This is a genomic window from Alicyclobacillus sp. ALC3 (assembly GCF_028751195.1).
Taxonomy (GTDB): domain Bacteria; phylum Bacillota; class Bacilli; order Alicyclobacillales; family Alicyclobacillaceae; genus Alicyclobacillus_L.
In genome coordinates, this window is the sequence record NZ_CP066784.1 from 4,834,853 (window position 1) to 4,891,035 (window position 56,183).

71 protein-coding genes and 2 tRNA genes (2 of these 73 running past the window's edge) are annotated in these 56,183 nt (G+C 53.9%); 65 read left to right on the plus strand and 8 right to left on the minus strand.

The features are described 5' to 3' along the window. The 29 genes from JC200_RS22920 to JC200_RS23060 form a co-directional block, all read left to right on the plus strand. Positions 1-241: the 3' end of an acyl-CoA carboxylase subunit beta gene (locus JC200_RS22920; RefSeq protein ID WP_274434044.1), read on the plus strand. Its footprint begins 1,301 nt before the window's first position; 241 of the gene's 1,542 nt are visible here — the last part of the coding sequence; its start codon lies beyond the left edge, outside the window; it ends in the stop codon at positions 239-241. Between the two features lie 27 nt (positions 242-268). Then, a complete protein-coding gene (locus JC200_RS22925; RefSeq protein ID WP_274434045.1) occupies positions 269-1,387 on the plus strand; it encodes a M20/M25/M40 family metallo-hydrolase in 1,119 nt (372 codons plus the stop codon). Next, complete coding sequence (locus JC200_RS22930) at positions 1,387-1,971, plus strand: NUDIX hydrolase (protein WP_274434046.1); 585 nt, start codon at positions 1,387-1,389, stop codon at positions 1,969-1,971. Before JC200_RS22925 ends, JC200_RS22930 begins: the two co-directional genes overlap by 1 nt. Further along, the gene (locus JC200_RS22935; RefSeq protein WP_274434047.1) at positions 1,968-3,173 is read left to right on the plus strand and encodes an endonuclease Q family protein; all 1,206 of its coding nucleotides are present in this window, start codon (positions 1,968-1,970) and stop codon (positions 3,171-3,173) included. Before JC200_RS22930 ends, JC200_RS22935 begins: the two co-directional genes overlap by 4 nt. Before the next feature lie 140 nt (positions 3,174-3,313). Continuing rightward, positions 3,314-3,961, plus strand: coding sequence for a stage II sporulation protein M (gene spoIIM / locus JC200_RS22940; RefSeq protein WP_274436640.1), 648 nt, complete (start codon positions 3,314-3,316; stop codon positions 3,959-3,961). Between the two features lie 40 nt (positions 3,962-4,001). After that, positions 4,002-4,337 (plus strand): RNHCP domain-containing protein, encoded by a 336-nt coding sequence (locus JC200_RS22945; RefSeq protein ID WP_274434048.1) that lies wholly within the window; start codon positions 4,002-4,004, stop codon positions 4,335-4,337. Between the two features lie 5 nt (positions 4,338-4,342). After that, a complete protein-coding gene (locus JC200_RS22950; RefSeq protein ID WP_274434049.1) occupies positions 4,343-4,582 on the plus strand; it encodes a hypothetical protein in 240 nt (79 codons plus the stop codon). 92 nt (positions 4,583-4,674) lie between these two features. Beyond that, positions 4,675-5,565 (plus strand): site-specific tyrosine recombinase XerD, encoded by an 891-nt coding sequence (xerD, locus tag JC200_RS22955; protein WP_274434050.1) that lies wholly within the window; start codon positions 4,675-4,677, stop codon positions 5,563-5,565. A 23-nt stretch (positions 5,566-5,588) separates the two neighbouring features. Beyond that, positions 5,589-6,785, plus strand: coding sequence for a phosphopentomutase (locus tag JC200_RS22960; RefSeq protein ID WP_274434051.1), 1,197 nt, complete (start codon positions 5,589-5,591; stop codon positions 6,783-6,785). A 43-nt stretch (positions 6,786-6,828) separates the two neighbouring features. Continuing rightward, on the plus strand, positions 6,829-7,023 hold the full coding sequence (locus tag JC200_RS22965) for a DUF1540 domain-containing protein (RefSeq protein ID WP_274434052.1): 195 nt from the start codon (positions 6,829-6,831) through the stop codon (positions 7,021-7,023). A 111-nt stretch (positions 7,024-7,134) separates the two neighbouring features. Further along, positions 7,135-8,403 (plus strand): D-alanyl-D-alanine carboxypeptidase family protein, encoded by a 1,269-nt coding sequence (locus JC200_RS22970; protein WP_274434053.1) that lies wholly within the window; start codon positions 7,135-7,137, stop codon positions 8,401-8,403. A 128-nt stretch (positions 8,404-8,531) separates the two neighbouring features. Beyond that, positions 8,532-8,654: a hypothetical protein gene (locus tag JC200_RS22975; RefSeq protein ID WP_274434054.1), complete on the plus strand. Its 123-nt coding sequence runs from the start codon at positions 8,532-8,534 to the stop codon at positions 8,652-8,654. A 487-nt stretch (positions 8,655-9,141) separates the two neighbouring features. Continuing rightward, positions 9,142-9,486, plus strand: coding sequence for an anti-sigma F factor antagonist (gene spoIIAA / locus JC200_RS22980; RefSeq protein ID WP_274436641.1), 345 nt, complete (start codon positions 9,142-9,144; stop codon positions 9,484-9,486). A gap of 28 nt (positions 9,487-9,514) precedes the next feature. After that, positions 9,515-9,955, plus strand: coding sequence for an anti-sigma F factor (gene spoIIAB / locus JC200_RS22985; protein ID WP_274436642.1), 441 nt, complete (start codon positions 9,515-9,517; stop codon positions 9,953-9,955). A gap of 9 nt (positions 9,956-9,964) precedes the next feature. After that, a complete protein-coding gene (sigF, locus tag JC200_RS22990) occupies positions 9,965-10,720 on the plus strand; it encodes an RNA polymerase sporulation sigma factor SigF (RefSeq protein ID WP_274434055.1) in 756 nt (251 codons plus the stop codon). 79 nt (positions 10,721-10,799) lie between these two features. Next, entirely contained in the window at positions 10,800-11,282 is a 483-nt protein-coding gene (gene spoVAC, locus JC200_RS22995) for a stage V sporulation protein AC (RefSeq protein ID WP_274434056.1), read from the plus strand. A gap of 36 nt (positions 11,283-11,318) precedes the next feature. After that, positions 11,319-12,332 (plus strand): stage V sporulation protein AD, encoded by a 1,014-nt coding sequence (spoVAD, locus tag JC200_RS23000; RefSeq protein WP_274434057.1) that lies wholly within the window; start codon positions 11,319-11,321, stop codon positions 12,330-12,332. Between the two features lie 3 nt (positions 12,333-12,335). Continuing rightward, positions 12,336-12,698, plus strand: coding sequence for a stage V sporulation protein AE (gene spoVAE / locus JC200_RS23005; RefSeq protein ID WP_274434058.1), 363 nt, complete (start codon positions 12,336-12,338; stop codon positions 12,696-12,698). A 452-nt stretch (positions 12,699-13,150) separates the two neighbouring features. Further along, a complete protein-coding gene (locus JC200_RS23010; RefSeq protein ID WP_274434059.1) occupies positions 13,151-13,930 on the plus strand; it encodes a spermidine synthase in 780 nt (259 codons plus the stop codon). A gap of 16 nt (positions 13,931-13,946) precedes the next feature. Then, positions 13,947-14,576, plus strand: coding sequence for a site-2 protease family protein (locus JC200_RS23015; RefSeq protein ID WP_274434060.1), 630 nt, complete (start codon positions 13,947-13,949; stop codon positions 14,574-14,576). 32 nt (positions 14,577-14,608) lie between these two features. After that, positions 14,609-15,352, plus strand: a complete 744-nt coding sequence (locus JC200_RS23020) for a segregation and condensation protein A (RefSeq protein WP_274434061.1) — start codon at positions 14,609-14,611, stop codon at positions 15,350-15,352. Further along, on the plus strand, positions 15,349-15,921 hold the full coding sequence (scpB, locus tag JC200_RS23025) for an SMC-Scp complex subunit ScpB (protein ID WP_274434062.1): 573 nt from the start codon (positions 15,349-15,351) through the stop codon (positions 15,919-15,921). Before JC200_RS23020 ends, scpB begins: the two co-directional genes overlap by 4 nt. 61 nt (positions 15,922-15,982) lie before the next feature. Then, positions 15,983-16,669, plus strand: a complete 687-nt coding sequence (locus JC200_RS23030; RefSeq protein WP_274434063.1) for a DUF2953 domain-containing protein — start codon at positions 15,983-15,985, stop codon at positions 16,667-16,669. Continuing rightward, positions 16,617-17,045, plus strand: a complete 429-nt coding sequence (gene ytfJ / locus JC200_RS23035; protein WP_274434064.1) for a GerW family sporulation protein — start codon at positions 16,617-16,619, stop codon at positions 17,043-17,045. The genes JC200_RS23030 and ytfJ overlap by 53 nt, the downstream gene beginning before the upstream one ends. A gap of 111 nt (positions 17,046-17,156) precedes the next feature. Further along, on the plus strand, positions 17,157-18,068 hold the full coding sequence (locus JC200_RS23040) for a pseudouridine synthase (RefSeq protein WP_274434065.1): 912 nt from the start codon (positions 17,157-17,159) through the stop codon (positions 18,066-18,068). 100 nt (positions 18,069-18,168) lie between these two features. Beyond that, positions 18,169-18,876, plus strand: coding sequence for a response regulator transcription factor (locus tag JC200_RS23045; protein WP_274434066.1), 708 nt, complete (start codon positions 18,169-18,171; stop codon positions 18,874-18,876). Then, positions 18,873-20,621 carry a sensor histidine kinase gene (locus JC200_RS23050; RefSeq protein WP_274434067.1) on the plus strand — a complete coding sequence of 583 codons (1,749 nt, stop codon included), beginning with the start codon at positions 18,873-18,875 and terminating at the stop codon, positions 20,619-20,621. The genes JC200_RS23045 and JC200_RS23050 overlap by 4 nt, the downstream gene beginning before the upstream one ends. A 24-nt stretch (positions 20,622-20,645) precedes the next feature. After that, positions 20,646-20,810, plus strand: a complete 165-nt coding sequence (locus tag JC200_RS23055; RefSeq protein WP_274434068.1) for a hypothetical protein — start codon at positions 20,646-20,648, stop codon at positions 20,808-20,810. A 24-nt stretch (positions 20,811-20,834) separates the two neighbouring features. Beyond that, the gene (locus JC200_RS23060) at positions 20,835-21,290 is read left to right on the plus strand and encodes a hypothetical protein (protein WP_274434069.1); all 456 of its coding nucleotides are present in this window, start codon (positions 20,835-20,837) and stop codon (positions 21,288-21,290) included. A 49-nt stretch (positions 21,291-21,339) separates the two neighbouring features. Here JC200_RS23060 and JC200_RS23065 read toward each other — a convergent pair whose 3' ends face one another. Then, positions 21,340-21,771, minus strand: coding sequence for a helix-turn-helix transcriptional regulator (locus tag JC200_RS23065; RefSeq protein WP_274436643.1), 432 nt, complete (start codon positions 21,769-21,771; stop codon positions 21,340-21,342). Between the two features lie 83 nt (positions 21,772-21,854). Here JC200_RS23065 and JC200_RS23070 point away from each other — a divergent pair, with 83 nt between their 5' ends. Together JC200_RS23070 and JC200_RS23075 are read left to right on the plus strand one after the other, a co-directional pair. After that, positions 21,855-22,589, plus strand: a complete 735-nt coding sequence (locus JC200_RS23070; RefSeq protein WP_274434070.1) for an SIR2 family NAD-dependent protein deacylase — start codon at positions 21,855-21,857, stop codon at positions 22,587-22,589. Between the two features lie 178 nt (positions 22,590-22,767). Continuing rightward, complete coding sequence (locus JC200_RS23075) at positions 22,768-23,166, plus strand: hypothetical protein (RefSeq protein ID WP_274434071.1); 399 nt, start codon at positions 22,768-22,770, stop codon at positions 23,164-23,166. Here the strand turns inward: JC200_RS23075 and JC200_RS23080 are convergent. Further along, positions 23,163-23,834, minus strand: a complete 672-nt coding sequence (locus JC200_RS23080; RefSeq protein WP_274434072.1) for a PrsW family intramembrane metalloprotease — start codon at positions 23,832-23,834, stop codon at positions 23,163-23,165. The genes JC200_RS23075 and JC200_RS23080 overlap by 4 nt on opposite strands. Positions 23,835-23,966: 132 nt before the next feature. Here JC200_RS23080 and JC200_RS23085 point away from each other — a divergent pair, with 132 nt between their 5' ends. Next, positions 23,967-24,818, plus strand: a complete 852-nt coding sequence (locus JC200_RS23085; RefSeq protein ID WP_274434073.1) for a DUF2797 domain-containing protein — start codon at positions 23,967-23,969, stop codon at positions 24,816-24,818. On the opposite strand, the gene JC200_RS23090 is transcribed toward JC200_RS23085, so the two are convergent. Further along, positions 24,801-25,049, minus strand: a complete 249-nt coding sequence (locus JC200_RS23090; protein ID WP_274434074.1) for a DUF1450 domain-containing protein — start codon at positions 25,047-25,049, stop codon at positions 24,801-24,803. The two genes, JC200_RS23085 and JC200_RS23090, sit on opposite strands and share 18 nt — an antisense overlap. Positions 25,050-25,175: 126 nt before the next feature. Between JC200_RS23090 and JC200_RS23095 the strand changes: the two genes are divergently transcribed. From JC200_RS23095 to JC200_RS23105, 3 genes are all read left to right on the plus strand, one after another. Then, positions 25,176-25,364 (plus strand): hypothetical protein, encoded by a 189-nt coding sequence (locus tag JC200_RS23095; protein ID WP_274434075.1) that lies wholly within the window; start codon positions 25,176-25,178, stop codon positions 25,362-25,364. Positions 25,365-25,429: 65 nt separating this feature from the next. Further along, the gene (locus tag JC200_RS23100; protein WP_274434076.1) at positions 25,430-25,735 is read left to right on the plus strand and encodes a YuzB family protein; all 306 of its coding nucleotides are present in this window, start codon (positions 25,430-25,432) and stop codon (positions 25,733-25,735) included. A 224-nt stretch (positions 25,736-25,959) separates the two neighbouring features. Then, positions 25,960-26,679 (plus strand): S1C family serine protease, encoded by a 720-nt coding sequence (locus tag JC200_RS23105; RefSeq protein ID WP_274434077.1) that lies wholly within the window; start codon positions 25,960-25,962, stop codon positions 26,677-26,679. A gap of 23 nt (positions 26,680-26,702) precedes the next feature. On the opposite strand, the gene JC200_RS23110 is transcribed toward JC200_RS23105, so the two are convergent. Continuing rightward, positions 26,703-27,047 (minus strand): hypothetical protein, encoded by a 345-nt coding sequence (locus JC200_RS23110; RefSeq protein WP_274434078.1) that lies wholly within the window; start codon positions 27,045-27,047, stop codon positions 26,703-26,705. 140 nt (positions 27,048-27,187) lie between these two features. Here JC200_RS23110 and JC200_RS23115 point away from each other — a divergent pair, with 140 nt between their 5' ends. Together JC200_RS23115 and JC200_RS23120 are read left to right on the plus strand one after the other, a co-directional pair. Further along, complete coding sequence (locus JC200_RS23115; RefSeq protein WP_274434079.1) at positions 27,188-27,916, plus strand: class I SAM-dependent methyltransferase; 729 nt, start codon at positions 27,188-27,190, stop codon at positions 27,914-27,916. Between the two features lie 65 nt (positions 27,917-27,981). After that, entirely contained in the window at positions 27,982-28,251 is a 270-nt protein-coding gene (locus JC200_RS23120; RefSeq protein WP_274434080.1) for a hypothetical protein, read from the plus strand. Positions 28,252-28,314: 63 nt separating this feature from the next. Here JC200_RS23120 and JC200_RS23125 read toward each other — a convergent pair whose 3' ends face one another. Next, on the minus strand, positions 28,315-29,001 hold the full coding sequence (locus JC200_RS23125; RefSeq protein WP_274434081.1) for a metallophosphoesterase: 687 nt from the start codon (positions 28,999-29,001) through the stop codon (positions 28,315-28,317). A gap of 138 nt (positions 29,002-29,139) precedes the next feature. On the opposite strand from JC200_RS23125, the gene JC200_RS23130 reads away from it, so the two are divergent. From JC200_RS23130 to JC200_RS23150, 5 genes are all read left to right on the plus strand, one after another. Next, complete coding sequence (locus JC200_RS23130; protein ID WP_274434082.1) at positions 29,140-30,498, plus strand: UvrD-helicase domain-containing protein; 1,359 nt, start codon at positions 29,140-29,142, stop codon at positions 30,496-30,498. Between the two features lie 52 nt (positions 30,499-30,550). Further along, positions 30,551-30,633, plus strand: a tRNA-Leu gene (locus JC200_RS23135). A 100-nt stretch (positions 30,634-30,733) separates the two neighbouring features. After that, positions 30,734-31,711 carry a substrate-binding domain-containing protein gene (locus JC200_RS23140; protein WP_274434083.1) on the plus strand — a complete coding sequence of 326 codons (978 nt, stop codon included), beginning with the start codon at positions 30,734-30,736 and terminating at the stop codon, positions 31,709-31,711. A 72-nt stretch (positions 31,712-31,783) separates the two neighbouring features. Continuing rightward, positions 31,784-33,172, plus strand: coding sequence for a dipeptidase PepV (gene pepV, locus JC200_RS23145; protein ID WP_274434084.1), 1,389 nt, complete (start codon positions 31,784-31,786; stop codon positions 33,170-33,172). Positions 33,173-33,228: 56 nt separating this feature from the next. Beyond that, positions 33,229-33,819 (plus strand): adaptor protein MecA, encoded by a 591-nt coding sequence (locus tag JC200_RS23150; RefSeq protein WP_274434085.1) that lies wholly within the window; start codon positions 33,229-33,231, stop codon positions 33,817-33,819. 6 nt (positions 33,820-33,825) lie between these two features. On the opposite strand, the gene JC200_RS23155 is transcribed toward JC200_RS23150, so the two are convergent. Together JC200_RS23155 and JC200_RS23160 are read right to left on the minus strand one after the other, a co-directional pair. Then, the gene (locus tag JC200_RS23155; RefSeq protein WP_274434086.1) at positions 33,826-34,284 is read right to left on the minus strand and encodes a DUF441 domain-containing protein; all 459 of its coding nucleotides are present in this window, start codon (positions 34,282-34,284) and stop codon (positions 33,826-33,828) included. Between the two features lie 68 nt (positions 34,285-34,352). Further along, entirely contained in the window at positions 34,353-35,624 is a 1,272-nt protein-coding gene (locus tag JC200_RS23160; RefSeq protein ID WP_274434087.1) for an MFS transporter, read from the minus strand. A gap of 247 nt (positions 35,625-35,871) precedes the next feature. On the opposite strand from JC200_RS23160, the gene JC200_RS23165 reads away from it, so the two are divergent. The 22 genes from JC200_RS23165 to ndk all read left to right on the plus strand — a co-directional run bounded on the left by JC200_RS23165 (position 35,872) and on the right by ndk (position 54,240). Then, the gene (locus tag JC200_RS23165; RefSeq protein WP_274436644.1) at positions 35,872-37,104 is read left to right on the plus strand and encodes a Glu/Leu/Phe/Val family dehydrogenase; all 1,233 of its coding nucleotides are present in this window, start codon (positions 35,872-35,874) and stop codon (positions 37,102-37,104) included. Positions 37,105-37,227: 123 nt separating this feature from the next. Beyond that, positions 37,228-37,434 (plus strand): hypothetical protein, encoded by a 207-nt coding sequence (locus JC200_RS23170; protein ID WP_274434088.1) that lies wholly within the window; start codon positions 37,228-37,230, stop codon positions 37,432-37,434. A gap of 149 nt (positions 37,435-37,583) precedes the next feature. Further along, complete coding sequence (sleB, locus tag JC200_RS23175; protein WP_274434089.1) at positions 37,584-38,441, plus strand: spore cortex-lytic enzyme; 858 nt, start codon at positions 37,584-37,586, stop codon at positions 38,439-38,441. Positions 38,442-38,461: 20 nt separating this feature from the next. Next, positions 38,462-39,739: a PepSY1/2 domain-containing protein gene (locus JC200_RS23180; protein WP_274434090.1), complete on the plus strand. Its 1,278-nt coding sequence runs from the start codon at positions 38,462-38,464 to the stop codon at positions 39,737-39,739. Positions 39,740-39,814: 75 nt separating this feature from the next. Next, positions 39,815-40,300, plus strand: a complete 486-nt coding sequence (locus JC200_RS23185; protein WP_274434091.1) for a hypothetical protein — start codon at positions 39,815-39,817, stop codon at positions 40,298-40,300. Positions 40,301-40,516: 216 nt separating this feature from the next. Then, positions 40,517-41,185 carry a (d)CMP kinase gene (gene cmk, locus JC200_RS23190; RefSeq protein WP_274434092.1) on the plus strand — a complete coding sequence of 223 codons (669 nt, stop codon included), beginning with the start codon at positions 40,517-40,519 and terminating at the stop codon, positions 41,183-41,185. After that, on the plus strand, positions 41,178-41,780 hold the full coding sequence (locus JC200_RS23195; RefSeq protein WP_274434093.1) for a lysophospholipid acyltransferase family protein: 603 nt from the start codon (positions 41,178-41,180) through the stop codon (positions 41,778-41,780). The genes cmk and JC200_RS23195 overlap by 8 nt, the downstream gene beginning before the upstream one ends. Continuing rightward, on the plus strand, positions 41,777-42,097 hold the full coding sequence (locus JC200_RS23200; RefSeq protein WP_274434094.1) for a hypothetical protein: 321 nt from the start codon (positions 41,777-41,779) through the stop codon (positions 42,095-42,097). The genes JC200_RS23195 and JC200_RS23200 overlap by 4 nt, the downstream gene beginning before the upstream one ends. A gap of 105 nt (positions 42,098-42,202) precedes the next feature. After that, entirely contained in the window at positions 42,203-43,390 is a 1,188-nt protein-coding gene (gene rpsA / locus JC200_RS23205) for a 30S ribosomal protein S1 (protein WP_274434095.1), read from the plus strand. Positions 43,391-43,550: 160 nt separating this feature from the next. Next, positions 43,551-44,933 (plus strand): DUF512 domain-containing protein, encoded by a 1,383-nt coding sequence (locus tag JC200_RS23210; RefSeq protein WP_274434096.1) that lies wholly within the window; start codon positions 43,551-43,553, stop codon positions 44,931-44,933. A gap of 5 nt (positions 44,934-44,938) precedes the next feature. After that, complete coding sequence (gene der, locus JC200_RS23215; RefSeq protein ID WP_274434097.1) at positions 44,939-46,252, plus strand: ribosome biogenesis GTPase Der; 1,314 nt, start codon at positions 44,939-44,941, stop codon at positions 46,250-46,252. Positions 46,253-46,269: 17 nt separating this feature from the next. Then, positions 46,270-46,872 carry a glycerol-3-phosphate 1-O-acyltransferase PlsY gene (plsY, locus tag JC200_RS23220; protein WP_274434098.1) on the plus strand — a complete coding sequence of 201 codons (603 nt, stop codon included), beginning with the start codon at positions 46,270-46,272 and terminating at the stop codon, positions 46,870-46,872. Between the two features lie 38 nt (positions 46,873-46,910). After that, entirely contained in the window at positions 46,911-47,951 is a 1,041-nt protein-coding gene (locus JC200_RS23225; protein ID WP_274434099.1) for an NAD(P)H-dependent glycerol-3-phosphate dehydrogenase, read from the plus strand. A 49-nt stretch (positions 47,952-48,000) separates the two neighbouring features. Next, positions 48,001-48,384, plus strand: coding sequence for a glycine cleavage system protein GcvH (gene gcvH, locus JC200_RS23230; RefSeq protein WP_274434100.1), 384 nt, complete (start codon positions 48,001-48,003; stop codon positions 48,382-48,384). 267 nt (positions 48,385-48,651) lie between these two features. Beyond that, on the plus strand, positions 48,652-50,130 hold the full coding sequence (gene spoIVA, locus JC200_RS23235) for a stage IV sporulation protein A (protein ID WP_274434101.1): 1,479 nt from the start codon (positions 48,652-48,654) through the stop codon (positions 50,128-50,130). Between the two features lie 279 nt (positions 50,131-50,409). Next, complete coding sequence (locus JC200_RS23240) at positions 50,410-50,691, plus strand: HU family DNA-binding protein (protein WP_274436645.1); 282 nt, start codon at positions 50,410-50,412, stop codon at positions 50,689-50,691. An 85-nt stretch (positions 50,692-50,776) separates the two neighbouring features. Then, positions 50,777-50,853 (plus strand) — tRNA-Pro (locus tag JC200_RS23245). A 117-nt stretch (positions 50,854-50,970) separates the two neighbouring features. After that, entirely contained in the window at positions 50,971-51,204 is a 234-nt protein-coding gene (gene mtrB / locus JC200_RS23250) for a trp RNA-binding attenuation protein MtrB (protein WP_274434102.1), read from the plus strand. A gap of 99 nt (positions 51,205-51,303) precedes the next feature. Then, a complete protein-coding gene (locus tag JC200_RS23255; protein WP_274434103.1) occupies positions 51,304-52,068 on the plus strand; it encodes a heptaprenyl diphosphate synthase component 1 in 765 nt (254 codons plus the stop codon). Next, the gene (locus JC200_RS23260) at positions 52,065-52,787 is read left to right on the plus strand and encodes a demethylmenaquinone methyltransferase (protein WP_274434104.1); all 723 of its coding nucleotides are present in this window, start codon (positions 52,065-52,067) and stop codon (positions 52,785-52,787) included. The genes JC200_RS23255 and JC200_RS23260 overlap by 4 nt, the downstream gene beginning before the upstream one ends. A 7-nt stretch (positions 52,788-52,794) precedes the next feature. Continuing rightward, entirely contained in the window at positions 52,795-53,760 is a 966-nt protein-coding gene (locus tag JC200_RS23265) for a polyprenyl synthetase family protein (RefSeq protein WP_274434105.1), read from the plus strand. Positions 53,761-53,796: 36 nt separating this feature from the next. Next, the gene (ndk, locus tag JC200_RS23270) at positions 53,797-54,240 is read left to right on the plus strand and encodes a nucleoside-diphosphate kinase (RefSeq protein ID WP_274436646.1); all 444 of its coding nucleotides are present in this window, start codon (positions 53,797-53,799) and stop codon (positions 54,238-54,240) included. 7 nt (positions 54,241-54,247) lie between these two features. On the opposite strand, the gene JC200_RS23275 is transcribed toward ndk, so the two are convergent. Next, the gene (locus JC200_RS23275) at positions 54,248-55,225 is read right to left on the minus strand and encodes a patatin-like phospholipase family protein (RefSeq protein ID WP_274434106.1); all 978 of its coding nucleotides are present in this window, start codon (positions 55,223-55,225) and stop codon (positions 54,248-54,250) included. Positions 55,226-55,346: 121 nt separating this feature from the next. On the opposite strand from JC200_RS23275, the gene moaA reads away from it, so the two are divergent. Then, positions 55,347-56,183: the 5' portion of a GTP 3',8-cyclase MoaA gene (moaA, locus tag JC200_RS23280; RefSeq protein WP_274434107.1), read on the plus strand. 177 nt of this gene lie beyond the right edge of the window; 837 of the gene's 1,014 nt are visible here — the first part of the coding sequence; the start codon lies at positions 55,347-55,349; its stop codon lies beyond the right edge, outside the window.

Genomic DNA, 56,183 nt, shown 5'->3' on the forward strand with positions numbered 1-56,183 from the left:
AGCCAATATCATCTACGCAAAGGAAATTGCAAACCACCCAGACCCAGCCGCGGTGCGCGACCAGCGCATTGCAGAGTACCGCGATCAGTTCGCGAACCCCTACGTTGCGGCGGGTGCCGGCATGGTCGACGATATCATTGACCCTCGGGAGACGCGTCGAAAACTGTTTGAAGCGCTGGAGTTGCTGCAGGGCAAAGTGGAGTCACGGCCTGCGAAGAAACACGGCAACATACCACTGTAATCCTGCGACAAGGAGCGATAGCGGAAAATGGACCCATCGTATGTGTTGTCGACATTTCTTGACCTTGTGAAGATTTCAAGTCACTCGCTGAAGGAACACGATGTGGCTGCCTATTGCCGGGTGCGTTTGGAAGCACTCGGTTTTGTTGTCGAGGAAGACGACGCCGGCACGAAACTTGGTGGCACGACAGGGAACCTCCTTGCGACCCTGCCCGGCGACAATACCTTGCCGCCTGTGATGCTCGCGGCGCACATGGACACCGTCATCCCGGGAGAAGGGGTAAACCCGCGGGTAGACGCTGACGGAGTTGTCTGGAGCGACGGTACGACAGTGCTTGGTGCAGACGACAAAGCTGGCGTCACCGCGATTTTGACTGCAGTAAAAGACATCGTCGAACAGCAGTTGCCGCACGGTCCGTTGCAGGTCGTATTGACGATCGGTGAAGAAGTCGGACTGCAGGGAGCAAAGAATCTGGACCGTAGTCGTCTGCACGCACAGTACGGACTGTCACTTGATTCCGGTGGAGCACTCGGGACCCTTGTCGTGGCCGGACCTGCTCAAGTGCGCTGGGAAGCTGAATTTACTGGCAAGTCTGCGCATGCAGGTGTCGCGCCTGAACGCGGCGTCAGTGCGGTCAAGATGGCGGCTGCGGGTGTGTCGCAAATGCCACATGGGCGAATCGACGCAGAGACAACAGTCAACGTCAGCACATTTTTAGCCGACGGGCCGACCAACATTGTCACAGACCGCGTCCGCCTACTTGGCGAGGCGCGCAGTCGCAACGCTGAGAAACTGGAGCGGACGCTCAATCAGATTGAACAAGCGTTCACTGCCGCCGCCACAGCAGCCGGGGGCCAGGCCCGGTTTACGTCTACGAAGATGTACGATGGATTCCGCTTTTCGCCTGCAGACCCGGTTCGGGCCCGAGCGGAGCAGGCGCTCGCACAAGCCGGATTTACGGTTCACCCGATGGAAGGTGGAGGTGGGAGCGACGCCAATATGTACACCAGTTACGGCGTACCGACCATCAACATCGGCGTAGGGTACGAGGACATCCATTCCGTGACGGAACACATTCGCGTCGCAGACATTGAGGCCGCGGCACAAGTCGCCGTCGCGTTTTGCACGTTGGAAGGAGCCAGGTAATGGCGAATGACAAAGTTGCTAGACACGATGAGCCAACTCTGACATCCAAATTAGTCTACGAAGGTCATGTGGTCCGGCTTGAAGAGCACACGGTAGAGCTCCCGAATGGTCACACGGCCACGCGGGAGGTAGTGCGTCACAACGGCGCCGTCGCGGTTGTCGCAGAGTTGGCTGATGAACGCCTGGTACTTGTAGAACAGTTTCGCAAGGCTCCCGGCAAGCGCTTGCTGGAGTTGCCAGCCGGAAAGCTGGAGCCGGGGGAGTCTCCGGACATTTGTGCGCTCCGCGAACTGCGGGAGGAAACAGGCTATGTGACGGACCGAGTGAGACGACTGTATTCGTTTTACACAAGTCCGGGGTTTGCTGATGAGGTGATTTCGCTCTTCTACGCGACCGACTTGAGGGAAGGAGTCACCCAGCCCGACGAGGACGAATTTGTTGACATTCGCCTGTTCAGCAGAGCAGATGTGCAGACCGCCTTGGACGAGGGTGCCTTCGAAGATGCGAAGACACTGGTTGGTGTTTTGTGGTGGTTGTCAGTACCTGCGGCAGAGAAAGCCGAGAATGGCGATCGGGTCCTGTGAGTACACCGGATCCCGTTCCAGTGGGGGATTTCAAAGGCGGTCCGCTTTACGCTGATTTTCACATCCATATCGGACGGTCGCTGGGGCAACCGGTTAAGATGGCGGCGGCCCCATCCCTCACGCTCGATGCAGTGTTGCGGCACGCCCGCACCGCAAAGGGCCTCGACATCATCACCGTGATTGACGGTGTCTGCACAAATGTCCTCACAGAAGTACGACAGTTGATGGAGCAAGGTCTGCTCTCACAGCTTAGCGGCGGAGGACTGCGACACGAAAATGGGCTTACCGTCCTACTTGGCGCTGAGGTCGAGGTCGAAGGACCAGGACATGGAGCCGCTCACTTTGGAGCTTGGTTCGGCGACATGCTTGCTGCCGCAGAGTTTGCAGACTGGCTCGGCACAGTGCAGAAGAACCCTGCATTGTCTTCGCAGCGCGCGCGTGTCGCGGCTCAAGAACTTCAACACACTGTTAAACAGCACGCAGGTCTCTTTATTGTTCATCACGCTTTTACGCCCCACAAGGGCCTGTACGGAAGCTGCGTGACCCATATGGCCGACATGGTCAATCCCGACCTCGTTGACGCCCTTGAACTTGGCCTATCTGCTGATACGGACATGGCGGACTGTGTCTCAGAGCTCGCAAAAGTCAGCTTTATTACGAATTCGGACGCTCACTCACTACCGAAAATTGCACGCGAGTACAACGCGTTGAAACTGCAAAACGCGTCGTTTGAAGACGTAACCTTGGCCTTAGCAAGACAAAGTGGGCGGTCGGTGTCGGCAAATTACGGGTTGATACCTGCCCTTGGCAAATACCACAGAACGCGTTGTGCGGATTGTGGGGCACCTTGGCCCGAACAGGCAGAGGTGTGTGTCTGTGGTTCACGTCGGCATACCGTCGGCGTATTTGACCGATTGCGCGAGGTACAGGACCGCGATACACCAGTGCACCCCATGCATCGCCCCCGCTACGTTGCGCAGGTACCGTTGGAGTTCGTGCCGGGAGTCGGTCCCACCGCCATCAAACACCTGTTGGCAGCGTTCGGTACAGAGATGAATGTGTTGCACCGCACAAGTGTCGAAGACATCGCTTCTGTCGTCGGGCCGCGCTTGGCGAGTGCAATTGACGCCGCTCGGACAGGTCAGATGAGCATTGTCAGCGGCGGTGGCGGGGTCTACGGGTCCGTACGGCTGCAGTCATAGATTTGAACTAGAATTGCGTTGTTGCGCGTCTAATCCCTGTTCGCCTCTCATAGACTTGTCGTGTGGACAGCCAGTCGCCTCGATGTAGAGGCAGATCCAAAATCCGCCGACTTGGCTTACGGAGGCGATTCGCTTTGACTGTGGCAATGGGCGCCCGCAGGCCCTCCCTTTATGCTCGATTGACAGCAGAGGCGCGTACAGGTATCGAGAACCACAAGTACATTTGGAGTTTTCTCATCGCCGTGGTGCTGTGCGGCCTTGTCTTTGGCGGCGTCGCGGCAGGGCAGTTAAACAGCAGTGACACCTTGGCGCTTGGCAATGCAGTGTTACAACTGCTGCAGTCGATTTCAAACCATCAACTTGCATCGACTTCTGTTCTATGGTGGCAACGTATGATTGCCGACGGTCAGTTACTTGCGTTGTTGTGGCTGTTCGGTGTATCAGTCATCGGATTACCGTTTATCGTCATCGCTGTATTTTTGCGTGGGTTTAGCATCGGCTTTGCTGTTGGCTTCACCGTCATTCAGTTTGGCTGGCGCGGGTTTTTGCTTGCTTCCATCGGCGTCTTTATGCATCAGTTGATCTCGATGGTTGCCGTTTTGTTCGCGGCTTCGATCGCCGTTCGGTTTTCAGCTCGCGTGCAAGGGCGAGGACAAGCCGCGGACCGGCTTCCCGTTGCACTGGCGAAGTATACAGGGTGGTTTGGCGTCAGTGCCGCTCTTCTGATGCTAGGCGCCATCGTTCAAGCTTCCATTGCGCCACATTTGTTGTCGGCATTACTGTTGTAAATCGAACACAAGCACGTGGCATGTAAGGGGGGCAGTTGGGTTGGGGGAAGGGCGAAAATTTACCGATCGTAATGAAGGGTTCACGTGCACAAACTGCGGGGCTGAGGTGCCGCCTTCTGCCACGTCGTGTCGCAATCATTGCCCGCACTGTCTGTACTCTGTGCACCTCGATCTGAACCCTGGCGACAGGAAGGCAAACTGCGGTGGATTAATGGTTCCGGTCGCTGTTTTTTATCACTCGAAAAAGGGTTATCAGATTGTTCACCGCTGCCTTGTCTGTGGGGCCGAGCGCAGAAATGTGGCCGCACTCGAAGACCGGACAGCGCCAGACTCGCTCGATGCTTTGCTGGCGATCATGGCTCGTACCGGGAGGTGAAGAAAGTGTCGGAAAACAGTGTACGGGCTCTCCAAGCTGTACAGCTAATCACGCTTGCCATTCTGTTGACGTGGGCACTCGCCGTGGCAGGCAGCACCGTCCGTCGGCACTGGCCGATCGGCGGGTCTGACTTGCCGTCTGGTTCCTACGTGGCTGCTTCAACGACGGGTCGAACAGGCAACGTCAGGACTGCACTGCTATCTGCTTGGCGCCAGTTGGCGCTTGATATTCGGATTGGTGGTTGACACTGTGTACCACTCAGAAGGACTTCAGCAACTTCCGTGGAATACTCTTTGCGAGAACACTTCAGCACCTGTACATCGAAGGAGCCGTGTACATGACCGACTGGTTGACCCGGTTTATGGAGTACCTGAGCGTGGAGCGAGGCCTGTCACCCAACACCCGGGAATCCTACCAGCGTGACCTGGAGACGTTTCGGGAATGGATGAGAAAAACAAACGCAGCGTTTCTGATGGAACAAGCGACTCGCAAAGACATCACAGCCTACCTGTTGGCACTTCGCGAAGCAGGCAGAGCGAGTTCTACAATCTCTCGAAACTTGGCAAGTTTGCGTTCACTGTATCAGTTTTTGTTTAAAGAGAGTGCCATTGCAGCAGACCCGACCCTGAATGTGGAAGGGCCGAAAATTGAAAAGCGACTGCCCAAGGTGTTGTCGGTAGACGAGGTGAAAGACCTGCTTCAGGCACCTGACCTCACGACGGCTGTCGGGCTGCGTGACCGCGCAATGCTTGAATTGCTCTATGCAACGGGACTGCGCGTCAGTGAATTGGTCTCGATTGGACTCGCTGATGTCAACCTGAACGCAGGGTTCCTGAAGTGTGTAGGCAAAGGCTCGAAGGAGCGGATTATTCCTGTTGGCGAGTTTGCAAAAGTTGCGCTTTTAGCATACTTGGAAAGCGCACGTGCTCACCTTGAGCGCAATCAGCAGAGCGATGCTTTGTTTCTGAACCATCTCGGTCAACCGATGTCGAGGCAAGGTTTCTGGAAGATTCTAAAGCGCTATGCGAAGAACTTGCATATTGTCAAAGACATTACGCCGCACACGCTCAGACACTCCTTTGCAACCCATCTGCTCGAGCGTGGGGCAGACCTGCGATCGGTACAGGAGATGCTCGGACACGCCGATATCTCAACGACGCAGATCTACACACACGTCACCCACGGGCGTTTGCGCGAGATGTATGCAGCTGCTCATCCGCGCGCATAGTGACCGGGAGGGGGGTGGGGGGATTGAACCCACAGCGGAGATTTATTTGGGTTGTGCTCGACAGTGTAGGAATTGGGGCTGCACCTGACGCAGTTCGGTACGGTGTCTCCGACTCAGAGAGCAACACGCTGAGGCACGTCGCAATGGCCGTCGGCGGCTTACATGCGCCCGTCCTCTCGAAGCTAGGCCTCGGACGTGTGAACAACACTCCTGGCCTTACAAAGGACGGCGTCGTTGGAGCGTATGGACGGATGCAGGAACAGTCATTTGGCAAGGACACCACGAACGGCCACTGGGAGTATGTCGGCGTTGTGTTGCGCGACCCACTTCCGGTGTACCCGAACGGGTTTCCACTGGACGTGATAAGCCCATTTGAACAATACGTCGGTCGAGAGGTCCTGTGTAATCGGCCGGCTTCAGGTACAGAAGTGATTGAAGAGTACGGCGAAGAGCACCAAGCTACGGGTCGGCCAATCGTGTACACGTCTGCAGACAGTGTATTTCAGGTGGCAGCCCACGAAGATGTCATCCCCGTCGAACAGCTATACGACTGGTGTCTATTTGCTCGCACCCTTCTCGTCGGACCGCACGGCGTCGGACGCGTGATTGCACGACCCTTTACGGGCCGTAAAGGGTCGTATCAACGCACTCATCACCGCAAGGACTTCTCTCTCTCATTCGGAGAAACCGTGCTGAACTCGCTGTCGCGAGCAGGTTGGCCGGTCTCCGGCATCGGCAAGATTGGCGACATCTACGGAGGGTCCGGCATCACGGAAGTCGTTCACACGAAAGACAATATGGATGGCGTGGACCGACTGCTGGAACAACTGGACAAGCAGGAGCGTGGACTGGTCTTCGTTAATCTGGTGGATTTCGACGCGAAGTACGGACACCGGAACGACGCGGTGGGGTTTGCGCGTGCAATTGAAGCGTTTGACCGCAGGCTGCCGGAGGTATTGGCAAGGATGAGGACCACGGACACCCTGTTTATTACCGCCGATCACGGTTGTGATCCGACGACCCCGGGAACGGACCACTCTCGCGAATGGGTACCGCTCTTGGTGTATCAGACCACCCTGACATCTGCCGTGGACTTGGGAGACAGACGCACTTTCGCCGACCTCGGCGCAACACTTGCTGACGCATTTGAACTGCCGCCTCCGGCGGTGGGGACCAGCTTTTGGCCGGTCCTTCAATCTCCCGGTTCCAACCCCGCATAAATTTCCCCTGCCCATCCCACTCTACAATTGGGAGGGATGAACGATGCCAAAGGGCGTCAAGTGTCTAGTCGAAGAGTGCGTGTACTACGCGCATGAAGCCTGTGTGGCAGAGTCGATTGAAGTGCGCTCAAACGGTAACGATATAGTGGGCACAGATAAGGGTACGCTGTGTGCAACTTTTTCGTACCGCGACTTTGACGACGGGCACGTTCGTCACCAACAAAGCGCTCCACAGTAACTGTGAACCAGAGATCACGTGCCTGGCCAGGCGTCCAGACGGGATGTCCAGACTGGACATCCCGTTGTGCGTCTTTGCGGACCACGGGGCACGCACGAGGAGAGATCGATGATGGGGCACGGACGTAAAAGTATCCTTCTTGCGAGCAGCATAGCAGCCTCTCTACTTGGCACGACCCCGGTGTTCGCCGCACAGACGCAAAGCCAGAGCCACATTGCGACGGCAGGTGGAGTAGAAGTACAGGTTCACCCTGGGTATACTTTACAAGCCAGTTCAGAGGCACATCAAACGAGTGAGGCCAGTCTAGCGAAGAACGCCCGCTCTGCTGTCATTATGGACGCAGCTACTGGTAAGGTACTGTTCGAGAAGGATGCCGACGAGGAACTACCCCCAGCAAGCATCACAAAGGTCATGACACTGCTGTTGATCATGGAGGCAATGGACTCAGGCAGACTGAAGTTGTCGGACTCGATTAGGGTCAGCGAGTACGCTTCCAGTATGGGCGGGTCCCAGATTTTCCTCGAACCTGGGGAGACAATGTCGGCTGCTGACATGATTAAAGGCATCGCGGTCGGCTCTGCAAACGACGCGTGCGTGGCAATGGCGGAATACCTTGACGGTACGGAAGAAAACTTCGTGAAGCGTATGAACAAGCGCGCGCAACAACTCGGAATGGAACACACTCACTTTGTAAACTGCAACGGACTGCCCGCGGAGGGCCACTACAGTTCCGCTGAGGACATCGCCATCATGTCCCGCGAATTGTTGAAACACCCTGAGATTACGCGCTGGACTTCAGTGTACTCAGACTATCTGCGCAAGGATTCAGACCACCCGCTGTGGTTGGTGAACACCAACAAACTGGTTCGTTTTTACGATGGCGTGGATGGTTTGAAGACTGGATTCACGCAAGCGGCCAAGTACTGTCTGTCCGCGACTGCGGTCAAGGACGGGTTTCGCGTCATTGCAGTGGTCATGGGTGAACCCAGGTCAACCGTGCGCAATGCAGAAGTCACATCAATGTTAAACTGGTCATTTAGCCAGTATCGTTCAAAGGTCCTCTACAAACCCGGACAGCCTGTGCAAGAGATCAAGGTCGTTCGAGGGGTACCGGAACGGGTGCCGGCAGTTGTCGGTGACACCGTTGGATTTGTTTTTAAATCTGGAGAGACGCCGCATGTGCGAACGGAGGTACAGCTTGCCAAAGTCCAAGCACCGGTTCGAAAAGGCGAGCAAGTCGGCAAACTTGTGGTTTATAACGGCGAGCACAAGGTAGCAGAAATACCCCTATTGGCCGGGGCTGACGCGAAACGGGCTGGATTCTGGACTAATACAGGCCGGACCATTCGCGGGATAGTCACGTTTGGGGCGCAGTCTTAATGCATGAATGTGTGTCGAAATTTCTATAAATTAGTCGACTGGAATCAAATAACCAGCGATTGCGGCGAAGAAAATTATTTTTCCGGAAATTGAATCGGGAACGCTCCGGGACTATGAGCAAACTGTTGATGAACACTGAAGCACGCTTCAAGCGCCTCGAGTTGGAGGTCGGCAGCACGGCTGACCTCCAAAGCCTGCTTGGCATCGCGCATTGCCAAGTCCGGCTCGCACAGAGAATTGCGCGCGTCTAATGAAAGCTCTTTGCATTCGGAGATTGTCGGGTTTCGCCGAAGTATTGTTCATGACCGACGAAAGCTGTTCTCACGCTTCTTGCACGTTCCCCTCACGCTACAACACTTTTTGATCACGAAACCTTCGAATTATGTCACCTGCCGCGTCTTAGCGTACAATTTGACCGTTACAACTCTACATAGTGTCCATTTTGATCACGACCGTCACACCGAGCGCGACTGCCAAGTAACAGTGGGCAAAATGATCGCTGAGGACCGCGGAAGCTATGCTACAAGGTAATTGCCGCGTTGATTCGACACTGGTTGACGCCCCGCTCATGTCCTTCTTCCGAGTACAAAACGCTCCACGTCCGCAAACTGTGCGTCACGACTATGCGCCCGTGTCGAAACGGCTTGGAATTCTTCTATTTTTGTCAGCGGGCAGGAGATCGCAGAACGACGCGGAAGTTTGCAGTGCATCACCAGGATTAGGAGGGAGCGTTTGGACGTGGGGATTGAATCGCACTTCGTCGAGGGCGCGGTGCTCGTGCGTCTCCAGGGAGAACTCGATCATCACGTAGTCGAGCAAATTCGCAACGAGATTGACCAGAAGTTGCAAGAAAATCGGTACCGAGCACTCGTGATTTCGTTTCGCGGAACAGATTTTATGGACAGTTCCGGCCTGGGTCTGATTTTAGGACGGTATCGGACTATGATGCAGCACCAAGGCAAAATGTCGCTTTCTGAAGTCAGTCCGGCGCTGCGACGACTCTTCGAACTGTCCGGCGTCCTCAAAATACTGCCTGTGTTCGACTCTGAGTCAGAAGCACTTGCAGCAGTGAAGGAGGGCTAGACGACTGATGGACCAGTTAGGCCAACGAATGCCGCAGAACTATATGCAAATCCAGTTTCCCAGTCTGTCCGAAAACGAGTCGTTTGCAAGGGTTGCGGTCGCGGCATTTGCCGCTCAACTTGACCCCACGATGGAACAGTTGACCGAACTGAAGACCGCTGTATCAGAGGCCGTGACCAATGCCATCATTCACGGATATGAGTCAGGTGTGGGGGAAGTCCGGATCTCGTGTGCTATCGTCAACGGGCGGATCGACATCACAGTTGAAGATGAAGGGGTGGGTATACCCGATTTGGAGCAAGCGCGCCAACCGCTCTATACGTCTCGACCCGAACTGGAGCGTTCAGGCATGGGGATTACGATTATGGAAAGTTTTGTGGATGAACTACAGATAGAGTCTCGGCCAGGTCAGGGAACACGGGTTGTGATGCGCAAGCAGGTTGCTAAGCCGCCCGTGCTCCACGCATAGGGGTGTCCTATGGACAATCCGAAGGGGGCGGGGGACCGCTCACAAAAGTTCACGGACGATCAGGTGCGTGGACTCATCGCCGACAGTCAAGCAGGAAATGCAGAGGCTCGCGACCAATTGGTACTCGGTAATCAACGCCTAGTATGGGCGGTTGTTCAACGTTTTCTGGGACGCGGCTACGACGCAGATGACTTGTTTCAAATCGGCTGTATTGGGTTGATGAAAGCAGTTGATAAGTTCGATTTGTCATACGATGTCAAGTTTTCGACCTACGCTGTCCCAATGATTATTGGCGAAATCCAGCGCTTTCTGCGCGACGACGGCACCATCAAGGTTAGCCGAACGCTAAAGGAAACAGCAAAGCACATCCGTCGAGCGCGCGACGAACTGGCCAAGTCACTCGGACGGCAACCGCGTATCAACGAAATTGCTGAGCACCTCGGCATTGAACCAGCGGATGTCGTGTTTGCCCAGGAAGCGTTGCGAAGTCCCGCGTCGATCCATGAGACGGTGTTTGAGAATGACGGAGATCCCATCTACCTGATGGACCAAATTGCTGACGAAGAGGGCACGCAGTGGTTTGACAAGATTGCGTTGCACGAAGTGCTGAGTCAACTGCCAGAACGCGAACGATTAATCGTGTACCTGCGTTTCTTCCGTGACAAGACCCAGTCGGATGTTGCAAGCGTACTTGGCATTTCACAAGTTCAAGTGTCTCGTCTTGAAAAACGCATATTGCAGTCGATTCGCCGCCAGTTAGAGTAATTGTAGGAGCTTCTCAACTGAGTAAACGAGCCTCCGTCCGGGCACACTATGCCCCGATTCCAACGACGGAGGCTGATTCATGAGCACCGTAAATAAACAACAGCAAACTTCCTACCAGCAGGTTGCGTCCGCACACACTCCGCCCCGTCCAGTCGTCAAAAACACAGTCCGCGCCTTCTTGGTTGGCGGTGCTGTTTGCATGATTGGACAAGCAATTCAGGTTTTGTTCATTCGTTACGGCCACTTCAGTCAGACCGACGCAGGCAATCCGACTGTGGCCGTTCTCATCCTACTCTCCGTGATTTTCACAGCCCTCGGCGTTTACGACAAATTTGCGCAGTGGGCAGGTGCTGGGTCAGCAGTGCCTGTAACCGGATTCGCCAATACAATGGCTTCTGCTGCAATGGAACACCGCAGTGAAGGCTTCGTGGCCGGCATTGGCGCCAATATGTTCAAACTTGCTGGGCCCGTCGTCGTGTACGGCGTGGTCAGTGCCTTTTTTGTGGCCCTGATTAGATACCTGCTCGCCACGACGATGCATATCCAAATGCCGTTAGGCTGACAACTGCGGCGTTCGATGCTGGAGGAGGTATAGGGATTGCCAAAGCAAGGAAAACAGACTTGGGTTTTTTCTAGGCCCCCGTATATCGAATCGGTTGCAACCGTGGCAGGTCGCCTGGAGAGTGAAGGGCCGTTTGGCACTCTCTACGACATCCAACACGATGACGACCGACTCGGGAAGGCTACATGGGAGCAGGCCGAACAACAACTACTTCAAGAAGCTGCGCAGACAGTCTTGACCAAAGCGAATCTCACTGACCAAGACATCGACTTCATGGTCGGCGGCGATTTAAACGCACAATTGTCGGGCTTTTACTTCGGCACACGTTCACTGGCGGTTCCTGCGTTTGGTGTGTTCTCTGCATGCGCTTCGATCTGCGAAGCCCTGACCATATCCGCACTTGCGGTCGACGGAGGTTACGCCAAACGCGCCCTAGCTGGAACCAGTAGTCACAACAGCACGGCTGAACGGCAATTTCGTTATCCAACTGAGTACGGCATACAAAAACCGCCAACTGCGCAGCGCACGGTTACGGGAGCAGGCATGGCCGTGCTCGGGCAAACTGGGGGGAACGTGCAACTGACAGAAGCGACAGTCGGGCAAGTGACCGATTACGGGATCCACAGTCCGTGGGAAATGGGGGCTGCGATGGCCCCGGCTGCGTACGCCACAATTCGTGCACATTTGCAGGACACCGGCCGGACGTTCTCCGATTTTGACGCCGTTTTTACAGGTGACCTCGGTCGAATTGGATTGTCAATTCTTGAAGACCTGTTTCAACGCGATGGAATCGCGACCGAACAGCGACTATTTGACTGTGGCGCCGAAATTTATGACTCGTCACAACCCGAGGTATTCTCTGGGGGCAGTGGCGGGGCTTGTTGCACATTGGTGACGTTCAGCCATCTGCTGCAGCAACTGACAACGGGCACATGGAAGCGGGTTCTAGTGTCCGCAACAGGGGCGCTGCTGTCGGCAGTGACTGCACAGCAGCATGAGACCATCCCATGTATTTCTCACGCGGTTGTGCTGGAACGAAAGGACGGATGAGGTATGCAGAGCGGGTGGACTTTTTTGTGGGCGTTTTTGGTCGGCGGAGGAATCTGCGCTGTCGGTCAGGTCATCATGGACAAGTCTAAACTGACACCTGGGCACGTGATGGTAATTCTCGTTGTCGCTGGCGCTGTACTTGATGGACTGGGCTTGTACGACCCGCTCATTCGGTTTGCTGGCGCTGGCGCGACCGTGCCGATCACCAGTTTTGGCAACGCTTTGGTGCACGGAGCGATAACAGAAGCACAAACTCACGGCTGGGTAGGGATTCTGACCGGCATCTTCGAAGTGACGAGCGCAGGAGTGTCCGCCGCCATCGTCTTCGCATTTTTAGCATCGGTAGTGGCCAAGCCCCGCGGTTAATGACATGCGATGGGCCCACTCGCTCAAGTTCTTTGCATCATACTGTAGGGAGAAACCTACAGAACTGAGGTGATGACGGGTGATGGGTATTTTGATGTTCTTGCCTCGCCTGTTTCGGTACTTTGGCATGTTCCAGAACGTTATCGGCTTCGTTCGACCAATCTGGCCCAGGATTTCGCAACTGTGGCAGCGTCAACCGGCGGTCGCGTAACATCGCGACCGCTCGGCGTCAGGGCGTTGTCTGAGTCGACGCATAACCTTGCGTCAAAGTCCACGAGTGATGAACGCAAGCAATCATGACGTAAACAATCCCCACAAAACTTCTCAATGGCGGGAATCGCTGATTGGTTCCCGCTGTCGTCTAACCGATTTATACCAGTTGCCCTTTACGTCCCCGCGTAGCCACGTTTATACTTAGGCCATTCCACCGGATTGAGGGGCGACCAACTGCGATGTTCGCCAGGGAGTCTACGCTGCTTACCACCTCCGGACAGGTCCACCCGACAATTGAAGTCATCGAACAAAATCATATCCGTTATCTTCGCTTCGGTCACAACGGGGGGTGGCAAGGGGCGCGTTCCCTTACTTGTCCGGACGAACTTATCTTTCCGTACCAAAGAGCATTTGCGAGCCTGACGAATTCACTGCCAACAGTAGACCGTTTCCTGTCCATCGGAGTTGGGATTGGCACCGCACTCCGCACTGTACTTCACAATCATGCGGCGTGCGACATGTACGGAGTGGAAATCGACGAAACGGTTGTCAACGTAGCGATTGAGTATTTTGACAGCCCTTCGCATCGTGATGTGAATTACTGGATTGGCGACGGTGTCACTTTTCTAGCCAACGTGGAACTGACATTTGATCTCATCTTCGTTGACGCCTACATGCGTAACCAAATCTACTCGGCATGTCTGGAGCCGGCATTTGCAACAGTTTTGTACGCGGGCTTGACTGACAACGGATTGGCGGCGTGCAATATCATCTCGAGTACACCGCCTACAGGACAGGTTCGAGCATTTCTCGATGCGGCTCAGGACATCTTTGCAGAGGTCTTGCTACTGCCCGTCGGCGTTCCCTTTGCGGAGCAGAATACATTAGCCGTCCTGTCTAAGCGTGCTGGAATTGCGCAAGACTGGATTCAGCAGATCCGTTCTGCCACAGAGTTGAGTTGGTTGCAGCGCGTGAGTTGGCCAAACCGCTTATCTGGATACAGCGGGAAAAGAGAGTAAAGTGAGGTTTGACAATTTGTTCCAGAACGTTTTGAGTCCCAACTTTATCTTCATGTTGATCGCCATCGTGGTCAGCTTGGTCTTGCACGAGTTTGCGCACGCGGTGACAGCCGACCTGCTCGGTGACCGAACCGCGCGAAATTCGGGACGGCTGACCTTGAATCCACTCGCACACTTGGAGATACTTGGATTGTTGATGATCTTTTTTGGTCCGATTGGTTGGGCGCGTCCCGTGCCTGTCAATCCGAACAACTTCCGTCGGCCGCGTGTGGGTATGATTGTGACTGCGCTTGCCGGTCCTGGCTCCAATTTTGTGCTCGCGTGTCTCTTCCTTTTCATCTATCGCGTGCAGTTTTTGTCCGGTTCGGGTGGTGCTGGGTTCCTGTCAAACCTTGTCTGGATTGCAGCACTCGTGAACATCAACCTGTGCATTTTCAATTTGATCCCGCTACCACCGCTGGACGGGTCACGGGTTGTGGCAAATCTGTTGCCGCTTCGGCAGCGGCTTGCTTACTCCAAGTTGGAACTATACGGACCGTTTATTTTACTGCTCGCGTTTATCCTCCCACCGGTTCAGAACTATGTGTTTAGTCCGTTGTTCGGGTGGTTTCAGCACCTCGTTACGGGCTTGTTTGGACTGACGTAAGACTGATCGGCTGTGTCGAGGGGGGGATGGGTTTGGAAGCGACATTACTTACCTACGAAGTTGTGTTGGACAAGTTCTCTGGACCGCTGGATTTGCTTCTCCATCTGATCCGCAAGCAGGAAGTCAGCATTCACGATATCCCAATCGCGACGGTTACCGATCAGTACTTGGCTTACCTTCACACGATGGAAGCTCTCTCGCTAGAAATCGCCAGTGAGTTTGTTGTTCTTGCCGCCACGCTCCTTGCGATTAAGAGCCGTATGCTGCTCCCGCGACCGGTCGTCGAAGCGGATGGGGAAGAACCCGAAGACCCTCGTGCACTGCTTGTCGAACAGTTGCTTGAGTACCAGCGATGTAAGTGGGCAGCCGAAGAATTGAAGCAGAGACAGCAGGAGCAAAGTCTGGTGTATACGCGCGAAGCACTCGATCTCACTGCGTTCACTCCGACTGAACCGCCGCCGGTTACTGGTGTGTCCATGTGGGACTTAGTCGACGCCTATCGGCGTTTGTGGATGAGGATGCCAAAGGAAAAAGTGGAAGCCCGCATTTCTGGACGGATTGTCAGTGTCGAAGAAAGCATGACCGTCATGTTAGAGCGACTGCGCGTATGGCGTGAGTGCTCTTTTGAACAGTTGTTGAATTTCGCTCGCACCAGACCACAACTCGTCTCTGGCTTCCTGGCACTGCTTGAACTTATGAAGAACCGTCAAGTCCTGTGCCAACAGCACAGTCCATTTGGTGAAATCCTTGTCGCGTTGGGGGAACTCGCGTCATGACACTCTTGCCAATCGCAGGCGCACTGGAATCCATTTTGTTCGCGGCCGGATCTGATGGACTTCGAACCGATGAATTGATAGAAATTTTGCAACTAGACAGAGGACAGGTGCTTAGTCTGTGCCAAGAATTGTCTGACCGATACGACAAACAACCCAGCGGGTTGCAACTCGTCGAACTAGCTGGTCATTGGAAACTGACTACACGGCCCGAACACGCTGTCTACCTGGAACGGATGGCAACATCGCCTACTATAAGTGGGTTAAGTCAAGCCGCGTTAGAGGTGCTAGCCATTGTGGCGTACCGCCAACCCATCTCGCGCGCTGATATTGAGTCCGTCCGCGGTGTACAGTCCGATCGCGCCGTCGCTACGTTGGTGCATCGTCGCATGATTGTCGAAGTAGGACGTCAAGAGTCTCCTGGCAGACCTATCCTGTACGGCACAACAGACTATTTTCTGCACACCTTTGGCCTTCGCAACCTGTCGGAACTCCCCCCACTTCCGGATGAACCGGAACCCCTCCAGGACCTGGCCTTGTTTCAACTTGGCGACACGCTCGCCCGAGACTAGTCGCATGAACCACCCCTGACAGGGAACACTGAACTTGTTCAGGTTTTAAAGGTGGGCGACTATGATACTTTTTATCGTCTTGTTGCTCGTCGTCGCATTGGTGGGCTTGCTTTACTATGTGCCTGTGTCGGTGCAACTGAGATATAAGCGCAGCGCAGAGGACGACAGCGGCCAACTTGACGTCCGCTGGTTGTATGGCATTGTCCACATCAAGCGCCGGTTGTTCGCGGTTGACACGGGCATCGGAAAGAACGGCCCTGCCCTCCGCGTAGTCCACCAGAAAGGGAACACTGCGTCTGGCGAACGAGCAAAACACAGCCTTACTTTGGCGCACGTGAAGAGGTTTCTGCGCGACCTGCCCGAGTGGCAGCGTTTGTTCACTCAGCTTAGCCCTGTTTTTCGCAGGCTGTTGCGGCGTGTACATATGCAAAAATTAGAGTGGACAACGCTGGTTGGTACAGGCGACGCCGTGAGTTGCGGCATGACCTGCGGCGCTGCGTGGGTCGCCACAAGTACACTTGTGGGGGCGGCGAGTCACATCTTGGTGTTTGACAGCGCACCTCAATTGTCCGTTCAACCGGACTTCCAACACGCCCGGTTTGACACGTCAATTGACTGCATACTCCGGGTACGAGCGGGTTACGCTATCGGTGCAGGTTTTCGGATGATCCGACTGTGGAGGAGGAGGTATTTGCATGGAGCACCCGATTCAAGGACTCATGCACACGGCGATGACCAACATCCGTGAAATGGTCGACGTCAACACGATTATCGGCGACCCAGTGGAGACGCCGGATGGAACCGTAATTCTTCCCGTCTCACGCGTCGGGTTTGGCTTTGCTGCCGGTGGAAGCGAGTTCCATCTGAGTGACCAGAATTCAAGCACAGATAACAGTGAAAACCCCTTTGGTGGTGGCTCGGGTGGCGGTGTCTCAATTAACCCGATCGGTTTTTTAATTGTGCAGGGCAATCAGGTGCGAATGCTTTCGACTGACAACCAGAATCAGCTGTACGACCGCCTAATTGACATGGCCCCTGTCGTCGTTGAGAAGATTCAGAACCTGCTGCGCGGCGATAAACAGGGGGGAGCGACAACTCCCCCCGGTACACCACCTGTCAGCTGAAGTTGCGTGGAAAAGCGGTCTGCGGGTGTCCCGCGGGCCGCTTTCTGTTTTGCAGGGCATCTGCCGACACTCTATAATGTCCAAGAGAGTGTGAGGGGCAGGGAGGATATTATGCCACGTCGTCGAGAACACAGTGATTCTAAGACTTCTGCGGATTTAGTGGGGACCACGGTACGACTGCAAAAAGTTCTGGCACAAGCGGGTGTTGCATCAAGGCGAACCTGTGAACAGCTAATCGTTGAAGGGCGCGTCAAGGTCAACGGAGAGGTGTGTACACTTCTGGGTACAAAAGTGAACCCAGCTACTGACCGAGTGGAGGTAGACGATGAAATCGTCACTGCTGAAACCTTGGTTGCCTATATGCTGCACAAACCGACCTCCGTTGTCACGACTGTAACCGATCCGGAAGGCAGGCGGACGGTGCTTGATTTAATGGAGGGTGTCAGCGAACGCGTATTTCCAGTAGGGAGACTGGACTACGACACGACCGGTCTGCTGCTCCTGTCCAATGACGGCCGTTTAACACATCGACTTCTGCACCCCAGCCACCTGATTGACAAGGTGTACCGCGTGACCGTATTGGACATGCCTGAGCGTCAAGTTCTGGATCAACTGAGGACCGGGGTACCTTTGGAAGACGGAGTGACGCAGCCCGCAGAGGTGCGGATGTTACGAACGCATCCACGCGAGTCAGTCGTCGAGATTACCATTCATGAAGGGCGTAATCGTCAGGTGCGCCGAATGTTTGAAGGTGTAGGACTGGTGGTTAAGCGGTTGAAGCGTGTCCAATTTGGTCCACTTGAGCTGGGAAACCTCGCGCCTGGGCAGTGGAGACTGCTGACGAGGGAGGAGTGGCAGGCGCTGTACACGAGCGTGGAGCTACAGGTACCGTCATATCCCGTTGCGAGTGACTATCAGATGAAGTCAGTGGGTTCCGTACACCGCAATCGCACTCATGCCGTGCCAGGCCGAGGCCGTGTGACGCGCGAGCACGTGAGTGACAGAAACAGAAAACGCAGATGAGTCGTGTAGCGATGTAAGTCAGAATGCGCGGACGGTTGCTGCACCGCCACGAGAGAGGCATAATAGACAACAGCAGTCGTTTACGGCAGGGGGTACTTAGATGGATCAACAGCCGCGCATTCTAGTTGTGGATGATGAAGAACGAATTCGCAGACTAGTACGCATGTATTTGGAGCGCAGTGGCTTTCTGATTGATGAAGCTGAGGACGGGGAAGTGGCTTTACACAAGGCACTCAACCAGCCATACGCACTGATCATCCTCGACCTCATGCTCCCCATCATCGACGGTCGTGACGTCTGCGCTCAGGTACGGCAACATCAGGAGACTCCCATCATCATGCTCACCGCCGCGGGAGACGAGGTCAACAGAATTCACGGCTTTGAACTTGGCGCCGACGACTACGTGGTAAAGCCATTTAGCCCGCGGGAACTTGTTATGCGCGTCAAAGCGTTACTCAAGCGTACAGGTGAGACAGAGTTTCACCGCCCTGATCTCCAACAAGTGCTGACGTTTCCAGGTTTAGCTGTACATATTGACGCGCGGCGTGTCGAAGTGTTTGACCAAGAGGTGAGTCTGACTCCGAAGGAGTTCGACCTTCTCGTCTATATGGCGCAGCGGCCAGATAAGGTGTTTAACCGTGAAGAACTGCTGCGCGATGTTTGGAATTACCAGTTCTACGGAGACCAGCGAACTGTCGACACGCACATCAAGCGACTGCGTGAAAAGCTCGGTCAAGCTTCCGATGACGTCAGCCGATACATCGTGACGGTCTGGGGTGTCGGGTATAAGTTCGAGGTGCCCGTGTGACAAACAGGATCATCCGACGTGTTTCGAGTAGTATTGTGGCCAAACTGTGGCTGACAATTGTCGCTATGGTTGTCCTGGTACTACTGGTGTTGACGTTCTTACTCCAACAATTCTTCTCGAATTACATCTATCAGAGTCAAACCTCCAGCCTGCGGCAACTCGCCGTGCGGGTTCAACAAGTGGAACGAACCTCTGGTCTTGCAGTCGCGCGACGCGTGGCACAGGAGCTTGCCACTGTAGAACCCGCGACGATTGCAATTGCTAGCTCTCCACAGTCAATTGCTACGGTACACTCCATCATTGCCACTTTGTCACCGAGCGAACAAAAGGAGTTCCAAACCGGGCAACCCGTTACTGTGGAACACTCCACGCGGGGAACTCCGATGGTTTCCGTATATGCCTTGTCGGGCTCACACAACGTCGTCGAAGTGGGGCAGCGGACAAGCGTCTTACAAGAACCGCTGGTTACGATGCGCAATCTTATTCTGTTCGCGATGGGCTTAGGAATCCTCTTGGCGACTGGTTTAGCCTTTGTCATTTCAAAAAATCTGTCCCGTCCACTGCTGCAAATGAATGAAGTCGCAGAAGAAATGGCACGAGGAAATTTCGGACGGCGCATCGAAGTAGTAACGCATGACGAAGTTGGCCGCTTGGGCCGTACCTTCAACACCTTAACCAGCGACCTTGCTGACACCATTCAGACACTTTCCATGGAACGTGACCAGTTGAGCGGTATCCTGTCGTCACTGGAGGACGGCGTACTTGCAACAAACGCCGACGGACACATCACGTTAGCGAACCCACCGGCTGTAAGAAGGCTTACCTCGCTCATATTGGCTGAGACAGGCGTGGCAGAGCTGACAAAACTGCCTGAAGACATGACAAAGTTACAGGACTTCGCTATCGCGCGAGCGACTCCAGTCACGCGGGAAACGAACTGGCAAGGCCGGCACATGATGATCCACATGACTCCGCTCTACGAGACGGAGACGGCTAGCCTGCGAGGCATCGTTTTTGTGCTCCGGGACATCACTGAGGAACGTCGCCTAGACCGATTGCGCAAAGACTTCATTGCGAATGTGTCGCACGAATTGCGTACTCCGCTTAGCATGATGCAAGGTTATACTGAGGCCTTGCTGGACGAGTTTGGTGATGACCCAGAACAACGTCGTGAACTTACCGCAATTATTCACGACGAAACCCTGCGGATGCGCAGACTAGTCAACAGCTTACTCGACTTGGCACAACTCGAGTCCGGGCAGTTCCAAATGAATTTTGCAGATACTGACTTAGCTGCATTAGTACGCTGGGTAACGCGTAAATTCTATACATTGGCGCACGACCGCGGGATCCGATTGAAGGTGGAGGTTCCAGACGAAGCCGTCGTGGTCCAAGGAGACGCTGACCGTCTTGAGCAGGTTTTCACCAACCTGATTGACAACGCTCTGAGGCATACGCAAGATGGCGGAACCGTGACGGTCGATGTGAGTCACAGCGAGCGTTACGCGAACGTCCGTGTGGCTGATACCGGGACCGGAATTCCAGAAGAGGATTTGCCCTACATCTGGGAGCGTTTCTACAAAGCCGACAAAGCGCGAACACGCAAGGACGCAGGCATCGGGCTAGGTCTGCCGATCACAAGACATATTGTACTTGAACACCATGGCGACGTGATCGTTGAAAGTGAACTAAGTCGCGGCACCAGGTTCACGGTCGCACTGCCGCTATCACATCCGCCAAGCTAGTCTGCATGGAGGAGGGAAATCCGCGTGGGATGGGTATACTATGGAAAACTTGTCGATACCAAGTTTCAAGCGGACTGCCTGGTCGCTCGCTTGGAGAACGCCGAAGGTTGGCTGTACCGTCACGTCCCAAAGTATATTGGGGTGTACCAAACAAGACGTGGACGGTACGGGGTAAAGATTCTCTGGTGAGAGGTTGTCTGGGAAAGGACGATTATGGCTGAAAAAGGCGAAACGGCTTGGCCTACACTGCCATCGGAGTTAGCGCATCGAGTTTCGATGCGTTGGCTGACAATTGAATCACTGCGCGTTTTACTCGAAAGGCAGTCCCTTGGAATCGCGCCCGAACGAGTGCTGTTGTTCACAGGCGCGGGGGTTGTTGAAGGTGAGTTAACAGACATTGCTGACACCTACGAGCAAAGTGTAGACAGTGCAAACCTGCAAGTCGACGTCGCGTCAGCCACTGCGCATATTCGTACTGACCTGTGGCAGGTGTTTGCCGACAAAGATGGCGAGCTCGAACCTGTCGACACAGCTCCAATCGTAAGGTTACAAAATGCGGTCATCCACACCTCCAATGCGACGATCCACACCCAGGAACTTGCAGTGTTCGCGAATGAAGTCATTGGCTTTACGACAGTACGGTCGTCAATGTGGAGCGCGCAACAGTGAGGTCCGATGCACGTATCAAGTACACACACCGGACCACATCAATCGCCGTTTATTCAAAAGCCTGCAAGCGTGTTTGCGACAGCAGGTCAATAACGAGGCACAATAGGTCTGCGTCTTCCCTTGGTAAGGTACTCATCCGATGGGCAGCATTGAGGTACAGTTCAGCGTCTTCATTGAGGACGAAATTTTGTAAGTGCACCGGCAACTCTTCGGCAGAAGTGCGCATTTTCGGTGGCCGCAACACGACACTTTCATCACAGAGAGCCAGCAATCCGACGCCCAGTGCGTCTGCCATTTTGCGGGCGTAATCTAGAGACGGAAAGCGCTTTCCACGCTCAATCGACGAAATGTGCGGCGTGGAAATACCAGAGCGAAGTGACAACTCCTGCTGCGACCAGTTTCTTTCCTGCCGAATCCTCTTCACGCGTTCCCCGAAAGCTGTGTTCATCTGGATGGCCTCCTCATGGGAGAGTAGGAATATGTAGCCAGTTCAATATAAGTCCGTTATAGAAAAATGTAAATATCACAGTTCAAATTTGGTAAAAAAGTACTATGGGGTGACTTGTGACGGAATTACCGTTGGAAGCATGGAAAAGTAAAATTACGAAATCCAAGTTCATTGTGGCCGTGACCGGAGCGGGAATTAGTTCAGCGAGCGGTTTACCACTTATCGACGAAACGATATCTAACATGCCACTTCGAGACTTCTTTCGCGCAGACCTTCTGCTAGAAAACCCCGAGCGTTACTATGACGCTTATCGTAAGGTGCAGTTGCAGTGGCGAAGCGTTGCTCCGAATCAAGCCCATCTGGCTCTGGCAAATTACGGTGTTTGGGTGATCACTCAAAACATTGATGGGCTACACCGCGACGCTGGTACGCAGCACCTAATTGAACTGCATGGAAACCTGCGAGAACTTCGGTGTCCCGTGTGTGACACGAAGCACAGCACAAAAATGGTCTGGCAAGTCACTGTGCCACAGTGTCCGGGTTGCGGACATGTACTTTATCCCGGGATCACGTTGGAGGGCGAAGAAGTTCGGCATTTCGCGCGGGCTGTTGACTGGGTAGGTCGCGCACATGTCGTACTCGTGATTGGTACGAACCTCGAGATGCACCCGGTGCGACTCTTGCCAAGTGTTGCTCGTAACAATGACGCCACAGTGATGGTCATCAACAACAGCGCAGAACAGGTGTTGCCTCAACTGCTTTCAATCCGATCACAAGTACTAGCACTGCAGCCCGCAAGCGATAACAGCGTTCGCCCGAAAAATGCAGAAGACAGTGAGGACCAACGCTAGTGCCAGAATGAGCAGCAAAGAGCGTGAAATGCCACATGCAACTGCCGACATGTCACTCGTAGTCTAGGATTTACCTATTTCATTCTCGGGTCCGGTTCGATATAATCTATTCAGACTTTCCCATATCCTTTTTCACGCAACGCCCCCTAATCCGGTTGGTTTACCACAGGGGGCGTTCGTGTATACTGGAGGCACGAAAGGGCGGTTGGTCATGCTACATCATGGACTCATTACAGAGCAAAGTCGGAAAGCCAAGGCAGCGCGGAACCTGTACGAATCACTCCGGCACAAAGTACATAAGACAGACTGGCTACCAGAACTTCAGTGGGATCACGTCGCTGCAGTCGAAGGTGTACCTGTACCCATTCGAGAACGACATAAGGTATTGAACCTGCGCCTTCATGATGAACACCTCAGTCCTTATTTTAAAACGGATATGAACTTGTTCCACATGATGATGATGGACGACGATGTCGAGATGACTATCTATCGCGCTGCACCGGGTTGGTTGTTTGTGTTCGACGGCATCCCAGAAGGGCCAAAGCCGTTCGGTCAGCAAGGGTTCGATCCACGCTAGACACGCACTGTATGAAGCGTCGCACGGCGATAACGGTCAAGGATGTGCAGACACACTTCCACTAGGGCCAAAAGATAAACGACGAGACATGCATCCGCCCACAGCGTGGATGAGAGGGCAAAACTGTCGTAAACTCCGTGTGCGCCTGCTGGCACGATGTACGCCAGAGCGCGGTTGCCTGAGTTCCAGATGGAACGCGCAAAGAAGTGTCCCATAATAATACCAAACATGAGGTGCGCTGGAACTGCTGTTACAGACCTCAGCACTGCTGTGTTGAAGCCGGAACTAGTGACGTACAGCACGTTTTCCACCGCTGCGAAACCAAGCGCCGTAGCACCCGAATAAATGAGACAGTCCAGCGGTTCCACGACTAGTCCGCGTGCAATGGCTCCGCGTTCAACAATGGCTGCTTTGAGAAACTCCTCTACCAAACCTGCGATGAAGAAGGCAGTGAGGATACTAGCTTGCCATCCAGCCCCGAGTTCGGTTCGCCCGCCAAGCATTGCGCGTTCAAGCAGACCGGCCGGCAGAACAATCCCTGCGCCAAGCAAGAAGAGGCGAAATACTGCTCGCTTCGGTTCTGGGTGAATGCGATCTCTCGTGTACAACCAAGCCATCAAAACCAATACCGGGACTAAAGCAAGGGCCGCGTAAGTGATTGTTTCCACCTCCTGTTGCTTTGTGACGCTGGCGTTTTGAGTGTACCCGCAGCAGCGAACAGCGATACCTTTTGACGGTAGTGTTGCAAATCAGGCGTGACATGCTAGATTGAAAAGGCAAAGTTCTAGGGGGACGATCAGATGACGGAGCAATTAACTGGATACTTGCGTGAGCTAAATCATAGCTGGCATGCACCGATTCAATATGAAATAGTGACTGAGGAAGGGACGTTGCCCCTTAACGACCTGATTGGAACGGGAATACAACTGCGTTTTACAGGCGAGAAGAAGTGTATCGCCTGCGGGCGCAGTGTCAAGAAACTCTATCAGAATGGTTACTGCTTCCCGTGCGTGACGACTCTGGCGGAGTGTGATCTTTGTATCGTGAAACCGCATGAGTGCCACTTTCATAAAGGCACCTGTCGCGACGAATCTTTTGGGCAATCACATTGCATGATTCCACACTATGTGTATCTTGCGTTTAGCAGCGACGTCAAAGTAGGCCTGACTCGCAAGGGGAGAGAGTTTAGGCGATGGGTCGACCAAGGCGCGAGTGCTGCAGTCCTGTTAGCCGAAACAACAACCCGCAAACAGGCCGGAGAGTTGGAAATGACGCTGACGGCCATTATGCCCGACAAAACGAACTGGCGAAAGATGTTGTCGGTCCGAGATGTTTCTAGTGAAATTGTCGACACTTTGTCACAGACGCGCAGAACGGCCTTGGAGTTTCTCGCATCTCGCCAAGAACTCGCAGAGGTCATGCCTGACAGAGAAATCCATACTTTCGTCTACCCTCGAGTCGATGTCGAAGTCGCCCTCAAGTCGCTGTCTTTGGATAAAGAACCAGTGTTAGAAGGTCGTTTGGTCGGCATCAAAGGCCAGTATCTGCTGTTTCCTCACGGAGTGTTCAACGTTAAGAAGCACGCTGGCATGCGCGTAGAGATGGTGACCGAAGAGAGCGGCACCGCGGAAGCATCAGCCACCCTGCTCTAACTCTGAGGACAGTCGCTCTCGAACTACGTTCAGTAAATCGGTGAGGTGCGGTTCGCTGACGACCGCACCGTCAAGCATGACGTAAGGCTGACGCGCGCACAGATCACACTCTGAAAGGCAACTGTTTTCCAGCACAGACAAACCAGGGATTTCCTCTTCCAAATTGAACAGTTCTGTCGTACACGCTGCGTTCGCGTCACAGACTTCGATCAGTGCCCACCCGACGTACACACTTTCAACCTCCCGCGAAAGTCACTCCTGAGTAGTGTAGCACCTCGTATTCCATCTAATCCAACCGCTACAGCACATGTCATCAGCTCGATCCGGTTAGACTACGGCTTCAAAGGGGGGCAACCGATGTCTTGGGTGTACGAGGCGCAGTTGTACGACTCGAAATCAGTCGCTGCGTACGTGGCCATGTGCGTTCGAGATGACCGCCTCTTACGAGGTGATGGCCCCGTCAAGGTGCAGGTGTTTAGAACCAGACGAGGCAACTACGGTGTTCGGTACCGCGCTCAGCCACCCTTATCGCGAGAGGTGACCTGACACCGCGTCTCAAGTGCGCTACAATAGCGATCGAGGTTGTGTGTGCACGAAAGGGGCCGGTGGAGATGGCATCATCATCGATGAGCATCAAGTGGTGCAAGAAAAACCTCGAACACTATTCGCAAAGTGTGTATGACTTGTTGCGCGAGGAATTTCCAGACGTAGAAATGGACATCGTCGACTGCGTCGATCACTGCGGCTTATGTACGGACGTTCCGTTTGCCATGCGCAACAACGCGGTAGTGGGCGCGCGTGACCCGCGAGGTTTGTACATGAAGTTGCGACAAGGCATGGAATTTATGAACAAGACACCTCTCCCCGGCACGTACGGGGCCGTTGTGACGGCAGTCGCGGACTCGGGAGACAAGTAAGCCTACCCGTCGGACCTTTTCGCATATACAGTTTTAAGGCTGTCCCAAGAGGCTGACTTGGCCTCGCGGACAGCCTTATTTGCGTATCGCCCAGCCGTTCAATTTCTACGCAGGCCGAAGTACTGGGCAAACGTGGATTGTGCTCGTGTCACCTCACTTTCGTCTAGTTTGACGAATATGATTAAGCACTTGAACGGACCCAACAGTGGCGAGGTGAACCCGATATGGCACAACCTGCAAAGCGCGCGACTCCGGGCCAGCGCAACCGCAAGACGGGTCGCCTTGGAACGATGCGTTTACCTGATTTTGCCGATCTCGTCGAACGATATAAGAAGGCGGTTGTCGGCATTGAAGTGGTCCAAGACCAAGCTGGCAGCCGCGTATTTTCATTTTCTATGCCCTGGGACCGCATGGGGAGTCCAGCTGCGCGCAGCGTAAACATCGGCACAGGTTTCATCTTTGACGACCGTGGTTACATCCTGACGAATGAGCATGTAGTTCACGGCGCTTCACAAGTAATGATGCGTATCTACGGCCGCAAACGGCCAGTTCAAGCCAGGATTGTTGGCACAGACTACGTGCATGACATTGCCGTCTTACGGGCTGAAGCTGCTGTACCTAAAGCAAAATTGGCGGTTGCACGGGCAGACCGTGTGCGAGTGGGCGAATGGGTCGTTGCGATTGGCTCGCCGCTAGGCCTCGACCACACGGTGACTGTCGGGATCATCAGTAGCAAAGACCGGCCGATGCAGATTGGCGACCGCGAATACCCAAACCTGCTGCAGACGGACGCCGCAATCAACCGCGGAAACAGCGGCGGACCGCTCATCAACCTGCGCGGCGAAGTCGTAGGGATGAACACGGCCGTCAGTCAAAGTTCACAAGGTATCGGTTTCGCAATCGCGGCAAATGTGCTTCGCGACGCTGTCACGCGCATCCTCTGAAGGAGACGTGTCGGTTCAGTGAGTTACGGTTGCAACACTGGTTTCAAAAAGAACAAGTGCCGGGGATTCTGGTCATACAGGGCGCGAAGGATATCCGGGATGGATGAGGACTCAGTCCAACCTCGCCGCGTCATATCCCCGGTGACGTCCTCCAATCGAAACCCGTGGTCTCTGTAGCGCACACCCTTTAGCAGGTCCTCTATCGAAAACTTATGAATCGCTTGACGAAACAGATTGTGACTCGACTTTGCGCAGTGTACGACAAATTGTTCACGTTCCATAACGACAACCACCCCTGCAGGAACAAACAAATAGTCCCCTGGCTCTTCCACAGAAAGCACGTACACACCCCGCAGTTGAAGTTCCACGCGACGACATCCTTTCACGAGTCATGAGGTCAGTGTCGGACATGAACGACAGTTTTGATTCTACCGCACGCATTCCCGCTTGGTCGAGCGCCACGTCACGGGAATTGGCATACCATGACGAAGAAAAGGGAGGTGCGCGGATGGACTATCAGGATGTTCTGGCAGAGGTCGGCGCGGGTAGCGCACATCCAGGTGGTATGCAAAGCACGCGAATCTGGATGGAAGCGCTGAACATTGAACCGATGAGCCGTGTACTTGAGGTGGGGTGTGGAACTGGCAGGACGCTGCTTGAACTGGAACGGAAGTTTGGTTGCAGCATTACAGGTGTAGATATTCGCAGCGTCATGGTTCAAAAAGCTCGTCGCCGAGCAAAAGAGATGGGGCAAACAGCCCAATTTATAACGGCAAATGTCGAGGCACTGCCATTTCCGGACGGCGAATTCGATGTAATCGTGTCGGAATCGGTCCATGTCTTCTGTGATCCCGCTGTTTCGCTCTCGGAATGTCACAGGGTACTGTGCCCTGGTGGCCAGATGGTCGACGTGGAAATGGTCGTACTCGAGCCCGTCACGGAGGCGTGGAGGCGAGACGTACAGAGTACCTATGGCGTGAGGCAGGTTCCTGATCTCGCAGGATGGAAACGCCTGTACGGAGGTGCTGGTTTTCAGAAAGTACAGACTCTTACGATGCGTCGAGTTGTCCCTGATCAAGCGATGGTCGCAGAACAACAGGACCTTGACCCGGTCGATTTGTCGTCCAAAGGCGCGTACCAGAAAGCCCAAGTACTGTCGACACTTGAGGCAAACGCGAAATGGTTAGAGCGCAACCATCACTCCATGGGGTATGCAATCTTTCTGCTTGAGGCATAGAAGGCGTGAGCTCGGGCACCGTAAACTAGGCACGTGAATTCCACAAGCAAGGAGGCAAAACCGAGGTGCCACAAGAGCAGGAACATCGGTTTGAGTCGATGAGGACACTGGCTGAAGAAGCCGAGGCCGCTATCTCTGCTATTCAAGCTACCGCACAGACGCACCTCAACGAAGTCGACAACGACTCTTCAGCACAAGCTGAGTCACTCCAGCGGATCTCCCAGTCCGCGGGAATGGCGGTTGAGGCACTCCGTGAAATCGCACAACTCGCCCGTCGATCACGGTCCTATCAAGCTCAGGCACATCAAGAGCACAGCTCGGACCGCCCACAGTAAACGAAAGTCGCAGTAACTAAATCAGTTCACCCGAGGGTGCACGAATCGACACACCCTCGGGATTCAACCCAGCATCAGAGGTTCAAAACCGAGGTAGTCCGCACTGACGAGTCGATACGCAACGCCGTTTTTCAAACCCTCAAAGGCGAACCGGTGCGCGGGTCCATGGAGATGACCGTAAACGCACGCCTCGACGCTAAACTCCTCGAGTAACTCCGTGAAACCTGTAGCGCCGGCAGAGACATCCGTCGGTGGGTAGTGCATCATCACCAGTTTTGGCAGGCCAATGCGGTCTGCTGCTTCCAGGGACAAACGCAAGCGTTGCACCTCCCGGTGGTATACCACCTCGTCTTCTGGACTGAAACGCGGGTGGCTTGGCAGCAACCAGCCCCGGCTTCCACACACAGCCCACTGTTCTACAGCGAAGGCGTCGTTCTGAAGCGCAAACACCCCATCAACGAGCGCACTGCGCACGCGCCCAATGCTGGCCCACCAGTAGTCATGATTGCCACGCAACAGTACTTTGCGACCTGGCAGCGCGGCAATCCAAGCCAGGTCAGGCAGAGCTTCTTGAAGTGACATCGCCCATGAAATATCCCCTGGAATCAGCACGGTGTCCTGCGCGCTTACTCGTTGCGTCCACGACGCGCGAATCCGTTCTGCGTGATTGCTCCAAATCGAACCGAAGATATCCATCGGCTTATCCACCGCGAGCCCCAAATGAAGGTCAGCGAGTGCAAATACAGCCATATCGGTACTCCTTTCCGAAAGCCATCATAGCACGCTCGCGCGGCGCGGAAAAACCAGCCGATAGTGTTCATCCCTCGCCTGTACATCATGGCCTTGTGTGCCGCTAAAGTTCACACTGACATGGGAGGGAAAACGTCCATGCTCACTGTTGAACAAAACGCAGTCGTATTTCAGTCCGCACAAAACACCGTTGTCTTCGCTGCACCTGGCAGTGGCAAAACCACAGTTTTGACGGAACACATCGCCAATCAGGTTCGCTCTGGCCGCATTGCAGCAGGACACGTGCTAGCGCTGACTTTTACCCATCAGTCCGCGAAGGACATGCAGTCAAGAATGGGGGCCAAACGGTTACTTAGCGCGGACCAACTGCAGGCACTTCGCCTAGGCACGTTCCATGCACAAGCATTCCGCATGTTGCTCAAGAGGCGCCCAGATATTCCGGTACTGCTAAGTCCAGTGGAGCAATTTCGGCTTATGCAAAGAGCGGGTCGGTCAGTGGGACAAGGAGATACGGCGAGCACACGTCGATTTTTGCTCGCATATAGTCGCGCTCAATCTGTATGGCCGCTCCAACTTCCGGAGAGCGAACCGCTACGACGTGTTCTCTCACACTATCAGCAACTGAAGAAACGTCACCACCGCTGGGACTTTGACGACATTCTCCAAGAGTTCCTGCACGAACTTGAGACCAACAGGTCTCTGGTGGATTGGGTTGATTACTTGCTGATTGACGAATACCAGGACACCAACCCACTGCAGTGGGCTGTTGTTCACGCCATTGCAGATGCCGCCAATTGTCCAGTGTTTGTTGTCGGGGACGACGATCAGTCTATTTATGGATTCCGAGGTGCGTCACCGCAAGGGCTACTGACGTTCGCAACCGCCTATCCGGAAGTGTCGACGCGTATCCTCAGCACCAATTTCCGCTCGACAACTCCAATCGTCACGGCGGCTGTGACGCTAATCGAGCACAACAGGGAACGTCATGACAAGGTGATTAAAATCAACGACGAACGTGCGGGCGTGTGCCGCGCGTACATGTGGACCAGTGAAGAAGAAGAAGCAACTGCAGTGCACCAATTTATTCTTGCGACATGGACAGCAGACCCACGGTTGCAGGTGGCAGTTCTCAGCCGTACCAGGCGGCAACTGGCCTACTGTTGGCGATTGTTTTCGAGCGACTTGCAACGACCACAATTTCGTACATTTCACGACGCAAAGGGGAAGGAGTGGGATGTTGTGCACATCATCGGAGCAGTCGTAGACAACCCCTACTTGGCAGGCGAGGACGGTAAGACAGAGTCGGTCTTAGCTAGCGAGGAAGAGCGCCGACTGTTTTACGTAGCGATGACAAGGGCGAAATCAGAGTTAATGATTCACGTTCCGGCAAAAATGGACCATAGGCGGCAACAGCCCACCCCGTACGTGCAGGAGGCCGGGATTGCTCTCACGCCCTCCGTCACGAAGCATCGATGGTTTTGGCAGAAGCAACTCTAAATGGACGTAGAGCAATCCACTGAACTTATGATATACTCATCGATAATCACATGCGGGTGTGGCGGAATTGGCAGACGCACCAGATTTAGGTTCTGGCGGGCAACCGTGGGGGTTCGAGTCCCTTCACCCGCACCATCATCGGGCTGCCGCTTGCGAAACGCAACCGGACAGCCTTGTTGTTATGCGTGATATGATGAAGAGTGGTTCATGCCTTTTGGCAAAAGGAGTGCGCGAGATGACCGCGACAATTTATGACGTTGCTCGAGAAGCAAAAGTCTCCATGGCGACTGTATCGCGGGTCCTGAACGGTACGGCCGTCGTGAGAGAAGACACTAAACAGCGGGTCCTCGACGCCATTGCCCGACTCAGTTACCGACCGAACGCGGTGGCGCGTGGCTTGGCCAGTAAACGCACACGTACGATCGGAGTCATTGTCCCCGATGTATCGGCAGCTTTTGTGGCTGAGGTGGTACGCGGGATTGAAGACGTGGCCACGATGTACGACTACCACATCATCCTGAGCAACTCAGACGCCCAAGTGACACGTGAAGTCGACCTCGTGGGCACCATGTGGGAGAAACAAGTGGACGGTCTTGTGTATATGACAAACCGCCTGCAAAAGGATCACGTGGACGCCTTTGAACAAGCACAGATACCCGTAGTTCTGTGCGCTACTGAAGACCCAGAGCGGCGCATTCCGTCGGTAAATGTGGACAACCAACTCGCCGGTCGCGATGCCGCAACATACCTCTTAGCTCGCGGGTGTAAACGCATTGCTTACATTACGACAACGCCTGGTTTCTCTGTGCTCGCTGACTTGCGTGGGCAGGGCGTCGCCGCTTGTTTACCAGGGCCTTTCCTGCGAGTGGACGCCAAGCATGGGCAGTACGAAACGGCGCTTCCGTTGATTCAGGCATTTTTACGTGAGCACGAGGTTGACGGTTTGGTGACCGCGACAGACGAACTTGGACTTGCCGCGATTCACGCGGTCCAGGACGTAGGTAAATCCGTACCAAACGACATCAAGGTAATGGCTTTCGACAACACCCGACTCGCTGTCATGGTACGGCCTGAGATGACGGTAGTGGCACAGCCGATGTACGACTTCGGGGCAGTCTCTATGCGTCTTTTGACTAAGTTTCTGCAAGATGAACCCGTAGATACGTACACCGTCGTGTTGCCACATAACATCGTGGAACGGTCTTCAACTTGACCATTCAGACACTGTGGCGTCGCGCAAACCCATGTAAGAGAAGTGGAATTCCTGGATATGAGGTGAGCCGACGTGATTGATTCGTGGGATGAGTGGGCAGAGTCTGCAAAGGCGGACATGGTCAGTTCTCTGCAGTCCCTGTTGCAAATTCCGAGTGTCAAAGAACCTGCCGAGGCGGGGCAACCGTTCGGACCTGGACCCGCCAAAGCGCTTCAGTATATGTTGGAGATGGCCAGTCAGGAAGGTTTTGCAGTCAAAAACGTAGATGGCTATGCTGGACACATTGAGTTCGGAGAAGGAGACGAGTACATCGGCGTATTGGCACACCTCGACGTTGTTCCGACAGGCGCAGGTTGGACGTATCCGCCCTTCGCAGCGGAAATCCACGACGGCAAGGTATATGCTCGAGGTGCCATCGATGACAAGGGACCTGCGATGAGCGCGCTTTGGGCACTCGTCGGACTCCGCCGCCTTGGGTATCAACCCAAACGGAAAATCCGGTTAATCCTCGGCCTCGATGAAGAGAGTGACTGGAAGTGCATGTCACACTATTTTTCCAAGGAACCTGTGCCTCTTGGCGGATTCACGCCTGACGGTGACTTTCCGTTAATCTACGCTGAAAAGGGCGTTGTCACGATTCGGATTGAGGTAAACGCCGATGTGGACTCGATGAGCCCATACGTGGTTGCTTTCGAGGGTGGACAGCGCACAAACATGGTTCCCGATCAAGCTTACGCCGTCGTCGAGTGTCACTCAGAGACAGCGGCAAGCGAATGGCAGCAACGGGCCTACAAGTTTGCCAAGCAGCACCAGCTTGACCTGGAAGCAAACGTCAGCGGATCGCGCATTCAGATTGTGGCAAGCGGTGTGTCGGCGCATGGCAGTGAACCGGATCACGGTGTTAACGCAATCACCAAACTAGCCACCTTGTTGTCCGGGCAGCCGATCTCTAACGCTTCCATGTGGCGTGCCATCGCGGTACAAGACACACGGGGTGCCGCACTTGGCATCGACAGCTCTGACGATGTGACCGGGGCGTTAACGTCCAACCTCGGGAAGGCGTATTTGGAAAACAATCACTATGTTTTTTTGTTCAATATCCGGTATCCTATTGATTCGTCCCAACAAGCATTACTGACGAGGTGTCGGGAATACGTATCGGATAAGTGGCAAGTGGCTTTGGAAGACGGCCATGAACCGCTGTATGTACCGCTCGACAGCCCTGTTGTACACACATTGCTGGACGTGTATCAAGAAGTCATGGGCGCTAGTGCGCAACCCATTACCATTGGCGGCGCCACATACGCGAGGGCGATTCCCAACGCAGTAGCATTTGGTCCACTGTTTCCGGGACAACCGGAACTTGCCCATCAGAAAGACGAGAGTTGGGACTTGAACAGTTATTTTCTCAGTACGAAGATATATGCACACGCAATGTGGGAACTGGCGAATACTCTATAATCCAAATCATCGAAGCGAGCGTGATGCTAAGTCAGGGCACAAAAGGAGGGGACAAGATGCATGTGGAACGACTGGCCAAGGATAAGGTGCGAATCTTTATCAGTTATGACGACTTGGAAGAGCGCGGAATAGACCGCGATGAAATTTGGCTGAACGGAAAGAAAGTCCAGGAACTCTTTTGGGACATGATGGAGACGGCGTATGCCGAAGTTGGGTTTGAGATCGCGGGACCGATTGCTGTTGAGGCCTTTACAATGCCTTCCGAAGGCGTAGTCGTGATCGTGACTCGGGTTCCCAGCCTACCTGGTCACGACAAATCTGACGATGACGAAGAGGTGGATGTCGAACTGTCAGATGAAATGTTTTCTTCATTCGTCTTTCGGTTCGCGGACTTTGAAGATGTCATCCGCGCGGCGCACGCATTATACGACTATGACCTCGCGACGGCTTTGTACAAGTATTCGGACGCCTATCATCTGTTCGTGGATGAAGAATCAGTTCGTGAAGATGAATACGACTCAATCTGGTCAATTCTGCATGAGTATGGGGAGTATTCTGAAGTAACGACTGCGGTTCTTGAGGAGTATGGGACAGTGATTCTGGATAACAAAGCAGTTGAGAGACTTGTTGCACAATTCCCGCTCTAAACACTGTCAGCGTTTGAGGAACTCAAAGATGGACATCGCTACCGCCGCAAGTGCGGCAGCCATCAGGGGGCCAACTGGCATCCCGCGAAACAACACGATTCCGAGAACCGTTCCCACGACCACGCCGAGCAGGAGGGACGGATAAGTCTGCAACAAAGCAAGCCCTTTGGCGTTCATGACTGTTGCAACTACGCCGCCGACAACGGTCAGAAGACCGATAGGGCTAAAAATCGTCTCGGCCATGTCCCTCGCCGAAATTTTCCCCATTGCCAGCGGAACGAGAATTGAAATCATCAAAAAGAGAAGTCCAAACTCCAGACTTCGTCGCTCCAATAGCGGCATGTAACGATTCAAGTGCAACATCCGCACGACGAGGAGAATGCTGGCCGCAACCGAGACGAGATTGACCCTGCACACGGCTCCCAATACGATAAAAATGATGAGAAATAAGTCTGGGCTTTGCAATGCTCGTCCCTCCTTTGTCCACACATGAATATGCCGGACGAGGGTCGAGCATGCGTTAACCCCTGAGATTATGAACGTGCTTTGTGACGGCCAGCGAGGCGTGGACCAAAGTTCACCGGATGTACGTTTTCGCTGTCTTGTGCTGGCGGACGGATCATCACTACCGCCAGAACCGCGCACAGCAAACTGAGCGCCGCGATGCTGTAGGACATCCATGTGGTGTTCCACTCACGCAGAAACGTAAAGACAGGAGGACCTGCAGCTACCCCAAGGAAGCGCACACTCCCATACAAACTGGTGACCACACCACGTCGCTCAGCACCAACGGCTGACGTAATTAAGGTGTTCAAACTCGGAAGCGAACAGGCTATTCCAAAGGCAGCGACGGATGCTAGCGCAACCAACCACCATGGGCTTCTCCCAGTCAATGGAGTCGCTACGAGACTGACCGTCATAATTGTAAACCCACCGACCACTAACCACTTCATCAGGCGTTTGCGCCGTTTAATTAGACCTCCAGCGGCCAGAGCAACTGTGCATAAGGTAAGAAGAGGGATTGCAAGTATCAACCCTTTACGAATCCCGAGCACATGGTAAGAAGACTCTAGCAACTCGGAGAGGTCGAACAACAGTCCGAACAGGGTGAACAAGCCAGCCGCTCCACACAGATAAGTCACGGCCAGCCAGCGTCCTTCGTGTTTAAACACTGCACCCAGCGAAACCACGTAATTGCGTAAGGACTGCTTTTCCTTCTTCTGTTTCGGCTCGGGTACAAGCCACCAAACGGCAGCAGCTACGGGCACACACAGAACTGGGAAGATGAAAAAGACCAGATACCAGGCAATCATCGCGACCGCCGCTCCAAGAACCGGACTAACCACCTTCCCAAACGCATTGCCTGCCTCGTTTACTCCGAGTGCTTGGCTGCGGGCGCTGCCCTTAAACAAATCACCGACAACCGCCATCGCGATGGGAGCCGTACCAGACGCACCGATGCCTTGTATGATACGACCGACGAGAATCCACCAGTATGGGCTTTTCAACATCCAACCCGCAATTCCTGCGAGGACACCGCCGGCCCCAAACAGTAAGAGAGCTGGAACAATCACAAACTTGCGTTGCACTTGGTCGGACAGAAATCCTGAAAATGGGATTACGATACCCGCAGGAACAGAGAACAAAGTAATCAACAAACTGATTTGAAGGGCAGACACGTGCATCTTGGACTGCATCTGTGGCATAGCGGGAATGAGAACCGCGTTCCCTAACACCATCAACATGGGAATGACCGCTAACAGGACCATCAACAACTTCTTCGGTTGATTCTTCGTCTGTGACACGTGACGGCCTCCTTCGAGACGAAGTTTGCCACCGTCCCGAAAATCTAATCCGTAAGGTGAGTCTTTGCAGAGACCACGGCACGATGTATACTGATTGCGATTTCATTTCAAGGTGTTGTCCGCTTCTGCGGCTCGGGGGGTACAAGCTAAGATGAATAGCCAGCACGGGGGAACTGAAGAAGCATCAGGTAGACCGACGACGAAAGATGGCTCGAAGGCAACTGACATACAAACCGCCGAGCAAATAATGGATCCCTTTACTGCAACCCAAGAAATTTTGCGTATCGCCCAACAGCGGCTTAATCTATCAGATGCGTCACTTGCACTGTTAAAGGAACCACTGCGTACGCTTGCCGTCCGTTTTCCTGTTCGGATGGACGATGGTTCAGTACGCGTATTCACGGGCTGGCGTGTTCAACACAACGATGCAGCGGGGCCAACCAAGGGGGGAATTCGCCTTCATCCGGAAGTCGACGAACGCGAACTCCAAGCTCTCGCCATTTGGATGACCGTTCAATGCGGCATCGCAAACTTGCCCTTTGGTGGAGGAAAAGGCGGGATTCAGTGCGACCCGCGCGAAATGTCCTTCCATGAAATTGAACGTGTAAGTCGGGCTTACGTGCGCGCAATCAGTCAGATTGTTGGCCCTACAAAGGATATCCCCGCACCCGACATGTTCAGTAATTCGCAGACCATGGCATGGATGCTTGACGAGTACGCTCACTTAAGAGAATTTGACTCTCCAGGCTTTATTACTGGAAAACCGAGAATACTTGGTGGTACTCGCGGTCGTGACGTCGCGTCTGGGTTGGGGGTACTGATTTGTACGGACCAAGCGGCGGCTGCGAAAGGACTGGAATGGAAGGATGTTCGCGTGGCCGTACAAGGTTTCGGCAACACGGGAAGTTACGTTGCCAAAGCGTTACATGACCGCGGTGCGCGCGTTGTCGCTATTTCTGACGCCTACGGTGCTCTGTATGATGAAAAGGGATTGGACATCGATGACCTGCTTGAGCGACGAGACTCCTTTGGAAGCGTGACAAAACTCTTTCGAAACACCATCAGCAACCGTGATCTGCTGACCTGTGCCTGTGACGTGCTTGTGGCAGCCGCTGCGGAAAACCAGATCACCGAGGACAATGCCGGACAAATCCAAGCCTCCGTGGTTGTGGAAGCCACTAACAATCCGGTAACAGCTCAAGCTACGACAGTCCTGTATGAGCGGGGTACCCTAGTGATTCCAGATGTTCTGGCAAACGCTGGAGAAGTCATTGTGTCGTACTTTGAATGGGCTCAAAATACGGAAGGTCTGTATTGGTCCGAAGCAGAAGTCCACAACCGGCTGCATACGATAATGGAGCGGAGCTTTCAAAACGTGTATCAAACGTCTAAACATCACCATGTGGACATGCGCGTGGCCGCATACATGGTTGGTCTTGAACGAACCGCGACAGCAGCCGGACTTCGCGGCTGGGTGTGACTTGCGCAAGAGGAGGAATCCTCTGATTCACGACGAATGAATCCATCTAGACTGTTAGTTTAGTTGCAGGGAATTCCGGTCATTCTAGAGAGGTATTCGCCCAAACTAGGGGGTACGCACCAGATGCGTTCAGAAACACTCATTCAGTCAGGGGTGAGCGATGATATGAGCATGCCTCATCAGCGAATAAAAGTACACATCCGCTGTCGGCGTTGCGGTGAGACATTCATTCTCCGCGGTGTGCGCGACCCAAAGGGACATATCGAGACAGGGTTCAAGCGTTGCCTCTGTGACAACGAGGACGAGTTTGACATTGAACCGTTACACTGACATCACGAACTAGGGTCTGCTGATATTAGTCATCTTTTTTCATTAACCTATATAGACTGTAACAAATACCGCAGGATGCCTGTTCATTGGACAGGCATATTTCTGTTGTACACGGCTCATAATACGCTGACAACGGTGGAATGGGAGGCATGACAATTACGATGACCGTGGCGACAAACAAGCGATTCAGAAAATTGGCTTTGGCAATTACTTTTATGAGCACTTTGTCAGTGTTCGGCGCCGGGTTACCGGAGGCCAACGCGTTCACTTCGCAAACCTTAATGATTGGCAGTCGCGGCTACGACGTTGATGAACTCCAAGGTCGACTAAAGCTGCTCGGCTTTTACAAGAGCAAAGTAGATGGTAATTTTGGCTGGGATACGTACTGGGCTGTGCGCATCTTTCAGCAACAGTTCATTGGGAAGCCAACCGGGGTCGTGAACTTGCAAACTCGTCAAGCCCTCGTCAAGGCCACTCCCAATTGGCATTCCCCTTCGTACTTAACTGGCGGCAGCGGTTCATCAAATTCAAACAGCCGGTCCGCGTCGAACCCGCCGTCGACTGCATCTTCGACCCCACCGTCGACTGCATCTTCGAACTCGCCACCGGCATCTGCTGCCAATGTGACTCTGCCCGCTACTGCGGGAGGCTTTAGCCAGAGTGACCTCTCGCTTATGGCTCATGTCGTGTACGCAGAAGCTCGCGGAGAACCGTTTATTGGGCAAGTGGCTGTCGCTGCGGTTCTGATTAACCGTATGCATAGTCCCAAGTTCCCGCATTCCATTCCTGCAATCGTTTATCAACCGCTTGCATTCACCTCTGTTGCGGACGGACAGATCAATTTGCAGCCGAACGCTGAGGCAATGCGAGCAGTGATGGACGCGGTACACGGTTGGGACCCATCCCACGGCGCTCTGTACTACTTTAATCCGGCAACAGCTACTAGTGCGTGGATTTGGTCCAAACCAGAGATCCTGCAAATTGGACACCACATTTTCTGCAAATAGGATTGCATGGAGGGACATTGATGAGAATCCATCGGACGACGTGGATCGCTTTACCTGTTTTAGCACTGGTCGTTGCTGGGACGGGCACTGGTTGGTGGGGGTATCAACAGTATCTCGGACGCCAAGCTCTCGCTGTCCAAGTGACGAACTCATACAATGCTGCGTTCCACGGGTTGACATCGAACCTTGAGCAGATTCATCAACAACTTGGAGAGGTTATGGTCTCTGCTGACCCCGCCATCATTACGACACACATGCAAGATGTGGCTCGTCTGTCGTTTGCGGCAAACACCGATGCAGCTCGTCTTCCGGCACCCGCGTTTCCGGACGGCCAGATTCAGGCCTTCACGATGGACTTGGGGAAACAGGCTGAACAGGACGCCGTCCACCCGACTCCATCAGCCAGCTTACGCAAGCAGGTGCTTTCTGCCTGGACAGAGACGGGGAAAATGTTGACGGTGCTCCATCAGGTGGACCTAACGAATCACGGCAGCACTGTTCAACCGACGGGATTGTGGAAAGGCAAGACGCAGGCAGCGGCCCTTCCCTCGTTCGTTGCATCTCTGCAACAACTCGATGCAGCAGGCTCAACACCAACACCTAACAAAACGACCCACACGACTTCTGTGCCGATGTCAAAGGCCAAAGTTGGACGGTCCTTTACCCAATTCGTTGGCTTGCAGGCGGTACAGGGCTGGCAAATTCACAGGCTGCCGAGGTCAACGGAAGCGGCTTACAGCGTAAACGGTAAAACGCAGGAGGGCACGGTGTACGGAAGCGTATCGAATAACCTCCAGGTGCTGTCCTTTCACAGCGAAAGAGCTATAGCACAGGGCTCGGCGAAAGTGAGCGTGGCAGATGCACGTGACCATGCACAGGCATGGCTGAAGAGTCGAGGTTTGACGCCTGCATCGCTGACAGACACGGCAACGTTTGACCACACCGCTTACTTCACTTTCTCGCCAGAATTATCCGGACTGCCCGTTCTTGACCAACCCATGGTCGTACAGGTTGCGCTCGACCGCGGTGATGTCATTGGATACAGCGGCGGAGCGTTTGAAAAGAATCGTTTTCAGGCTCTTCCCAGTCGGCAGTACAGCGTGTCGCAACTGCAACATAGACTGAGTTCGCAGTTTGTTGTAGCAGAGTCGAGACAAGTAATTGCATTGGATTCGTCAGAACGACCCCAGCCAGCTGTAGCCTTTTATGGAACTAGTCAGAGAGAGACATACTGTGTCGTGGTGAACGCGCATACGGGAAAGGAAATGCGCATCACGCAACTGACCAATCATACTTAAATCAGCCTTTTCTCAACTACTCGGACATGCCTAGAAAGCTGGCTGCATACAGTAGTCGCGAAGGAGGGGAGGGCCATGCCAGAGTCTGAGGAGAAGCTGTGGCAACAAAGTGTACATGCAATTGATCGTTGGCTCGTCCCAGTCGCTTTTGGTGCCCTGACAATGCTGGTGGTAACGCAGGGGATTACAGCCTTCCCAGCAGTCCGGCACGCGGTGGACAACCGTGCCGGGCGCTCTGTGGCGACGGCGTTGGCCGGTGCGCCCGCAGTAGGCGACAAGTCTGCCCATGTCACATTCTACGTCTCGCCGACGACTTCCCGCCCAGATGTCCGGGTTATGGTCAATGGGAGGTATCAGGGCAACCTAGCTGCTGGACACTTGACAGTCGTCCTACACCAGGGAGATACCGTCAAGTTGGTCGCACCGAACAATACCAGTCAAACTGAGGTTTCAGTGGACGACAACAACCCATATCTGTCCTCTCTTCTGCCCGGAATGATGTTTCAATTGTCTGCGCAGCAACCTAGTCTTGTTCTACCGAAAGTGACGTTCCTGGCGTAGAGCGAACATGATTGTTGTTGCGACTTTTGAAGACCCTGTGCTAGTATTTACTTGTCGGTTTGTGCGTCAAGCCCTTCCCAAACCAGGACACGCAGAGACTTGTCTGCAGACATTTGAGCGGATGACTACACGACGCTTAGGAGCGGGCTTTGGCAGCCTGCTTTTTCATTGTCCATAGATCAGCACAGACACTACACTATGGGGGAACGACGTCAGATGGGGTACCTACGGATCGCGATCGACGGACCGGCTGGTGCCGGGAAGAGCACCGTGGCGAAAGAAGTCGCTCGGCGGCTGGGGATTTTGTACGTCGACACTGGCGCCATGTACCGAGGCGTTGCATGGCTGTCCGTAGAGTACAGGGTGCAAGTTGCAGACGAAGAGGGTCTACTTCAATTGTTGAGCGCTCACAAGCTGACCTTTGCCAGAGGGCAGAGTGGCAGTTTTGAAGTCTCCGCAGATGGTGTTGTGATTACGCATCTGCTACGCTCTGTGGAAGTTTCGGAGCGTGTCTCAGAGTTGTCCGCACACCCAAGAGTTCGTGAAATCCTCACAGAAAGGCAACGGCAACTCAGTCATTGCGAATCAGTTGTCATGGACGGCCGCGACATCGGCACAGTCGTAATGCCAGATGCAGACTACAAATTTTTTCTCACGGCTGACTTAGCTGAACGCGCTAGACGGAGACACGCAGAATTAGAAGCAAAGGGGTTCCGCGGGTCGTTAGCGCAATTACGCGAGACAATTGCGGCTCGGGATCGAAGGGACTCGAATCGGTCAGTCGCCCCACTTGTGAAAGCTCGCGATGCAATTGAAATCGACTCGACTGGGAAGACGGTGGCTGAAGTGTGTGACGAAATTTTGCGGGTGCTAGGCCGTGACTGAAATCCGTGATGCGTTTCATCAACCGTTCTACCGATTGCTTCGGGTCGTGGGCGTCTCTTTGTTACACATTGTCTACCGGTGGAGTGTCATTGGTCAGGCTTACGTGCCAAAGACCGGTCCTGTCGTTCTTGCATCCAATCACATCCACAACTTCGACCCGATTATTGTGGGTGCAAGCACGCCAAGATTCGTTCACTTTATGGCAAAGGAAGAATTGTTTCGCAATCGCACGATCGGTAACTTTCTCCGCTATTTGGGGGCTTTTCCAATTCGCCGCGGAGTCGGCGATCGCGGCGCCATTAAACACGCTTTGGCTGTCACCGAGGATGGACAGTGCCTCACTGTTTTTCCCGAAGGACACCGCTCCAAGACGGGAGAACTCGGTGCAGGTCTGCCTGGAGTGGCCATGATCGCGCGACGCGCGGGTTGTCCTGTCGTACCTGTAGCTGTCATAGGACCGTACCGTTTACGAGGTCGGTTAACCGTCCGGTTTGGCGAGCCAATTCCGCCCGATCCCGATAGAAGTAACGAAGCATTGCTTGATGAACTGATGACAGGTATTCGCCGCCTGTTGGACGAGGGACACGCGCCATGATGACATGGCAACTTGCAGCCGAAGATGCTGTTCTGTACGTATTTTTGATTGCTGGAGCGTCTGTTTACGGACTTGTACTTGGACAAAAAGCGGGTAACCGATCCGAGCAGTCGACTGAGGGACCGCGCAGCATGTCATCAACCCGCATCAGATTGAAATTTCAACAATACACCATACTAATGATCAGCGGATGGATGGTCAGCGGTGTGCTGTACCAGTCTGGCGTCATTTCCACCGTGGTTGCAGTGATTCTGTTTGCTGTCAGTACGATACTCAGCGCACTTGGCCTGATTCGCCTAAGACAGTACATAAACTAACATATATGCCCAGCACTATAGTGAAGTTTTTCGGCACGCGTGGCTCGATGCGTTTGAAATCACAACGCCCGCCCGTCATAATAAAGAAGTCAGGAGGAATGCACGATGTCAGAGGAATTTCAGGAAGCAATGGCTACATCCACGGTCCAAGAGGGGGATGTGGTAACGGGAACCGTCACTGAGGTGGACGACAAGAAGGTCACCGTCGATATCGGGTATAAATTTAACGGTATCATCCCGATTCGAGAATTATCGGTTCTCCACATTGAACACCCGAACCAGGTCGCCGAAGTTGGTCAGTCGGTCCGTGCAGTGGTACTGAAAACAGACGAGGAGGCAGGCATTGTTGTGCTGTCAAAGCGCGAAGCAGATGCAGCGGGTGCATGGGACCGTCTGCAAGCACTATTCGACAGCCAAGAACCCTTCGATGTTGTGATTCAGGACGTTGTCAAGGGTGGGTTAGTGGCTGATGTAGGTGTACGTGGTTTCATCCCGGCCTCATTGGTTGATTGGCAGTTTGTAGAGGACCTGCAGACGTTTAAAGGTCAAACGGTGAGGGTTCGGGTAGTGGAAATTGACCCCGAGAACAACAAACTGATTCTGTCGCGTAAGGCCGTCCTTGAGGACCAGCGCAAGGACAACGAAGTGGATGTCATTCGCTCCATTACGCCCGGAGTGCTCTTGGAAGGCACTGTACAGCGACTGACGAACTTCGGAGCGTTCATCGACATTGGTGGCGTTGATGGATTGGTTCACATCTCGGAAATTGCATGGCACCATGTCGATCATCCTTCCGACGTGTTAAAGGAAGGCGATCACGTTCGCGTCAAGGTGTTGAAGGTCGACCCAGCAGCCCACAAGATTTCACTGTCAATCAAGGAGGCTTCCGCGAGTCCTTGGGAAACGGCAGTCGACGACTTACGCCCGGGTCAAATCCTCACGGGAACTGTTCGTCGGCTCACGGACTTTGGTGCCTTTGTTGAAGTGAAGCCTGGGCTTGAAGGTCTCGTGCATGTCTCGCAGATTGCCCATCAACACGTCGCAACGCCAGCTGACGTGCTCGAAGAAGGGCAGAGTGTTCAGGTCAAAGTTCTCAGCGTTGAACCAGAGAGGAGACGAATTTCTCTCTCGATCAAAGAGGCAACCGGTGGCAGCGAAAGTGGCGGCGGTCATGGTGGCAGCCATGGCGGCGGGCGCAGAAACGACGTACAGCGCTTCCTCGACAAACAAGATAACAGTGGAGGCACAGGTGCCACGCTCGGCGACCTGTTTGGCGACCTGTTTAAAAGGTGATAATCGGGTATACGCATAAAACGGCAGGCCCGCAGTTCGCGGCCTGTCTTTTTTATTGCTGAACAATCCAGTAACTGGATTGTGTTTGACTGAAAATCAGGTTATAGAGCATAATGAAGGAATGAGTGACGATAACCAGGGAACAGGAGTGTGACTTGCTATGCCTCGTATTGCGCGTGTCCAACCTGGTTCCTTGGCGGAAGAACTAGACTTGGACCCAGGCGATGAAGTCTTGACGATGAACGGCGAAGCCGTGAAAGATATTGTTGACCTTCAGTTCGCTCTCGCGACTGAAGAACTCGAAATCGAAGTACGCAAGGGCAATGGTGAGGTCTGGCTGCTTGACGTAGAAAAGGGTTACGATGAAGGGTTAGGTGTCGAATTCGAACACCCAACAGTTGACCGAATCAAGCTATGTCACAACAAGTGTGTGTTTTGTTTTGTCGATCAAATCCCGACAAATATGCGGCAGACGTTGAACGTCCGTGATGACGATTATCGCCTTTCATTTCTGCATGGTAATTTCGTGACTCTGACCAACGTCAAAGATGACGAACTTGAACGCATGGCCCGTCTAAAGATGTCTCCTCTCAACGTGTCAGTTCATACCACGAACCCAGAACTTCGCGTTCGGATGCTCGGGAATAAACGTTCCGGCGAAATTCTTAGACAAATTGCGTTCTTGGCGGAGCACGGAATTGAGATGAACACGCAAGTTGTTTTGTGTCCCGAGTGGAACGACGGAGATGAGCTTGACCGCACGATTGCGGACTTGTCACAGTACTTCCCGGCCGTTCGAACCCTCTCTGTGGTGCCGGTCGGACTGACCAAGCATCGGCGAGGTCTGCATAAGATGCGGTCCTGTACGCCGGAAGAGGCCAAGCGGGTCATTGACCAAGTAAGTGCGTGGCAAACACGTCTGCGGCCCAGTTTGCATGCGTCCTTTGTCCATGCTGCAGACGAGTTTTATGTGCTGTCGGACAGCGAAGTACCGCCAGGAACTCACTACGACGAGTTCGGACAAACGGAGAACGGCGTCGGTGTCATCCGCATTTTCTTGGACGAACTCGAAGAGGTTTGGCCTCAAGTACCCCGTCAGATCAGCGGAACAGCGCGGCGTGTGGCAGTTGTGACCGGAGTGTCTGCGCAAACGACGATCAAACACTCGCTCAGTCGCCTTCACAATGTACGTGGATTAGAAACAAGTGTAATTCCAGTCGTCAATGAGTTTTACGGGCACAACGTCACTGTTGCCGGCTTGTTGACGGGGACGGATATTATCGAACAAGTGAAGCCACAGCTTGTACCGGGTACGACAGTACTTCTGCCAGACATTATGCTCAAGGACGACGAAGACGTATTCCTTGACGATCGAACTGTCGCCGAGGTCGCAGAGGCGCTCGATTGTCCCGTCATCGTTGTACCTGCAACGGCCACAGGGTTACTGTACGGGGTGCTGGGTTACACACACGCTCTGCCGCCAAGGCGACGGTATGAAGCCACCCTGCGACCGATGCGGAACGTAGAACGGGGGATTGGCTAAGCGCTATGGGAATTCCAGTCGTCGCGATCGTTGGACGAGCCAACGTAGGGAAGTCAACGCTGTTTAATCGCCTGATTGGTGATCGGGTGTCGATCGTCGAGGACCGTCCTGGCGTAACTCGGGACCGCATTTACGCGCGTTCTGATTGGAACGGTCGTGCGTTTCACCTGATTGACACAGGCGGTATCGAACTCGATGAATCAGATGAGATGGTGAATTTAATTCGCGTGCAAGTTGAACTAGCTATTGATGAAGCTGATGTCATCGTCTTTCTGACCGATGGACGACAGGGGTTGACTGACACAGACCGGCACGTGGCGGACCTTTTACGTAAATCCCACAAAGCGGTCATCCTAGCTGTGAATAAACTTGACCACCCAAATCACCATGCTTTAGCCTACGAATTTTACGAGCTTGGGTTTGCAGAAGCGATTGTCCTCTCCGCCGAGCACGGCACGGGGACAGGTGATTTGTTGGACGCCGTGACGGCAAACTTTGAGCCGGAGACGACAGACGAAGAGGACGAGGACGCCATTCGTATCGCCCTCATCGGTCGCCCCAATGTCGGTAAATCTTCGCTGGTCAATGCCCTGCTTGGGGAATCTCGAGTACTAGTCAGCCCCAAGGCGGGCACAACTCGCGATGCGATTGACACGCCAATTATGGTGGATGGGCAAAAGTTTATATTGATTGACACAGCTGGGCTCAGACGGCGCGGTAAGGTGTATGAAGAAATTGAGCGCTACAGCGTACTGCGCGCAATGAGAGCGATTGAACGTGCTGATGTTGCATTTGTAGTGATCGACGGAGCCGCCGGGATCGCAGAACAGGACAAGCGCGTCGCCGGCTACGCGATTGACGCCGGACGCGCCGTCGCGTTTCTGGTCAATAAGTGGGATGCTGTTGAGAAGACCGATAAATCGACGCATCAGTTCGAACAACAACTGCGCGCCCAGTTTCCGTTCATGCGTTGGGCGCCCGTGCAGTTTGTCTCGGCGTTGACGAAGCAGCGGGTTCACAAGATTCTTCCGCTCGCAAGAGAAGTAGCTGAAATGCACGCCTTGCGTATTCCAACAGCCACACTCAACGCCGTGATCCAAGATGCCGTGACAGCTGTCCCACCGCCGTCCGACAAGGGGAAAAAATTGCGACTTTACTATGCCACACAGGTGTCTGTGAAACCGCCGACTTTGGCTGTATTTGTGAACGATGTGGAATTGATGCACTTTTCTTATGAGCGCTACATAGAGAACCAGCTTCGCACAGCTTTTGGCTTTGAAGGCACACCAGTGCGATTGCTTGTGCGTCCCAGGTCATAGCTTGGGGGAGGATTGAAATGTACATTCTTCTGAGTATACTCCTGGCATATTTACTTGGCTCTATATCGACGAGTACTCTCATTACTCGCTGGCGTGCAAAAATTGACATCCGCGATGTCGGTAGTGGAAACGCCGGAGCAACGAATACCCTGCGCGTCCTCGGTGTACGCTGGGGACTGGTAGTTCTCGCACTCGATGCCTGTAAAGGTGTACTCGCGACGCTCCTAGCTATGGCCATGGTTCACCACCAGCCGTTGGTGTGGTTTGTCGCGGGGCTCGCCGTCGTGGTAGGCCACAATTGGCCAGTGTTCTTTGGCTTTCGCGGTGGCAAAGGAATCGCCACGACAATTGGCGTGTATTTGGTTTTACTCCCGATCCCGGCTCTTGTAGCAGGGGTAATTGCCATCCTGTTGATCGCAGTAACCCGCTATGTGTCGCTCGGTGCCCTGTCGTTTGTAATCCTTACTCCAGTGTTCTGTATCGCGTTCGGAAGGCCTGTCACGTTGATCCTGTTCGCTGTCCTCATTGCTGCTCTGTCTGTCTACCGGCACCGTCAAAACATCGTGAGACTCGTTCGCGGTCAGGAACACCGCGTCTTTAGTCGCCACCATGAGTTGTAAAACTACATAAGCGTTGCCGATAAGCGGAGGGATGTCCGATGAAAGTAGCCATTTACGGAGCGGGCAGTTGGGGTACTGCCCTTGCCAGTGTGTTCGCCGCGAACGGGCATGACACTGTTTTGTGGGCGCGAAGCGACACCGTGTGCGACGAGATTAATGAGCGCCAAACAAATCACCGCTATCTTCCGGATGCCCAATTACCTGGTCATCTTAAGGCTACAGTGGACCTCGACGTGGCCAGTAAAGACGCAGAACTGTGCGTGCTGTGCGTTCCTTCCGCCGCCGTCAGTTCAATGGTCACGACCGTCGCGCCATTTCTGCCGCGGCACGCCCTCATTGGACATGCCGTAAAAGGCTTTGACGCCGCGAGCAAGCGGACGGTGAGTCAGGTTCTTCTTGACGCTGTGTTGGATGCGAAACAGCGTTTGTTTGTCATTGCAGGGCCGAGCCACGCGGAAGAAGTTGTTGCGCGAATGCCAACGACTTTGGTGGTTGCAGGGTACGGCAGAGCAACTGCAGAGTCCGCGCAAGACGCACTGATGAATCAGTACATGCGGGTGTACACGAACCCAGACGTGATTGGTGCAGAACTGGGAGGCGCTTTAAAGAACATCATTGCGCTATCCGTGGGGCTGGCCGATGGACTTGGTTTTGGCGATAACGCCAAAGCTGCGCTCATCACGCGAGGTCTGACCGAGATTGCCCGGCTTGGCGTCCGGATGGGCGCTTCTCTCCTCACATTTGCAGGTCTAGCTGGCATCGGTGACGTGTTTGTCACCTGTTCCAGCAGACACAGCAGAAACTTCCGAGCCGGTCGACTACTCGGGCAAGGTTATTCTCTGCCGGAGGCCTTAGACGCCGTAGGGATGGTGGTGGAAGGCGTCCCGACCACCCAAACGACGGTAACTCTGTCGAAAGACTACGGTGTTGAGATGCCTATCACGAATGCGCTGGCAAGCGTGCTGTTCGAAGGTCAAGACCCCGTAAAAGCAGTAGAACAGCTCATGGGGAGAGCGAGAAGCCACGAAATCGAAGAAGTCGCGAGTGCAGATATTGCACCGAAGTGGGAAATCGATTAGAAACTTTGCTACACTACAGTCAGTCGCAGCTGAAAGGAGATCGGATTTGATGAGCGCAACACCAGAAGGGCTAAAGTACTCCAAAGAACATGAATGGGTCAGGGTAGAGGGTAACCAGGCTGTTATTGGCATCACAGACTTCGCGCAGGACGAGCTTGGTGACATTGTGTTTGTTGAACTACCGGGAGAGGGCGCAGAGTTACATGCAAATGAAACCTTCGGTACGGTTGAGTCCGTGAAGACGGTCTCTGACCTGTTTGCTCCTGTCACCGGTAAGGTTGTAAAAGTGAATGGTGCACTGGAAGACAACCCTGAACATGTGAACAGTAGCCCGTACGATGACGGCTGGATGGTGGTCGTTGAAATGTCAAATCCGAGTGAACTCGAAGCTTTGCTTGATGCCAATGGGTACCGAGCGGAAACAGAAGCTTAACAGACAACATGGAGTTGACTCCTTAAAGACCCTCCCCGGGATGGGAGGGTCTTTTTCGTTCTAGTGTGTTTGCTCGGACATATACTTGAAGAGTGTCACAGACGGCTGTTCCTCCTTTGCATACCCCGGACTACCACGCATATACATGTACTGTCGTTTTCAGTTGGACAGTCATCTGGCCGTCGAGTCTATGGTGGTTGCCGGCTGGTCGGGGAGACACTGCAGGCGAAGTCCATCTGCGTCGGTCATTTTGAGGGAGGGAAAACCGTGGAAAAGTTCGACGTATTCAAAGACATCGCGGAACGCACGGGAGGCGACATTTACCTCGGTGTTGTAGGGCCTGTGCGAACCGGAAAATCTACTTTTATCAAGAAATTTATGGAGCTCATTGTGCTTCCGAACATCAAGGACGAAGCAGACCGCGTCCGGGCAACGGATGAACTTCCTCAAAGTGCTGCGGGTCGCACAATCATGACGACTGAGCCAAAGTTTATCCCGAACCAGGCGGTCGAGATTGAAGTCGCGGAAGGACTAGACGTAAACGTCCGGGTGGTAGACTGCGTCGGATATGCAGTTCGCGGGGCAAGGGGATATGAGGACGAGAGCGGTCCGCGAATGGTGACCACACCGTGGTTTGACGACCCAATTCCATTCCAGGAAGCAGCAGAAATCGGAACTCGGAAGGTTATTGCCGACCACTCCACACTTGGTATTGTCGTTACGACGGACGGCAGCATTGCCGAAATTCCGCGTGAAGGATACGTGGACGCTGAAGAACGCGTGGTCGAGGAGTTAAAGGAACTCGGAAAGCCGTTCGTGATCGTCATCAACTCCACCAACCCTGAACATCCACGGGCGCAAGATTTACGGACCGCCTTGGCCGAAAAATACGATGTCCCGTGCCTTGCAGTCTCGTGCACAACCCTGACGACGCACGAAATAAACGCCGTGCTGCGTGAAGCACTGTACGAGTTTCCTGTCAAGGAAGTCAACGTCAACCTTCCAAATTGGGTCATGGTACTGGACGATGAGCACTGGCTTCGCCAGGAGTTCCAGACTTGTGTCAGGGATACCATTCAGGACATCCGTCGCATCCGCGACATTGACCGTGTAGTCGCTAGTTTCTCCACCTATGAGTTCATCTCACAAGCCGGCCTGTCGCACATGGATATGGGTAAAGGCATCGCCATCATTGACCTAGGTGCGCCTGACAGCTTATACGACCAGGTTCTCACGGAAGTTGTTGGCGTTCAAATTACAGGCAGAGATCAACTTTTGCGCATGATGAAAGATTTCGTGCACGCGAAGCGCGAATACGACAAGGTGGCAGAGGCGCTGCGGATGGTAAAACTGACGGGTTACGGGGTTGCGCCGCCGGCCCTGGAAGAAATGACCCTCGACGAGCCGGAATTGATTCGCCAGGGTTCACGCTTTGGTGTTCGCTTGAAGGCCACTGCACCTTCGATTCACATGATCCGCGTGGATGTGGAGTCCGAGTTTGCACCCATCGTAGGAACCGAAAAGCAGTCTGAAGAGCTTGTGCGTTACCTGATGCAGGATTTTGAGAAGGACCCGCTGAAGATTTGGGAGAGCGACATCTTTGGCAAGTCACTGGCAGCGATTGTTCGCGAAGGAATCTCCGGCAAACTGTCACTGATGCCAGAGAACGCACAGTTCAAATTGAAAGAGACTCTACAGCGGATCATCAACGAGGGCAGCGGTGGACTCATCGCAATTATCCTCTAGCATTCACATTCACGTCGCAGCTAGAGTGACAGACTCGGAGATTACAGTTGCACAGCACGACTGACCGATTGGCGGCCTCCAGGGAGAGGCCGCCCTTGATTACGTTAGACAGGCGGTACCGTTTATAGAAACCCTGCAGTCACGCAATCCGTTGCAAATTTACCGAGGTGATAAAAATCTCTTGGTGAAGGTATAAAAGTCCGCATTCTGGAGACAACGGTAATAGAACTCACAGTTTCACAGAGACGCTCCCCTTGGCGGGTGAAGCAATCGAAAGAGGTGGCGACAGTGAACAAGACAGAACTCGTACAGGCTGTTTCCGAGCGAGCAGAACTCTCGAAAAAAGAGGCGTCCGCAGCCGTGGATGCGGTGTTTGACGTGATTTCGGAGGCACTCGGAAATGGTGAAAAGGTTCAATTGGTTGGTTTTGGCAACTTCGAAATCCGGGAACGGGCGGCCAGGTCAGGCCGTAATCCTCAGACTGGCGAAACGATTGAAATTGCCGCCAGTAAAATCCCAGCGTTTCGAGCTGGAAAAACCCTCAGAGAAGGCATTCGGTAATTTATAGGGCGCTCTCCTCAACTCCCGTCTTCGCGTTGCACTGCCGGTGGAATTCGTTTATAATGGCACATGCACGTAAGAATAGCGGGATGTAGCGCAGCCTGGTAGCGCGCTACCTTGGGGAGGTAGAGGTCCCGGGTTCAAATCCCGGCATTCCGACCACGAAACCAGCGTGTTGCACGCTGGTTTTTCGTTCGAGCGGCTCTGTGATTAAGGCACTTCAAGCTGGCCTCCGGACGCAGAAAGTTCGAGGATGGAGAAGGACGGGGAGGAAGGGCGATGGCGGATACTACTACCGTGCTAGGAGAGTACTTCATCATTCGAGCACTGGAGAACGGCGTACAAGTTATTGGTATGACACGCGGCAGCGAGACCAAGTTGCACCACACTGAGAAACTGGACCGCGGCGAGGTCATGATCGCGCAGTTCACAGAACACACCTCAGCGATGAAAATTCGGGGGCGGGCCATCCTATACACCAAACACGGCACGATTCCCACCGTAGAAGATTAACCAACGAGACGGAAACTCAGGGCACCGATGCGGCGGACTGCCTGTGCTATAATGAGCGTGGTCAGGGGCGGTACGCGCAGGTCTGTAGAGGTGGAACAAGTGGCATGGAGGCAATCTGACGGCATGAGCGAGGCGCAGCGACTTCACTTTGACGACGTGAATGCAAGCCTACAACAATATATGCATCACCCGTTTCTCGCTGCGAATCAGATTCAACAGGCAGCGAGCCGATTCCATTTTGGGGTATCGCGTGCCATCCTCGAAGCGGCAGGCGTTCCACTAGCGGAAGCCAAGGCTGTAGTCGAAGCCTTGTTGCTGTTGGCGCAAGGCTTGTCGATCCACGAAGACGTCAACCTGGTGTCAGAACGACGACGCCAACTGACTGTTCTCGCGGGTGACTACGACAGTAGTCGCTACTATTGGCTGTTGGCACGAGTGGGTCGGCTGGACGTCGTTTCCCGTCTCAGCAGTGCCGTTTGTAAGATTAATGAGGCGAAGGTAACCTTGTTGCAAACATCTCGTTTGTCTATGCTGCCGGAACACTACATGGATCTGCGAGAGACCGTGGAAGGGGAACTTCTCTACGCATTGGCGCGACATTTCTTACCCGAGAACGTGGGGGAAGTAGACCGCCTTCGTCCTGTCGTGCGCGCCTATGTGGCCAATGAGGACTTTTATCGTGGCGGCGAACATCCGCATTTTAGCGCAAGACAGGTGTTTGAATGGCTATCGGCTGCGATTGTCCAATTCACAGGACCTGTCAGCTTCGTGCTCGAGCCTGTCGCCTCGTTTGTCGAAGAGTTCTTCGTACCTCTTCGCGACCGATTTGAAAGCCATACATACCTGGAGGGCAATCGGGGATGAACGCGCAACAGAACAAGGCGGCGTACGTCAATCAAGTCTTCTCACGCATTGCGAAGCGCTACGACCTGATGAACTCCCTGTTGTCTTTCCAACAGCATAAACGCTGGCGACGTTTTGCCATGAATCACATTCAGATTCAGCCCGGGCAAGATGCGCTCGATGTCGCTGCCGGAACTGGTGACTGGACATTTTCCTTAGCCGAGGCTGTTGGGTCGACAGGGCATGTTGACGGCATTGACTTCACGCGAGAAATGCTTGATGTTGCGGAAGTCAAACTCGTTGACCGACCGTCATTGCAGAACACGGTGCACTTCATCCACGGAGACGCCATGGCCCTGCCGTTCGCTGACAACACCTATGACGTCGCGACGATTGGCTTCGCGTTGCGCAACGTGCCGGACATCCTGACTGTTCTTCGAGAAATGACGCGTGTCGTGAAACCAGGTGGACAAGTCGTATCCCTAGAGTTATCGAAACCTGAGTGGCCACCGTTTAGAAGCCTGTACTATTTCTATTTTTATCGCATCCTCCCGACAATCGGAGGGCTCGTAGCCGGTGCGAAGGAACAGTACGGTTGGTTGCCCGAATCGTTGACGAATTTCCCGGACCGTTTCGGTCTAGAAAGTTTGTTTTCGCAAGCAGGGCTTGTCGACATCAAGAGTTACCCACTCACAGGCGGGATTGCGGCGCTACACATCGGCCGAAAGGTGGCGGACTGAAACCGAGATGGATATCCAGGCGGTGTTAGATCGCTACCACAGTGATATGCAGGCCGTAGAAGCCCTGTTGAGCGAACAAGTGAAGGCCGATAATCTAGAGTTAACGCAAGCCAACGCAGAGTTATTAAACGCGGGCGGCAAACGGATCCGACCCTTGTTCGTGCTGATGTGCAGCCGTTTTGGAGACATGGATGCGGACTGGGTAGTTCCACTTGCAGCGGCAGTTGAAATGATTCACATGGCCACGTTGGTTCATGATGACGTGATTGATGACGCACAAACTCGACGTGGTCGACCGACTGTGCGTGCAAAGTGGGGCAACTTAGCGGCCATGTACGCTGGAGACTACCTGCTTGGCCGCGCGCTCGGGTTGCTGACGCAAATTCCGAATCTGCAGATTCACCGTGAGATGTCTGATGCCATCGTGAGGATGTGCGAAGGGGAAATTGAGCAGATTGAGGACTTTTATAACTGGCGACAGTCCCTTCGACGCTATCTTCGACGCGTGGAACGCAAGACGGCACTACTCATTTCAGTCAGTTGCTCACTTGGTGCGGTGGCTGCTGGGGCAGCGCCGGAAAGTGTCCGCGTACTGCGCCGATTTGGCTACTACACAGGTATGGCCTTTCAGATCACGGATGATGTTCTCGACTATGTCGCAGACGCGGATGTAGTCGGAAAGCCGGTAGGCGGCGATTTGCGCCAAGGAAACTTGACCCTTCCGGCGTTACACGCGGCACGCGAGTCTGCCGTAGGCGAGGTACTTCGGGCTACTGTTCAGCCGTCCATGCACGGTTCGGATATCGACCGAGCTTTGGAGTTAGTGCGGCGCTCTGACGGTCTGCCGTTTGCGCGCGATTTAGCTCGGCGCTACATGGAGAAAGCCATGGTGTTGCTTGAACAGTTGGAATCCGGACAATTGCGTACCGACTTGGCTAGCGTGGCGCAATTTGTCAACGCTCGAATGAGCTAACTAACACATTCACAAGGAGTGTATTTAAACATGGCAGTGGAACAGACGTTTTTAATGGTGAAACCTGATGGCGTTCAGCGCGGACTCGTGGGGGAAATCGTGCAGCGTTTTGAAAAAAAAGGCTTTCAACTACTCGGTGCAAAGCTCATGCAGGTTCCTACCCAATTGGCAGAACAACACTACGCTGAACACAAAGAGCGTCCGTTTTTCGGAGAATTAGTGCAGTTTATCACGTCTTCACCGGTTTTTGCTATGGTTTGGGAAGGCGAGGGAGTAATTGGAGTAGCTCGGAGCATGATGGGAAAAACCAATCCGGCTGACGCTGCACCAGGAACTATCCGCGGAGACTTCGCCCAGAGTATCGGCATGAACATCGTCCACGGTTCGGACTCACCAGAAAGCGCAGCTCGCGAATTGTCTCTGTGGTTCCCGGACGGCTTTTCAAGCTACGACAAGACTGTCGACGTCTGGGTTCGGTAACGTCATCTTACCGTTTTACACCCGACCGTCCATTGATATGCAGCGATGGAGCAGGCGAACATCTCAGATTCTGAGGTTTTCGGCCTGCTTCTTTTTTCCAGATAGGGCGCTCCAGAAACGCTATAATGTCCTCCTTGTGGCGATGGACCGTTGCTTCTCCTGCCTGAACCCCCTGTTCCATTTGATCGAATGACACCCATGTAAAGTTCCCCACGTCTGGCGCAAGAACATATACATTCGGGCCAGTCATGTCATTCTCCACCGCATCTTGCAGTAAAATGTCGTAGCTACGCGAAAGCACATGGGCAAACGACTGCGGAGTCCAACTTTCGTCAAGGCGATACAAATTCACCGCAATCACCTTATCACAACCTACATCTTGTAGCACCCGAACAGGGACGTAATGGCGACAAGCACCATCCGCCAACAACCACGGTGATAGGTTGACTGGAGTGAAGATGCCTGGCAGCGAGCAACTGGCGACAATTACTTGCGCCAGGTCGTCGATTGGCTGCCCGATCCCGCGCGTAATCGCGTTCACATCATTTGTAAATGTCACAGGTTTACCTGTCCAAAGGTCGGTTGCGATGATGTGAAACGGAATTGCTGTCCCACCGGGTGGAACTTGTGTTAGGACAGAGGATACATATCGTTGTAGCCGCTTCCCGAGCAGGAGCCCATTCGGTAACCTAGGGACATGTCCGCGCCTTCGAAGTGGGTTGGTAAGCAAATTCCACAGCGCAGACGTAAGGGGAAAGCCGTAGTCAAGCAACTTTCTCCCGGGAAACCGACTGAGAATCTTCGTGAAGTCATCAGCCCGCAGCCCTTGCGCATATGCAGCAGCCACAAACGACCCAGCCGAGGTTCCAGCCACCACGTCCGGATAGATACCGAGCGTGTTGAGGGCGGACAAAATACCCACATGAGCAGAAGCCTTGAGTGCGCCGCCACTGAGCGCAAGACCGAGCCGCCCTGACGTAGGCACAGATGCACACCTCCTCGTCAACTAGTCAACAATATGCTGTGCCCAGGTTGTCTCATTTCCGGAATAGACGTTTCAAGTGGAGGTAGCTTGCCTGTCTGATATAATGTGGTCAAAAGGGGGGATGGTGGTGTTATCGGATGCGCTCAATCGCCCCATGCAGGACTTGCGTATTTCAGTGACCGACCGTTGCAACTTCCGTTGCAGGTACTGCATGCCACGTGAAGTTTTCGGACCCGATTTTGCGTTCTTGCCCCACGAAGAACTACTGACGTTTGAAGAAATCGCGAGACTTGCGGCGCTGTTCGCGGCAGAAGGAGTTCAGAAAGTGCGCTTGACCGGTGGAGAACCGCTGCTGCGCCGCGATCTGCCTGAACTCGTCCGGATGCTCGCCAAAATTCCTGGGATTGAAGATATCGCCATGACGACGAACGGGTCGTTGCTCACTTTGCAGCGGGCGCGAGAACTTCGTGACGCGGGTCTTCAGCGTGTTACCGTCAGCCTCGATTCAGTTCATGACCACACGTTTATGCGAATGAACGACGTGCGTTTCCCGGTATCACGCGTGCTAGCTGCCATCGAAGCCGCCCAAAGTGCCGGCCTTGATCCGGTAAAAGTGAACATGGTTGTGAAGCGTGGCGTTAATGACAGCGAAGTTACTGACATGGCTGGGCATTTTCGCAAGACTGGGGCCACAGTCCGCTTTATCGAATACATGGACGTCGGCAATACCAACGGCTGGCGGCTCGACGATGTAGTTTCAGCGGACGAGATATTGGCCGCGATTGCAGCCAAATGGCCGATCGAGCCTGTACCGCCGAAAAGACCCGGAGAGGTCGCCACAAGGTACCGGTATCTGGATGGAGCAGGTGAATTCGGCGTGATCGCGTCGGTCACACGCCCTTTTTGCAGCGGATGTACGCGGGCTCGACTGTCCTCAGATGGGTTCTTGTACACTTGT

Bases quoted from the DNA above. Each gene is read 5' to 3' on its own strand.
- JC200_RS23010 (WP_274434059.1), top strand. From the start codon at position 13,151: ATGTTCGCCAGGGAGTCTACGCTGCTTACCACCTCCGGACAGGTCCAC.
- JC200_RS23185 (WP_274434091.1), top strand. From the start codon at position 39,815: ATGCCAGAGTCTGAGGAGAAGCTGTGGCAACAAAGTGTACATGCAATT.
- JC200_RS23085 (WP_274434073.1), top strand. From the start codon at position 23,967: ATGACGGAGCAATTAACTGGATACTTGCGTGAGCTAAATCATAGCTGG.
- JC200_RS23030 (WP_274434063.1), top strand. From the start codon at position 15,983: ATGATACTTTTTATCGTCTTGTTGCTCGTCGTCGCATTGGTGGGCTTG.
- JC200_RS23265 (WP_274434105.1), top strand. From the start codon at position 52,795: ATGGATATCCAGGCGGTGTTAGATCGCTACCACAGTGATATGCAGGCC.
- JC200_RS23105 (WP_274434077.1), top strand. From the start codon at position 25,960: ATGGCACAACCTGCAAAGCGCGCGACTCCGGGCCAGCGCAACCGCAAG.
- JC200_RS23165 (WP_274436644.1), top strand. From the start codon at position 35,872: ATGGATCCCTTTACTGCAACCCAAGAAATTTTGCGTATCGCCCAACAG.
- JC200_RS23210 (WP_274434096.1), top strand. From the start codon at position 43,551: ATGCCTCGTATTGCGCGTGTCCAACCTGGTTCCTTGGCGGAAGAACTA.
- JC200_RS23100 (WP_274434076.1), top strand. From the start codon at position 25,430: ATGGCATCATCATCGATGAGCATCAAGTGGTGCAAGAAAAACCTCGAA.
- xerD (WP_274434050.1), top strand. From the start codon at position 4,675: ATGACCGACTGGTTGACCCGGTTTATGGAGTACCTGAGCGTGGAGCGA.
- JC200_RS23225 (WP_274434099.1), top strand. From the start codon at position 46,911: ATGAAAGTAGCCATTTACGGAGCGGGCAGTTGGGGTACTGCCCTTGCC.
- gcvH (WP_274434100.1), top strand. From the start codon at position 48,001: ATGAGCGCAACACCAGAAGGGCTAAAGTACTCCAAAGAACATGAATGG.
- JC200_RS23140 (WP_274434083.1), top strand. From the start codon at position 30,734: ATGACCGCGACAATTTATGACGTTGCTCGAGAAGCAAAAGTCTCCATG.
- spoIIAB (WP_274436642.1), top strand. From the start codon at position 9,515: ATGCCGCAGAACTATATGCAAATCCAGTTTCCCAGTCTGTCCGAAAAC.
- JC200_RS23130 (WP_274434082.1), top strand. From the start codon at position 29,140: ATGCTCACTGTTGAACAAAACGCAGTCGTATTTCAGTCCGCACAAAAC.
- JC200_RS22970 (WP_274434053.1), top strand. From the start codon at position 7,135: ATGGGGCACGGACGTAAAAGTATCCTTCTTGCGAGCAGCATAGCAGCC.
- sleB (WP_274434089.1), top strand. From the start codon at position 37,584: ATGACAATTACGATGACCGTGGCGACAAACAAGCGATTCAGAAAATTG.
- JC200_RS23180 (WP_274434090.1), top strand. From the start codon at position 38,462: ATGAGAATCCATCGGACGACGTGGATCGCTTTACCTGTTTTAGCACTG.
- JC200_RS23115 (WP_274434079.1), top strand. From the start codon at position 27,188: ATGGACTATCAGGATGTTCTGGCAGAGGTCGGCGCGGGTAGCGCACAT.
- JC200_RS23170 (WP_274434088.1), top strand. From the start codon at position 37,228: ATGCGTTCAGAAACACTCATTCAGTCAGGGGTGAGCGATGATATGAGC.
- sigF (WP_274434055.1), top strand. From the start codon at position 9,965: ATGGACAATCCGAAGGGGGCGGGGGACCGCTCACAAAAGTTCACGGAC.
- JC200_RS23260 (WP_274434104.1), top strand. From the start codon at position 52,065: ATGAACGCGCAACAGAACAAGGCGGCGTACGTCAATCAAGTCTTCTCA.
- JC200_RS23060 (WP_274434069.1), top strand. From the start codon at position 20,835: ATGGCTGAAAAAGGCGAAACGGCTTGGCCTACACTGCCATCGGAGTTA.
- spoVAE (WP_274434058.1), top strand. From the start codon at position 12,336: ATGCAGAGCGGGTGGACTTTTTTGTGGGCGTTTTTGGTCGGCGGAGGA.
- plsY (WP_274434098.1), top strand. From the start codon at position 46,270: ATGTACATTCTTCTGAGTATACTCCTGGCATATTTACTTGGCTCTATA.
- JC200_RS23045 (WP_274434066.1), top strand. From the start codon at position 18,169: ATGGATCAACAGCCGCGCATTCTAGTTGTGGATGATGAAGAACGAATT.
- mtrB (WP_274434102.1), top strand. From the start codon at position 50,971: ATGGCGGATACTACTACCGTGCTAGGAGAGTACTTCATCATTCGAGCA.
- JC200_RS22975 (WP_274434054.1), top strand. From the start codon at position 8,532: ATGAACACTGAAGCACGCTTCAAGCGCCTCGAGTTGGAGGTCGGCAGC.
- JC200_RS23040 (WP_274434065.1), top strand. From the start codon at position 17,157: ATGCCACGTCGTCGAGAACACAGTGATTCTAAGACTTCTGCGGATTTA.
- scpB (WP_274434062.1), top strand. From the start codon at position 15,349: ATGACACTCTTGCCAATCGCAGGCGCACTGGAATCCATTTTGTTCGCG.
- spoVAC (WP_274434056.1), top strand. From the start codon at position 10,800: ATGAGCACCGTAAATAAACAACAGCAAACTTCCTACCAGCAGGTTGCG.
- JC200_RS22925 (WP_274434045.1), top strand. From the start codon at position 269: ATGGACCCATCGTATGTGTTGTCGACATTTCTTGACCTTGTGAAGATT.
- ytfJ (WP_274434064.1), top strand. From the start codon at position 16,617: ATGGAGCACCCGATTCAAGGACTCATGCACACGGCGATGACCAACATC.
- cmk (WP_274434092.1), top strand. From the start codon at position 40,517: ATGGGGTACCTACGGATCGCGATCGACGGACCGGCTGGTGCCGGGAAG.
- JC200_RS23200 (WP_274434094.1), top strand. From the start codon at position 41,777: ATGATGACATGGCAACTTGCAGCCGAAGATGCTGTTCTGTACGTATTT.
- JC200_RS22930 (WP_274434046.1), top strand. From the start codon at position 1,387: ATGGCGAATGACAAAGTTGCTAGACACGATGAGCCAACTCTGACATCC.
- JC200_RS23095 (WP_274434075.1), top strand. From the start codon at position 25,176: ATGTCTTGGGTGTACGAGGCGCAGTTGTACGACTCGAAATCAGTCGCT.
- der (WP_274434097.1), top strand. From the start codon at position 44,939: ATGGGAATTCCAGTCGTCGCGATCGTTGGACGAGCCAACGTAGGGAAG.
- JC200_RS23125 (WP_274434081.1), bottom strand. From the start codon at position 29,001: ATGGCTGTATTTGCACTCGCTGACCTTCATTTGGGGCTCGCGGTGGAT.
- rpsA (WP_274434095.1), top strand. From the start codon at position 42,203: ATGTCAGAGGAATTTCAGGAAGCAATGGCTACATCCACGGTCCAAGAG.
- JC200_RS22965 (WP_274434052.1), top strand. From the start codon at position 6,829: ATGCCAAAGGGCGTCAAGTGTCTAGTCGAAGAGTGCGTGTACTACGCG.
- JC200_RS23150 (WP_274434085.1), top strand. From the start codon at position 33,229: ATGCATGTGGAACGACTGGCCAAGGATAAGGTGCGAATCTTTATCAGT.